This is a genomic window from Terriglobales bacterium, from assembly GCA_035937135.1.
GTDB lineage: Bacteria > Acidobacteriota > Terriglobia > Terriglobales > Acidobacteriaceae > DASYVL01.
In genome coordinates, this window is sequence record DASYVL010000094.1 from 1 (window position 1) to 42601 (window position 42601).

The 42601-nt window shown below is 65.1% G+C and carries 40 protein-coding genes; 23 read left to right on the forward strand and 17 right to left on the reverse strand.

Features of this window, described 5'->3' with window-relative positions; translation table 11 throughout:
* Positions 1 to 1398, reverse strand: a 1398-nt coding sequence (locus tag VGQ94_05590) for an LptF/LptG family permease (GenBank protein HEV2021982.1), incomplete at its 3' end; no start/stop codon positions are given.
* Between the two features lie 28 nt (positions 1399 to 1426).
* On the opposite strand from VGQ94_05590, the gene VGQ94_05595 reads away from it, so the two are divergent.
* The gene (locus VGQ94_05595; protein ID HEV2021983.1) at positions 1427 to 3637 is read left to right on the forward strand and encodes a glycoside hydrolase family 57 protein; all 2211 of its coding nucleotides are present in this window, start codon (positions 1427 to 1429) and stop codon (positions 3635 to 3637) included.
* Between the two features lie 44 nt (positions 3638 to 3681).
* Here the strand turns inward: VGQ94_05595 and VGQ94_05600 are convergent, their stop codons facing one another.
* Positions 3682 to 4314 (reverse strand): hypothetical protein, encoded by a 633-nt coding sequence (locus VGQ94_05600; GenBank protein HEV2021984.1) that lies wholly within the window; start codon positions 4312 to 4314, stop codon positions 3682 to 3684.
* Positions 4315 to 4545: 231 nt separating this feature from the next.
* On the opposite strand from VGQ94_05600, the gene eno reads away from it, so the two are divergent.
* The 8 genes from eno (at position 4546) to VGQ94_05640 (ending at position 12728) form a co-directional block, all read left to right on the forward strand.
* Positions 4546 to 5832 (forward strand): phosphopyruvate hydratase, encoded by a 1287-nt coding sequence (eno, locus tag VGQ94_05605; protein HEV2021985.1) that lies wholly within the window; start codon positions 4546 to 4548, stop codon positions 5830 to 5832.
* A gap of 6 nt (positions 5833 to 5838) precedes the next feature.
* Complete coding sequence (gene gpmI / locus VGQ94_05610) at positions 5839 to 7461, forward strand: 2,3-bisphosphoglycerate-independent phosphoglycerate mutase (GenBank protein ID HEV2021986.1); 1623 nt, start codon at positions 5839 to 5841, stop codon at positions 7459 to 7461.
* Positions 7458 to 8453 (forward strand): D-2-hydroxyacid dehydrogenase, encoded by a 996-nt coding sequence (locus VGQ94_05615; protein HEV2021987.1) that lies wholly within the window; start codon positions 7458 to 7460, stop codon positions 8451 to 8453. Before gpmI ends, VGQ94_05615 begins: the two co-directional genes overlap by 4 nt.
* Before the next feature lie 3 nt (positions 8454 to 8456).
* Complete coding sequence (locus VGQ94_05620; GenBank protein HEV2021988.1) at positions 8457 to 8819, forward strand: hypothetical protein; 363 nt, start codon at positions 8457 to 8459, stop codon at positions 8817 to 8819.
* 62 nt (positions 8820 to 8881) lie between these two features.
* Positions 8882 to 9676 (forward strand): cytochrome c biogenesis protein CcsA, encoded by a 795-nt coding sequence (gene ccsA, locus VGQ94_05625; GenBank protein ID HEV2021989.1) that lies wholly within the window; start codon positions 8882 to 8884, stop codon positions 9674 to 9676.
* Complete coding sequence (hemA, locus tag VGQ94_05630) at positions 9673 to 10947, forward strand: glutamyl-tRNA reductase (protein ID HEV2021990.1); 1275 nt, start codon at positions 9673 to 9675, stop codon at positions 10945 to 10947. Before ccsA ends, hemA begins: the two co-directional genes overlap by 4 nt.
* Before the next feature lie 6 nt (positions 10948 to 10953).
* Entirely contained in the window at positions 10954 to 11889 is a 936-nt protein-coding gene (hemC, locus tag VGQ94_05635; protein HEV2021991.1) for a hydroxymethylbilane synthase, read from the forward strand.
* Complete coding sequence (locus VGQ94_05640) at positions 11886 to 12728, forward strand: uroporphyrinogen-III synthase (GenBank protein ID HEV2021992.1); 843 nt, start codon at positions 11886 to 11888, stop codon at positions 12726 to 12728. Before hemC ends, VGQ94_05640 begins: the two co-directional genes overlap by 4 nt.
* On the opposite strand, the gene nth is transcribed toward VGQ94_05640, so the two are convergent.
* Positions 12725 to 13567, reverse strand: a complete 843-nt coding sequence (gene nth, locus VGQ94_05645; GenBank protein HEV2021993.1) for an endonuclease III — start codon at positions 13565 to 13567, stop codon at positions 12725 to 12727. The two genes, VGQ94_05640 and nth, sit on opposite strands and share 4 nt — an antisense overlap.
* A 62-nt stretch (positions 13568 to 13629) precedes the next feature.
* Here nth and hemQ point away from each other — a divergent pair, with 62 nt between their 5' ends.
* From hemQ to VGQ94_05665, 4 genes are read left to right on the forward strand one after another with little or no spacing between them, the layout of a single operon-like run.
* A complete protein-coding gene (gene hemQ / locus VGQ94_05650; GenBank protein ID HEV2021994.1) occupies positions 13630 to 14490 on the forward strand; it encodes a hydrogen peroxide-dependent heme synthase in 861 nt (286 codons plus the stop codon).
* 50 nt (positions 14491 to 14540) lie between these two features.
* Positions 14541 to 14768, forward strand: coding sequence for a hypothetical protein (locus VGQ94_05655; GenBank protein ID HEV2021995.1), 228 nt, complete (start codon positions 14541 to 14543; stop codon positions 14766 to 14768).
* Between the two features lie 39 nt (positions 14769 to 14807).
* The gene (locus tag VGQ94_05660; protein ID HEV2021996.1) at positions 14808 to 15086 is read left to right on the forward strand and encodes a hypothetical protein; all 279 of its coding nucleotides are present in this window, start codon (positions 14808 to 14810) and stop codon (positions 15084 to 15086) included.
* Between the two features lie 19 nt (positions 15087 to 15105).
* Positions 15106 to 15729 carry a DedA family protein gene (locus VGQ94_05665; protein ID HEV2021997.1) on the forward strand — a complete coding sequence of 208 codons (624 nt, stop codon included), beginning with the start codon at positions 15106 to 15108 and terminating at the stop codon, positions 15727 to 15729.
* Here VGQ94_05665 and VGQ94_05670 read toward each other — a convergent pair whose 3' ends face one another.
* Positions 15730 to 16575, reverse strand: a complete 846-nt coding sequence (locus VGQ94_05670; protein HEV2021998.1) for an SDR family oxidoreductase — start codon at positions 16573 to 16575, stop codon at positions 15730 to 15732.
* A 243-nt stretch (positions 16576 to 16818) separates the two neighbouring features.
* On the opposite strand from VGQ94_05670, the gene VGQ94_05675 reads away from it, so the two are divergent.
* Entirely contained in the window at positions 16819 to 18093 is a 1275-nt protein-coding gene (locus tag VGQ94_05675) for an inositol-3-phosphate synthase (GenBank protein HEV2021999.1), read from the forward strand.
* A 107-nt stretch (positions 18094 to 18200) separates the two neighbouring features.
* Entirely contained in the window at positions 18201 to 19307 is a 1107-nt protein-coding gene (locus VGQ94_05680; GenBank protein ID HEV2022000.1) for a phospholipase D family protein, read from the forward strand.
* A 26-nt stretch (positions 19308 to 19333) separates the two neighbouring features.
* Here VGQ94_05680 and VGQ94_05685 read toward each other — a convergent pair whose 3' ends face one another.
* Both VGQ94_05685 and VGQ94_05690 read right to left on the reverse strand, forming a co-directional pair.
* Entirely contained in the window at positions 19334 to 20137 is an 804-nt protein-coding gene (locus tag VGQ94_05685; protein ID HEV2022001.1) for a tetratricopeptide repeat protein, read from the reverse strand.
* A 198-nt stretch (positions 20138 to 20335) separates the two neighbouring features.
* On the reverse strand, positions 20336 to 21580 hold the full coding sequence (locus VGQ94_05690; protein ID HEV2022002.1) for an aminotransferase class V-fold PLP-dependent enzyme: 1245 nt from the start codon (positions 21578 to 21580) through the stop codon (positions 20336 to 20338).
* A gap of 212 nt (positions 21581 to 21792) precedes the next feature.
* Here VGQ94_05690 and VGQ94_05695 point away from each other — a divergent pair, with 212 nt between their 5' ends.
* The 5 genes from VGQ94_05695 (at position 21793) to VGQ94_05715 (ending at position 25803) form a co-directional block, all read left to right on the forward strand.
* On the forward strand, positions 21793 to 22683 hold the full coding sequence (locus VGQ94_05695; protein HEV2022003.1) for a hypothetical protein: 891 nt from the start codon (positions 21793 to 21795) through the stop codon (positions 22681 to 22683).
* 40 nt (positions 22684 to 22723) lie between these two features.
* A complete protein-coding gene (locus tag VGQ94_05700) occupies positions 22724 to 23308 on the forward strand; it encodes a YceI family protein (GenBank protein ID HEV2022004.1) in 585 nt (194 codons plus the stop codon).
* Positions 23309 to 23395: 87 nt separating this feature from the next.
* Positions 23396 to 24616, forward strand: coding sequence for a M48 family metallopeptidase (locus VGQ94_05705; protein ID HEV2022005.1), 1221 nt, complete (start codon positions 23396 to 23398; stop codon positions 24614 to 24616).
* A gap of 148 nt (positions 24617 to 24764) precedes the next feature.
* Positions 24765 to 25208, forward strand: coding sequence for a CBS domain-containing protein (locus VGQ94_05710; protein ID HEV2022006.1), 444 nt, complete (start codon positions 24765 to 24767; stop codon positions 25206 to 25208).
* A gap of 121 nt (positions 25209 to 25329) precedes the next feature.
* A complete protein-coding gene (locus VGQ94_05715; protein HEV2022007.1) occupies positions 25330 to 25803 on the forward strand; it encodes a hypothetical protein in 474 nt (157 codons plus the stop codon).
* Between the two features lie 138 nt (positions 25804 to 25941).
* On the opposite strand, the gene VGQ94_05720 is transcribed toward VGQ94_05715, so the two are convergent.
* On the reverse strand, positions 25942 to 26214 hold the full coding sequence (locus VGQ94_05720; protein ID HEV2022008.1) for a zf-HC2 domain-containing protein: 273 nt from the start codon (positions 26212 to 26214) through the stop codon (positions 25942 to 25944).
* The gene (locus VGQ94_05725) at positions 26211 to 26837 is read right to left on the reverse strand and encodes a sigma-70 family RNA polymerase sigma factor (GenBank protein ID HEV2022009.1); all 627 of its coding nucleotides are present in this window, start codon (positions 26835 to 26837) and stop codon (positions 26211 to 26213) included. The genes VGQ94_05720 and VGQ94_05725 overlap by 4 nt, the downstream gene beginning before the upstream one ends.
* A 280-nt stretch (positions 26838 to 27117) precedes the next feature.
* On the opposite strand from VGQ94_05725, the gene VGQ94_05730 reads away from it, so the two are divergent.
* Together VGQ94_05730 and VGQ94_05735 are read left to right on the forward strand one after the other, a co-directional pair.
* Positions 27118 to 28131: a GAF domain-containing protein gene (locus VGQ94_05730; GenBank protein HEV2022010.1), complete on the forward strand. Its 1014-nt coding sequence runs from the start codon at positions 27118 to 27120 to the stop codon at positions 28129 to 28131.
* 12 nt (positions 28132 to 28143) lie between these two features.
* On the forward strand, positions 28144 to 30441 hold the full coding sequence (locus VGQ94_05735) for a transglycosylase SLT domain-containing protein (protein ID HEV2022011.1): 2298 nt from the start codon (positions 28144 to 28146) through the stop codon (positions 30439 to 30441).
* Positions 30442 to 30516: 75 nt separating this feature from the next.
* On the opposite strand, the gene VGQ94_05740 is transcribed toward VGQ94_05735, so the two are convergent.
* The 5 genes from VGQ94_05740 to ileS form a co-directional block, all read right to left on the reverse strand.
* On the reverse strand, positions 30517 to 31215 hold the full coding sequence (locus VGQ94_05740; GenBank protein HEV2022012.1) for a DUF1326 domain-containing protein: 699 nt from the start codon (positions 31213 to 31215) through the stop codon (positions 30517 to 30519).
* Between the two features lie 146 nt (positions 31216 to 31361).
* A complete protein-coding gene (locus VGQ94_05745; protein HEV2022013.1) occupies positions 31362 to 32636 on the reverse strand; it encodes a Glu/Leu/Phe/Val dehydrogenase in 1275 nt (424 codons plus the stop codon).
* Between the two features lie 38 nt (positions 32637 to 32674).
* On the reverse strand, positions 32675 to 33040 hold the full coding sequence (locus VGQ94_05750; protein HEV2022014.1) for a hydrogenase maturation nickel metallochaperone HypA: 366 nt from the start codon (positions 33038 to 33040) through the stop codon (positions 32675 to 32677).
* An 82-nt stretch (positions 33041 to 33122) separates the two neighbouring features.
* On the reverse strand, positions 33123 to 33632 hold the full coding sequence (lspA, locus tag VGQ94_05755; protein HEV2022015.1) for a signal peptidase II: 510 nt from the start codon (positions 33630 to 33632) through the stop codon (positions 33123 to 33125).
* Between the two features lie 6 nt (positions 33633 to 33638).
* Positions 33639 to 36470: an isoleucine--tRNA ligase gene (gene ileS / locus VGQ94_05760; GenBank protein HEV2022016.1), complete on the reverse strand. Its 2832-nt coding sequence runs from the start codon at positions 36468 to 36470 to the stop codon at positions 33639 to 33641.
* A 292-nt stretch (positions 36471 to 36762) separates the two neighbouring features.
* Between ileS and VGQ94_05765 the strand changes: the two genes are divergently transcribed.
* A complete protein-coding gene (locus VGQ94_05765) occupies positions 36763 to 37875 on the forward strand; it encodes an energy transducer TonB (protein HEV2022017.1) in 1113 nt (370 codons plus the stop codon).
* 62 nt (positions 37876 to 37937) lie between these two features.
* On the opposite strand, the gene VGQ94_05770 is transcribed toward VGQ94_05765, so the two are convergent.
* The 4 genes from VGQ94_05770 to VGQ94_05785 all read right to left on the reverse strand — a co-directional run.
* Positions 37938 to 39119 carry an ATP-binding cassette domain-containing protein gene (locus VGQ94_05770; protein ID HEV2022018.1) on the reverse strand — a complete coding sequence of 394 codons (1182 nt, stop codon included), beginning with the start codon at positions 39117 to 39119 and terminating at the stop codon, positions 37938 to 37940.
* Positions 39119 to 40225, reverse strand: coding sequence for an FtsX-like permease family protein (locus VGQ94_05775; GenBank protein ID HEV2022019.1), 1107 nt, complete (start codon positions 40223 to 40225; stop codon positions 39119 to 39121). Before VGQ94_05775 ends, VGQ94_05770 begins: the two co-directional genes overlap by 1 nt.
* The gene (locus tag VGQ94_05780; GenBank protein ID HEV2022020.1) at positions 40222 to 41487 is read right to left on the reverse strand and encodes an ABC transporter permease; all 1266 of its coding nucleotides are present in this window, start codon (positions 41485 to 41487) and stop codon (positions 40222 to 40224) included. Before VGQ94_05780 ends, VGQ94_05775 begins: the two co-directional genes overlap by 4 nt.
* Positions 41488 to 41489: 2 nt before the next feature.
* Positions 41490 to 42601, reverse strand: a 1112-nt coding sequence (locus VGQ94_05785) for a Fe-S-containing protein (protein HEV2022021.1), incomplete at its 5' end; no start/stop codon positions are given.

Sequence of the window (42601 nt, forward strand, 5' to 3'; positions counted from 1 at the left end):
GCGGATGATGTCGCCCAGAAGTTCGAAGAAGGTGAACACCAGGGTCAGCAGGACGAAGGTGGAAAGAACCAATCCGAAATAGACGGCAAAGTCGCGCAGGACGTACTCGTCGAGGATCTGCGGGAAGCCGGCGCCGAACACCCGGCGGGGGGAAGCCACGCGCTCGAAGCCTCCGGCCTTCTCCGCGCGGTGCAAGACGTGTTGCCGCATCCAGGTGACAGCCTCGCGGAAGGACCCGAGCTCGATGGGCATGCGGTTGACGCGCCGGTAGAGCAGCAGCCCGCCCGCCAGGAAGATGACGTTTGCCATCCACATGCTTATGCCAGGCGCGAGCTGGCCCTGGCGGCCGAGCGACACGCCGGTGAGCCAGAGGAAGTAGTACACAAACACCAGAAGGAAGGTGAGGACAAAGCCGGTGGACTTGCCGCCCTTGTGCGCCGAGAGACCCAGGGGGATGCCGACCAGCGCCAGCACCAGGCAGGAGGTGGGCAGGGCCAGGCGGCGGTTCAATTCCACCCAGGACCAGTTGGCCTGGGCCGCCGTTCCGGTGCGCGCGCGGTCCAGCAGCTGGCGGTTGGACATTTCTTTGTAGGAAAGCGAGCCCGGGGCCCGCGTCGCGCTCTCCGGCCGGTCGATGTGCAGCGTGGACTTGCCCAGTTTGGAGATCGCGTACTGCGCCGGCGAGCGCGGGTCCACTTCGTGCTGCCAGCCGTTGGCCAGCTCCAGGCGCAGGGTGGTGGGGGATTCGTTGACAACCACGCCCTCCTCGGCTAGCGTGAGCTTCGGCGCCGAGGGCGCGTTGAGATCGGCGAGAAAGACGCGCTTCCATACCACCGCACCCGACGCCACTTCGGTGTCCTGCACGTAGAGCACGTAGTTCTTGAAGTCTTCGTAGAAGACGCGGGGCTGGACCTCGAAGGGAGCCTGGGTGCTCTTGAGCTGGTCCTGGAGCCCGGCGAAGGCGGCGGCGGAGCGAGGCGCGATCCACAGGGTGTTCACCAGAGCCAGGACCCAGGCCGCCACTGCGATTATGGCAATCACCCGCAGGAACAACCCGGCCCCGATGCCGCTGGCGCGCAAGGCGGTGACCTCGCTGTCCGCCGCCAGCCGGCTGAGCGCGATCAGGATCCCCACCAGGACGCCCATGGGGATGGTCCACACCAGGAATCCGGGCAGGGCGAGCAGGATGAGCTGGGCCAGGCTGAGGAGCGGGGCGCTGTTGCGCACCGCTACCTCCAGGATGCGCCCCACGGTGGGCATGAAGAACACGAAGGTGAACAGCGTGACCCCGATGGCGGCCCAGGAGAGCACTTCGCGCAGGATGTATCGGGTGAGGATGCGCACGGGCGATTCCGCTTCGAGTCTAGCATGTCCCTGCGGCGGCCGCGGGGCCGGCATTCCTGCCCTCCTGGAGTTCGCTGCCTAGATGCCCAAGCTGCGCATCGTCTTTCTCTGGCACATGCACCAGCCCTATTACAAGGACCTGGTCAGCGGCGAGTATCGCCTGCCCTGGGTGCGCCTGCATGCCCTCAAGGACTACTACGGCATGGTCCAGCTGCTGGAGGAATTCCCGCAGATCCACCAGACCTTCAACCTGGTGCCCTCGCTGATCGCGCAGATCGAGGACTACGTGGCCGGCACCGCGCGCGATCCCTTCCTCGACGTCGCCGCCAAGCCGGCGCGCGACCTCACCGCCGAGGAGCGGCAGTTCGCCCTGCAGTATCTGTTTCAGGCGAACCAGACGAACATGATCGGGCGCTATCCCCGCTACCAGGAGCTGTGGGAGAAATTTCCCCCGCAGGACCGCGACCTGGAGCGGGCGGCGAAGCAATTCCAGGCGCAGGATTTCGCCGACCTGCAAGTGCTCTCGCAGCTCGCCTGGTGCGATGAGTTCTTCCTCGATGACCCGGAGCTTGCCGCCCTGATCCGCAAAGGGAGAGGGTATTCGGAGTCGGACCAGCAAATGCTGATCCGCAAGCAGCGGGAGTTCCTGGCCCAGGTGCTGCCGGCGTACCAGGCCGCGGCCCAGCGCGGCGGCATCGAGATCTCAGCTTCGCCCTTCTACCACCCCATTCTTCCCCTGCTGTGCGACACGGACCTGGGCCGCGTCTCCTCGCCCGGGCTGCCGCTGCCCCAGGAGCGCTTCCAGCATCCCGAAGACGCGGAGGAGCAACTGCGCCGCGGGCTGGCATTGCACGAGCGCGTCTTCGGGATGCGTCCGCGAGGCATCTGGCCGTCCGAGGGCAGCGTCTCGGACGAGGTGCTGGCCATAGCTTACCGCCTGGGCTTCAACTGGGTCGCCACCGACGAAGGCGTGCTCAGCCGCTCGCTCGGCTCCTCCATCCGGCGCGATGACGCTGGACGCCTGGCCGGCGGCGGCGCGGAGCGGCTCTACACCATCTATCGTTACGAGAAGGAGTCGGCCGCGGTCCACATGCTCTTCCGCGACCACACGCTCTCCGACCTGATCGGGTTTGTGTATGCCGGGATGCCCGCGGCCCAGGCAGCAGCGGACTTCATCCAAAAAATCAGGGATTCGGCGCAGCCGGTTCTCCGGGCAGGGAAAGACGCGGTGGTTTCCATCATCCTCGACGGCGAGAATGCCTGGGAGTACTACCCGCGCTCGGGGCGGGAGTTCCTGCGGCGCGTGTATGACGCCATCCAGAAAGCCCCGGACCTGGAGGCGGTGACGGTCTCCGAGGCCATCGCGCGCCACCAGGACTTCGGCAAGCTGGCCTCGCTGACGCCGGGCTCCTGGATCAACGCTAACTTCAACGTGTGGATCGGCTCGCCGGAGGACAACCACGCCTGGGACTACCTTTCCGCCGCTCGCAATGTCTATGCCGAAGTCGCTCCCGCCGCGCCGGAACGGCAACGCGTCTTGGCCTTCGAGGAGTTACTGATCGCCGAGGGCAGCGACTGGAACTGGTGGTACGGTCCCGAGCACCACTCCGCCAACGACCGCGACTTCGACGAGCTCTACCGCAAGCACCTTTCCAACGTCTATCAGGCACTGGGCGAGGCTCCGCCGGACTCCCTGGCCCAGCCCATCCTCACGGGCGTGTCGCGGCCTTACTTCGTGCCCCAGACCGCCTACATCCATCCCCGCATCGATGGCGATCTGCTGGGCTACTTCGACTGGATGGGAGCCGCCATCTACACCGCCGACCGGCGCAGCTCCGCCATGCATGGCCGGCGCTTCCTGCTGGACGCGGCGTATGCCGGCATCGACGAGCAGAACGTCTATGCGCGGCTGGACTTTGCGCGCGGCAGCCGCGAAGCCGACCTGGATCTGGTTCTTAACCTGGAGACCGTGCAGCCGGGCGCTCCCGAGGCACACTGCCGGCTGCGCCTGGATGTCAGCATCTCCAGCGGCGCAGTCGCGGCATGGAAGCTGGAACGGCAGGACGGAGAGGGCGAACTGGCCAGCGACGCGCAGCCGGGAGGGCTGGAAGTCCGCCTGAGAAAGGTCCTGGAATTGAAGGTGCCGCTGACTCAACTGCAGGCGGCCGCGGGAGACAACCTGCGCCTCTGCTTCAGCACGTGGAAGGGCGGACTACCCACCGACTCCTTGCCCATCGAGGGCTGCATCGAGCTGCAGGTGCTCAGCGAAGCGGAGCTGGCGGCGCGATCCTGACCCAAGGGGGAGGGGCTCTTTCGCGCCGCCGCTCTACGCTGCCGCTATTTCCCGGAACTACTGGAGCTCATACTCATCGGGCGATTCAGCTCCATGACGATCTCGCTGCCCGCGGGCAGCTCCGCCGACTTGTGCTTGGAGAGCCAGTGGGCCACGGTCACGCCCGCGCCGATGGTCGCCCCGATCACGGCGCCTTTGCCTCCAGCGGCGACGGCTCCCACGCCCAACCCGGCGCCGGTGCCGATGGCGATGTTGCGCATGTCTTTTCCGTCGCGCCCCTTGCCTTTGATCTGCCCCTCGTCATTCACGGAGGTCTTGGTGGAAGCGTCGGTATCCACCACCGTGGCGTGGAACTCATACTTCTCGCCGTTGGGCATGGTGATGGAATCGGGCCGCAGCTCGATGGTGGGCTTGCCCTTGACGCGGCGCGGCTGCGTGAGCTTCACGATCTGCCCCTGGATGGCCGCTCCTGCCGGGATGACGGTTTTGCCGTTCAGCATCACCGGCTCCGTCACCCGGCCGGCGAAGGTGTCGCCGACTTTGTTGGTCTGAGTGGAGATGGGAGTCTCCAGCTTCATGTGCACGGCGGTACCTGACGGCAGCGACAACGACTCCTGGGCCAGCAGCGCGCCGGCGAACAGTGCGGCCAGAACGCATGCGGCAAAGAACTTCTTCATGATTGACCTCCTACCTGACTGTAAAACACCTAGAAAACAGGGACAATAGCCTAAGTAAGGGGGGAACCAGCCGAGGTACGGGAGAAGGGTTAACGCGGGATAGGCTCCAGATTCCACGGGAGAGTGCTGAGCCCACGGTGATGCGCCAGGGATGTAAACCGGGGATTGGGGCGCCGGTACGTGGCTTATAATCGGCCCCGCCCAAGGAGGACCGCCGTGAGCGCCACCGCCATTGCCGCCATTCGCGCGCGCGAGATTCTGGATTCGCGCGGCAATCCCACCGTGGAAGCCGACGTCCAGCTTGCGGGCGGTGCCGTGGGACGCGCAGCCGTCCCCAGCGGCGCTTCCACCGGCGAGCACGAGGCGGTCGAGCTACGCGACGGCGATCCCAAACGCTATCAGGGCAAGGGCGTGCAGAAGGCGGTCGGCAATATCCGCAGCGTGATTGCTCCCGCTCTCGCCGGCGTGGACGCCGCCGACCAGCGCGCGCTCGACCGGCGCATGATCGAGCTGGACGGCACGGAGAACAAGGGCAGACTGGGCGCGAACGCCATCCTGGCGGTTTCGATGGCGGCGTCGCGAGCCACGGCCGCCGCCGCCGGGCTCCCGCTCTATCGCCACCTGGGCGGGCCGGAGGCGAACCTGCTGCCCGTTCCCATGATGAACATCCTGAACGGCGGCGCGCACGCCGATAACAACGTGGACTTCCAGGAGTTCATGGCCATGCCGGTCGGCGCCACTTCTTTTGCCGAGGCGCTGCGCTGGGTCGCGGAGATCTTCCACACGCTCAAAGGCGTCCTGAAGAAGCGTGGCTACAACACCGCGGTGGGCGACGAAGGCGGCTTCGCGCCCTCGCTCAGGTCAAACGTCGAGGCCATCGAGGTCATCCTGGAGGCGGTGCAGCAGGCGGGCTACAAGCCGGGCGCGCAGGTGGCCATCGCGCTCGATCCGGCGGCCAGTGAGTTCTTTAAGGACGGCAAGTACGTCTTCAAGAAGTCGGACAAGTCGGCGAAGAGTTCCGAGGAGATGATCCGCTTCTGGTCGGAGTGGGTGCGGCAGTACCCCATCGTCTCGCTCGAGGACGGCCTGGGCGAGAAAGATTGGGACGGCTGGCAGGCACTGACCCGGGAGCTGGGCGGCAAGATCCAACTGGTCGGGGACGACATCTTCGTCACCAACCCGGCGATCCTGAAGCGTGGCATCGAGAAGAAGGTCGCCAACTCCATCCTGGTGAAGCTCAACCAGATCGGGACGGTCAGCGAGACACTGGACGCCATCGAGCTGGCGCGAAGCAACAAGTACACCGCCATCATCTCCCACCGCTCGGGCGAGACGGAAGACACCTTCATCGCCGACCTGGCCGTGGGCACCAGCGCCGGCCAGATCAAGACCGGCTCCGCCTCGCGTACCGACCGAATCGCCAAGTACAACCAGTTGCTGCGCATCGAGGAAGAGCTAGGCAAGGCGGCCCGCTTCCCCGGATTGAAGGCGCTGAACTACCACGGAGATCTGCGGTAAGGACTCATGGCCCGACCAAAACCTCTTGTCCTCGTCATCCTCGACGGCTGGGGCTACGCTCCGCCGTCGAAGGCCAATGCCATCTCGCTGGCGCGCAAGCCCAACTACGACCGCCTGCTGAAAGAATTTCCCAACACGCTCATTCACACCAGCGGGCGCTACGTCGGGCTGGCCGACGGGCAGATGGGCAATAGCGAGGTCGGCCACCTGAACATTGGCGCCGGACGCGTCGTGTACATGGATATCACCCGCATCGACGGCATGATCGCGAACGGCGATTTCTTCTCCGACCCGACCTTGCTCGACGTCATCAAGCATGCGCGCTCCGGCGGGCGGCGGTTGCACCTGTTTGGCCTGCTCTCAGACGGCGGCGTGCACTCTCACCAGAATCATCTCTACGCCCTGCTGCGCATGGCCAAGCAGGACGGCGTGGAGCGCGTCTTCGTGCACTGCTTCATGGACGGGCGCGACACCCTGTCCACCAACGGCGCCGGCTACATCGAGCAACTACAACAGAAGATGCGCGAGTTCGGCACGGGAAAGATCGCCACCGTCAACGGCCGCTACTATGCCATGGACCGCGACCGGCGCTGGCCCCGCATCGCCAAGGCGTTCGCGGCGATGGTCGAGGGCAACGGTGAAGGCGGCGCGTTCGTGGATCCGGTGCAGGGCGTGAAGGAGTCCTACAACCGCGGCGTGACCGACGAGTTCATCGTGCCGTTCGTAGTCACCGACAATCGCGGCGAGGCGCTGGGGCGCATCCGCGACGAGGACGCCTGCCTCTGCTTCAACTTCCGCTCCGACCGCGCGCGGCAGATCACGCGCGCCCTGGCCCGCAACAGCGGCCTCGCCGCCGAGCATGGGAACGACCTCCCCGATGCCGCCGGCCTGGACGCCGAGATTCCCCATAGCCGCGTGCCCAAGAACCTGAAGTACGTCTGCATGACGCGCTATGACAAAAAGTTCACGCTCCCAGTCGTGATCCCGCCCGAGCCGCTGGAAAACATCCTGGCCAATGTGATGGGCAACCTGGGGCTGCGCAACCTGCGCGTGGCGGAGACAGAGAAATACGCGCACGTCACCTACTTCTTCAACGGGGGCGTGGAGCAGCCCTTTCCCGGGGAGGAGCGCGTGCTGGTGCCCTCGCCCAAGGTGGTCACCTACGACCTGCAGCCGGAAATGAGCGCGGCGGGCATCGCGGACGAAGTGGTGAAGGCGGCCGAGGGCGGGACGTTCGACGTGGTCATCGTGAACTTTGCCAACGCCGACATGGTGGGCCACTCGGGGAAGATCGAGCCGACCGTGAAGGCGGTAGCGACGGTGGACGCCTGCCTGGGCCGCATCCACGACGCAATCCGCCGCGCGGGCGGCGCCATGCTGGTGACCGCCGACCACGGCAACGCCGAGCTGATGATCGATCCCGCCACCGGCGGGCCGCACACCGCGCACACCACCAATCCCGTACCCTTCATCCTGGTGACGGAGGACGCCGCGCGCTTCAGCCTGCGCCCGGACGGCGCGCTGCAAGACATCTCACCCACCATCCTCGGCATGTTGGGAGCCGCCCAGCCGGCGGAGATGACCGGGCGCGACCTGCGCGTCCCGCTGGCGGCCCCGCGATCCTCGTGAGCCGCGCCTTCAAGCTTGTCATCTGCGTCCGCCACGCCTTCGAGCTGTGGACCGCGCCGGCGTGGTTCAGTGAGCGACTGCGGAAAGATTTCCCCCAGCTTCAGATCGCGCACCTGCCGGACTACAAGAGCCTGACCGAAGAGATCCGCGACGCCGAGGTCTTTGTGGGCTGGTCGCTGCGGGCGGAGCAGGTGGCCGCGGCGAAGAAACTGCGCTGGGTGCACTCGACCGCTGCCGCCGTCCACCAGTTGCTCTCGCCGGAGCTGGTGGCAGGCGAGATCGTGCTGACCAACTCCACCCAAGTCCACGGGCCAGTGGTGGCCGAGCACGCGCTGGCGCTGATCCTGGCGCTGGCCAAGCGCCTCCCCTCGGCGGTCAAGCTGCAGCAGCGCGGAGTGTGGGGCCAGGCGGCGATGTGGGAAGATCGGCCGCGCCCGCGCGAGGTGGCAGGCGCGACCTTAGGCGTGGTCGGCTTGGGGAATATCGGAGGCGAACTGGTGCGGCTGGCTCGCGCCCTTGGGATGAAAGTCCTCGCCGTGCGTGAGCATCCGGAGAAGGGGACTGGAGGCGCGGATGAGGTCTATGGGCCGGAGCAGTTGGCCCAAGTCCTCGGGGAAGCCGACTACGTGGTTCTGGCGGCGCCGCTCACCGAAAAGTCGCGCGGCCTGATGAACGCCGAGCGGCTGGCGCGGATGAAGCCGGACGCGTTCCTCATTAACGTCAGCCGGGGCGCGCTGGTGGACGAGGCAGCGTTGGCGGCGGCGCTCCAGAAGCATACGATTGCGGGAGCGGCGCTCGACGTCTTCGCCACCGAGCCGCTGCCGGCGAAGTCGCCGCTGTGGCGGCTGGAGAACCTCCTCATCACTCCGCACACCGCGGCGGTCACCGAGCGGCTCTGGGAGCGGCACTACGAGCTGCTCGCCGACAACCTGCGGCGCTACCTCGCCGGCCAGCCGCTGCGCGGCGTGGTAGACAAGACCCGGGGATACTAGGCCATGCCCGTCCGACGCATGAAGACGTACACCGGGGAGACGGGATACGTCTATCAGTACTACTTCGTGGGGAATCGTCCCGCCCTGCCGGACGCGGCGGAGGCCCCGGCGACCGAATTCATTTTTGACGTCACTCCCGACCGCAAGACCATGTTTGCGGTGAGCATCTTTCTGAAAGCAGGAGCCCTGGCGGCCTGGGCGGCGGCGCACGGCCGCCAGCTCAGCGAAACCGAGCAGTACGGCGCCGCCAAGATGCGCCTGTTCCGCGGCTTCGACCAGATCGAGAAGCTCAGGGAAGAGGGCCGTCACCTGAGGATCGAGGCAGCCGACATCGAGGAGCTGCTCGTGCCTCTGGGCCTCGAATAGGGCGGCGCACCCCCTGCTTTGTATAATCGAGCATTCAACCCATGTCCCTGCTTTGGTTAAGAGTGGCTCTGGTGTTTTACGGCCTGGGCTTGGTGTACGCCCTCGCCGCGCTCGGCGGCCGGGGGAAGCGTATGGCGCGGATCATCCTGCCCGCCATGGGCACGGGAGTGGTGTTCCACTTCGTTTCCTTGGCTGAGGCGGTGGCGGCCACCGGGCAACTGGCGCCGACCACCATCCACCAGTCAGAGTCGGTCTTCGCCTTCCTTATCCTGCTGCTTTTCCTGGGGATGTACGGACGCTACCAGACGCTCTCTCCGGGCATCTTCATGTTTCCCCTGGCCTTCCTGCTAACTTTCGCCGCCGCCATGGGACAGTCGCCGCCGCAGTTTACCTCGACCGCCCTGCGTAGCAGCTGGATCGCCACCCACGTCGCCCTCATCTTCACCGGCTACGCGGCGCTGTTCCTAAGCTTCGCCGCCAGCCTGCTTTACCTGCTGCAGGAGCGCAGCATCAAGGCCAAGCAGGCCGACGGCCTGATGTCACGCCTGCCCGCGCTCGAAGTGCTGGACGAAATGGGCTATCGCGCCCTGCTCTTCGGCTTTCCCTTCATGACCCTGGGACTGCTGGCCGGATCGGTGATCGCGCAGGAGCAGTTCGGCGCCGCCTACCTCCGCGATCCCAAGATCGTGCTCTCCCTGCTGATGTGGGTGGTGTACCTGGTGCTGGTCTATACCCGGTGGAACGCGGGCTGGCGCGGACGGCGCGCCGCGTTCCTTGCAACCTTTGCATTTCTGGCGGCGTTGGGTGCTTGGGCCGCCAATTATTTCAGCGGCGTCCACAGGTTCTTGGGACCATGACCTTCCTTCTCCTGGGCGTGAATCACAAGACGGCGCCGGTCGAAGTGCGCGAGCGGCTCGCCATCCCCGAGTCGCGCCTGGCGGAAGCCACGCGCCGCCTGGCGCAGCATCCGGGCATCGACGAGGGTTTGGTCCTCTCCACCTGCAACCGGGTGGAGATCCTGGTGGCCTCCGCCAACGGCGCGGCGGATTTGCGCGGCTTCCTGCGGGAATATTTCGCCACCGACATTACGCCCTACGAGTCCCATCTGTACGAACACCGCGAGAAGGAAGCGGTGCGGCATCTGTTCCGGGTGGCCTCGAGCCTGGATTCCATGGTGGTGGGCGAGCCACAGATCCTGGGGCAGGTGAAGGAGGCTTACGCCACGGCGCGCGCGGTGGGCGCGGTGCGCTCGCATCTGGACGCGCTCCTCACCCGCGCCTTCGCCGTGGCCAAGCGCGTGCGCACGGAGACGACGGTGGGCAGCTCGGCGGTGTCCGTGGCTTCGGCAGCCGTGGACCTGGCCAAGAAGATTTTCGGGACGCTCGAAGGGAAGACCGTTTACCTGGTGGGCGCGGGCAAGATGAGCGAGCTGGCGGCGCGCCACCTGATGGCGCAGGGCGCGAGCTCCATCTTCGTCGCGAATCGCACGCACGAGCGCGCGGTGGCGCTGGCCGACCGCTTCGGCGGCCAAGCCATCCTCTTCGAGCAGCTCTACGACACCTGCGACCGCGCCGACATCGTCCTCACCTCCACCGGCGCGCCCCACGCGCTGTTCCGGCGGGAGCATGGCGAGCTCTTCCTCCAGCGCCGCAAGAACCGCCCCATGTTCTTCATCGACATCGCGGTGCCCCGCGATGTGGACCCGGAGATGAACAAGTTGGATGGCATCTTCGTGTACGACATTGACGACCTGCAAGCCGTCGTGGCCGGACACGTGGCCGACCGGCGCCGCGAGGCGGAGCGCGCCGAAACCATCGTGACGCAGGAAGTGGAGCGCTTCCTGGCGCGCCTGGAGGCGCAGAGCGTCGTTCCGACCATCGTCTCGCTGCAGGGGCAGCTCGAGACCATTCGCCAGGCGGAGATCGAACGCGTGCGCGGACGCCTGGGCCGGCTCACCCCGGAGCAGGAGCAGGCCGTCGAAGCGCTCTCCCACGGCATCGTCAACAAGATCCTGCACACTCCCATCACAACGCTGAAGACCACGGCGGGACAGCCGGAAGGCACCACCGTCATCGAGGTCATCCGCCGGCTGTTCAACTTGGGCGACGACAAGAAGGCGGGTTCCTGACCGCCCATGGCGCTGCTACGCATCGGCACTCGCGGCTCGCAACTGGCGCTGTGGCAGGCCAACTACGTCGCCGAGCTCCTGCGCGAACGCGGGCACGCGGTGGAGATCGAAGTCATCCAAACCACCGGCGACCGCGTAGCCGAAGTCGCGCTCTCCAAAGTCGGCACCAAGGGAATGTTCACCAAGGAGATCGAGGAGGGGCTATCCGCGGGGCGCGTCCACCTGGCCGTGCACAGCCTGAAGGACCTTCCCGCCGACCTGCCCGCCGGCTTCGAGCTGGCGGCCGTGATGAAGCGCGACGACGTCAGCGACGTGCTGGTGTCGAACCGCTACAGCTCTCTGCGGGCGCTTCCGGCAGGTTCCCGCGTGGGGACCAGCAGCCTGCGGCGCGAGGCGCAACTGCGAGGGCTGCGTCCCGGCTTGAACATCCTTCCTATCCGCGGCAACGTGGACACACGCTTGCACAAGGTGGAGGCGGGGGCGTTTGACGCCATCGTGCTCGCCGCCGCCGGCCTGAAGCGGCTGGGCCTCGAGAAATGGATCCGGGAATACTTCTCGGTGCAGGACATGTGTCCGGCGCCGGGCCAGGGCGCGCTGGCCATCGAGGTTCGCACCGGGGACGCGCACACGCGCGCGGCGGTCACGTTTCTCGATGACCGCACGACGCGCACTACCACCTCCTGCGAGCGGGTCCTGTTGCGCGCCCTGGGCGGCGGGTGCCAGGTCCCCATCGGCGCCTTCTGCATGGGGACGCCGAACGATCTGCGTTTGATCAGTGTTGTGGCCCGGCCCGACGGCTCCCAGGTCCTGCGGGAATCGCAGGCGGGAAGCGATCCCGCCGAGCTGGGCCGTAGGGTGGCCAACGCCCTGTTGCACAAGGGCGCGGGCGAGATTCTGCAGGAAGTGTATGCAGCGTCGCCGGCGCCGCCAGAGCAGCCATGAAGGCCCCTGGGAAGAAAGAAAGGAAAGCAAAGAAAGAGAAGAAGAAGCCGCTCGCCGGGCAGCGAGTCCTGGTCACCCGAGCGCGCCATCAGGCGGAAGCGCTGGCAGCGCGACTGCGCCGCTTGGGCGCGAGCGTCGTGGCCGTCCCCAGCATCGAGATCCGCCCGCCGCGCTCCTACCAGCCGCTCGACCGCGCGTTGCGCCGCATTGACCGCTACGACTGGCTCATCCTCACCAGCGTCAACGGTGTTCGCCCCTTCTTTTCGCGCATGGGGAAACTGCGGCTATCGCGGCGATACCTTAGGCATCTGCATGTGGCCGCCATTGGCCCGGCAACGAAGGCGGAGGTCGAACGTCGCGGCCTGAACGTTCACGCCATGCCCGCGGAGTACGTCGCCGAGGCGGTAGTTCGCTTGCTTCGCAGCCGCGTGAAAGGGAAGCGAGTGCTGCTGGTGCGGGCCAAAGTGGCGCGCGACGTCCTGCCGAAAGCACTGCGCCGCGCCGGTGCGAAAGTCGAAGTGGTCGAAGCCTACCAGACCGTCGCCCCGCCCAGGTCGCGCCGGCGGCTGCAAGAAGTGCTCCGCGACCGCCGCCCGCACTGGGTGACGTTCACCAGCTCCTCGACGGCGCGCAACTTCGCCCTTCTGGTGGGCGCGGCCCGGTTGCGCGCTGCGCTCAAGGGGATTCGTGTCGCCTCCATTGGGCCCGTTACTTCCAAGACTCTGCGCGAGCTGGGGCTGCGCGTGAACGTTCAGGCGCGGAGGTACACCATCCCCGGGCTGGTGCAGGCGCTGTTCTCGGCGGAGAAGGTAGGCCAGCGCAAGCGAAGGCCGGGCTAGCGAGCCGCTTTGTGGACTTCGACCGTCGTCCAGGTCTTGTCGGCGGCGTGGCAGAGGGTTTCGACCGGACAGTCGGCGCACTTGGGATTCCGGGCGACGCACAGCTTGCGCCCGTGCCAGATGATCTGGTGGGAGAACTCGATCCATTTCTCCTGCGGGATCACGCGCATCAGGTCCTGTTCGATCTTCTGCGGGTCTTCCTCCCGGGTCAGCTCCAGGCGCCGCGAGATGCGCTGGACGTGCGTGTCCACCACCACCCCCGTTGCCTTCTTGAACCATGTCCCCAGCACGACGTTCGCGGTCTTGCGCGCCACGCCGGGCAGCGTCAGGAGCGGCTCCATCTCGTCGGGGACCTTCCCGCCGAACTCGCGGACGACTTTCTGCGCCGCGCCCACGATGGACTTCGACTTGTTGCGGAAAAACCCGGTGGAGCGGATGTCGGGCTCGAGCTCCTCCGGCTTGAGCGCGGCGAAGTGCGCGGCGGTAGGGTACTTCTCAAAGAGCCCAGGGGTGACCATGTTCACGCGTACGTCGGTGCACTGGGCGGAGAGGATGGTCGCCACCAGCAGATTCCAGGCGGTCTTGTGTTGGAGGGCGCAGGTCACGTTGGGATAGAGCTCATCGAGTCGCCTCAGGATCTCGCGCACGCGCTCCGGCGCAACCGGTTTGTAGCCGGCCGCGGGCTTGCCCCCCCCGCGCTTGGCCGACTTGGGCTTGGCGCTCGGACGGACGTCCTGCTTCGTCCTGGCGGGCGTTACGGTGGGGCGGCTGTGCGTCTTGCGCGCGCCTTCCTGGCGTCCGGTCTTCGCGGGTTGTCTGGGAACGACTCCTCGGACCATGGGAACGCGAGATTACAATAGAGCGTGCACCCGCTACAATTAACGATTCCGTGGGGAGACGAATGCCGACCAGCAAGACAGCGGTGAAGGCGACGCAGGAAAAGTTGCCCGCGCTGCCCCTGACCATCGAGGGCTCGAGCGTGCTGCATCAGATGATGCGCGTGCGCTGGGCCGCCTGGCGCAAGCTGTCCTTCGCGCAGAAGCAGCACGTGGCGAAGGAGGCCGCGGCGGCGCTCGGCCCCATGGAGCAGGCGGGGGAGAGCGCCCTCTATTCCATGCTGGGACACAAGGGCGACCTGATGTTCCTCCACTTCCGCGACACCTTTGACGCGCTCAACGCCACCGAGCTGCGCTTGCAGAACCTGGAACTCTTTGACTACCTGGAGCCCGCGACCTCGTTTCTGTCGGTCATCGAACTGGGCCTGTACGACTCCACGGTGAAGTTGTACAAGTCGCTGGTGGAGCGTGGCGTGGAGCCGCACTCGGCGGAGTGGCACAAGGAAGCGGAAGAGCTGATGCGGCGGCAGGAGCAGGCGATGGCCTCGCGACTGCGTCCCAAGATCCCGGAGGCGCCCTACATCAACTTCTATCCCATGGACCGCAAGCGCGGCGAGGACAAGAACTGGTACAGGCTGCCCATCGAGGAGCGCCAGCGGCAGATGGAGGAGCACGGCCTGGTGGGCCGGCGTTACGCCGGCAAGGTACAGCAGATCATCACCGGCTCCATCGGCTTCGACGACTGGGAGTGGGGCGTGGACCTGTTCGCCCAGGACCCGCTGGTCTTCAAGCGCCTGATCTACGAGATGCGCTTCGACGAGGTCAGCGCGGTGTACGCGCTGTTCGGGCCGTTTTACATCGGCATCCGCTGCCCCGTGGCCCAGGTGGGAGAGTTGCTGAGCAGGGAATTCGCGCAGAAACCATAGCCGCGGCCGGCGATTGACGCCGGAGCCGCGGGCGGCTACTCTGAATCGCTATGTCCGTAAAAGCCATCCAACTCGGCCAAGTCTGGCGCAACGATCAGGACGGCAAGGATTACCTGGTCACCAAGCTCTACAGCGAGGTCTTCAGCCAGTACGTCATGCTGCGCCATGCGGGCGCGGACGCGGCCAGCGGCGATACCACCCGCGTCAAGGTGGACAAGAGCTCGGAGGGCGCCAAGCTGCCTGGATACACCTTCACCCAGGAATCGCAGGAATTCTAGGGCCGGGCGATCGCCCGTCCACACAGGGAGACTCGCGGAATGACCCAGCCGTTCAAGTGCCCGAAGTGCGGAGCTCACGACTCCGCGGTGGTGCTCACCGGATGCAACATCAAGGGAGCCACCGTGGAGGAGCGCTACATGTGGGACGACGAGGTCCACGAATACATCTTCGGGGGCTCCCTGGTGGTGGAGCGCGAATCGGTGGAGAACCAGGCGGGCCACGCCGTTTGTTCGGATTGCGAGGCCGACGTCACCGAGGCCGTCACCGCCTACGAGCAGTCGCAGCCCGGCTCGGGCAACGGCGAAGCCCAGGCATGAGCTGTTCCTTCCATCCCTGATGATCGCCCAAATCATCGAGCTGCTCTCGGCGTTCGTCATCTACGTGATCTCCGCCGGCGGCTACGCCGGCATCGTGCTGCTGATGGCCATCGAGTCGGCCTGCATCCCCCTGCCCTCGGAAGTCATCATGCCGTTCTCTGGATACCTGGTGTTCACCGGCCGCTTCGACCTGCTGTGGGTGGCCACCGCCGGAGCCATCGGATGCAACCTCGGGTCCGTGGCAGCCTACGAAGTCGGCGCCTTCGGTGGCCGGCGGCTGGTGGAGAAGTATGGCTTCTACATTTTCATGACCGACGTCGAGCTGGCCTGGGCCGACCGCTTCTTCGCCCGCTACGGCAACGCTGCCGTCTTCGTGGCGCGCCTGCTGCCCGTCGTCCGCACCTTCATCGCCTTGCCCGCCGGCATCGCCCACATGCCCCGAGCGCGCTTCCACCTGTACACCTTCCTCGGCTCCTGGCCCTGGTGCTATGGCCTGGCTTACCTGGGAATGAAGGCGGGAGAACACTGGGACTACCTGGGGAAGTACTTCCACCGCTTCGACGCGGTCATCGGCGCGGTGATCGCCATCGTCGTCGTCTGGTTCGTGTGGACACACTGGAAGCACCGGCTGCGGCCGGCGTAGCTAGCCGATCCGCATCGCGCGCTCGATCAACCGCTCGTAAGTCTTCCAGGGCAGGATGGCGCGCAACCAGAACTGCAGGTGGGCGTCAGCGCCGATGCGGTAGCGCAGCTTGGGGTTAGGGTTCTCTGCGATGCGGGCGATGAGGTCGGCCACCACGCGCGCGTCGCGCTTGTGCACCTCGGTCCTGACGAACTCCGTAAAGCGCTTCCCGCGCTCGTGGTTGGGAGACTGCGGCGAGATGGCGAACTCGCCCAGGTGCACGTTGCGCTCCCAGATGTCGGTCTGAAAGGCGCCGGGCTCCACCAGCACCACGCGGATGCCGAGCGAGCGCAGTTCGATGCGCAGCGCCTCGCTCCATCCCTCCAGGGCAAACTTGGAGGCGCTGTAAGCCCCAGTGACCGGCGCCGCGGCCCGGCCGCTGATGGAGGAGATCATGATGATGTGGCCGGAGCCCTGCTTGCGCATCACGGGGAGGACCGCCTTGGTCATGGCCACGTGCCCGAAGTAATTGGTTTCGAACTGCATGCGGATCTCTTCCATCTTCAGGTCCTCGGCAAAGCCGGCAACGGCGAAGCCGGCGTTGTTCACCAGCACATCGATGCGGCCGTGGTCGCGCACGATCTCCGCCACCACCGTGGGGATGGAGTCGAACTCGGTAACATCGAGGCGCCGGAAGTCGAGCCGCCCGGCGACACCGGCGGTGGCCGCGGCTTCGTCCAGCCGGGTACGCCGCGAGAGGTTGCGCACAGTGGCCACTACGGTATGCCCGCGCCGGGCCAGCTCCACCGCCGTCAGCAGGCCGATCCCGCTGGAGGCGCCGGTGATGACGACGATTTTTCCGCGCATAAGGAAACCTCAGGGTCGATTCTGGTTGGCGTGCCATTGAATCATCGAACGCGTGCCCAGTCGAGGGCTCCATCGCCGATTTGCAAATCCGCGCCTGATACGCGAAGATAATCCGTTTTTCCGTCGCTGCGCCACACTTTCAGACGAGGACGTATCATGACTGCACGGGCTGCACACGCCAGGAAGAGCACGAAATCGGAACCCCAGGGCGAGATCGCCAAGGCCCGCGGCAAGCTGGGCGTGATGATCCCCGGCATGGGCGCGGTGGCCACTACCTTTGTGGCCGGTGTGGAAGCCATCCGCAAGGGGTACGCCAAACCCATCGGGTCGCTCACTCAGATGGGGACCATCCGCCTGGGCAAGCGCACCGACGGCCGCGCGCCCCTGATCAAGAAGTTCGTGCCGCTCGCCCCCCTGAGCAACCTGGTCTTCACCGGATGGGACATCTTCGAAGACGACATGTACACCGCCGCGCGCAAGGCCGGGGTGCTGGAAAAAGAGCTGCTCGACCGGGTGAAGCCCTTCCTCGAATCCGTCCAGCCGCGCCCCGCGGTCTTCGACCAGCGCTACGTCAAGAAGCTCAACGGTCCCAACGTCAAAAAGGGCAAGAACAAGATGGAACTGGCGGAGCAGCTTCGCGCCGACATCCGCGACTTCAAGAAGACCTCCGGCGCCGACCGCCTGGTGATGATCTGGTGTGCCTCGACCGAGATCTTCCTGAAGCCGAGCCGGGTGCACGCCTCGCTCAAAGCCTTCGAAAAGGGGCTGCTGGAGAACGACGAGGACATCGCGCCCTCGATGGTCTACGCCTACGCCGCGCTCTCCGAGGGCGTGCCCTTCGCCAACGGCGCGCCGAACCTCACCGTGGACATCCGTGCGATGCACGAGTTGGCGCGGCGCAATGAGGCTCCCATCTGCGGCAAGGACTACAAGACTGGCCAGACGCTGCTCAAGACCATCCTCGCCCCCGGCTTCAAGGCGCGCATGCTGGGACTGCACGGCTGGTTCTCTACCAACATCCTGGGCAACCGCGACGGGGAAGTGCTGGACGATCCCGACGCGTTCAAGACCAAGGAAGAGTCGAAGCTCTCGGTGCTGGAGCAGATCCTGCAGCCAGACCTCTATCCCGAGCTCTATGACAAGCTCTACCACAAGGTGCGCATCAACTATTATCCGCCTCGTGGCGACAACAAAGAGGGCTGGGACAACATCGACATCTTCGGCTGGCTGGGATATCCCATGCAGATCAAGGTGGACTTCCTCTGCCGCGACTCCATCCTGGCCGCGCCCCTCGTGCTCGACCTGGTGCTCTTCCTCGACCTGGCGCAGCGCAGCTCGAAGTTGCGACACCTGGGCATCCAGGAGTGGCTGAGCTTCTACTTCAAGTCGCCCATGACCGCCCCCGGCCTCTACGCCGAGCACGACCTCTTCATCCAACTCATGAAGCTCAAGAACACCCTGCGCCACCTGCAGGGGGAGGGGCTGATCACCCACCTGGGGCTGGAGTATTACGACTAGCGGTTATCCCTTCAAACGACCACGTCCCAGCGCTCTGACATACGCTAATATTCGAAGCTCGCCGGTGTCCGCAGCAGAGTTGTAAGCGTCGCTCCACGAGAGAACAAATGAACTCGAAACCTGTTTTTCTCGGAAGCCCGCCAGAAATCCGCCAAGCCATCTGTGCGCTTGCAGCACAGAGTTCGCGACTGGACATGGCGGCTGCTTTTGTTGGAGCGGACTGGTGGGAGCGGTTGGCCAATTATGGCGGAAAGATGCGTGTCATCTGCTGGCTGACCAGCACCAACACCAATCCCGATGCGGTGGCTGAGATGAGGTCTCGGTCGGGGGTCATAGTCAAACAGCGTAATTCAATGCACGCCAAGGTCTATCTTGCTCCCGGCATTGGAGCCGTCGTCGGTTCAGCTAACCTCTCCAAGGCTGCACTCGCGGACGAACAGGACATAGCAGGACAGAATGAGGCAGCCGTCTTAGTTCGGGACTCTTCTGTGGTCTCCAGCATCTCCGCTTGGTTCGAGGACTTATGGCGAGACAAACTGACGCGAGCTATAACAGACGAAGACTTGGAGCGCGCGAGAATCGCACGGAAGAAAGCTCAGAGAGGGGACCGAAAGAGACCCCGCCCAGGCTTCGCGATGCAGTTGCCAAGAACCCTGAAGACGGAGAGCACCTTTCGTCGCTTGGAGAAGTGGGCGAAGCAGGTTCGCGGGTTAGACCTGGCCAGGTCTTTAGGTGAACACCATAATTTCTTCGCATGCCTAGTTCCTGCAACCCTTTCCGAGTCGCAAAGAAACAACCTCATCCGTCTACTGACCAAGTACGTGAAACACCGGACTGCATACCGCAGATTCGACCGCGAACCACTGGAGCGCGCTAGAAAGGGCTTAACCCTCCTCTTCGATGAAGGAGAGGATCTCCAGCACCGTCTTGAGGAGTTAGATCGGTTGAATCTGCTGCCGGGCATGAAAGTGCCGTCGCTGAGCCTGCTGCTCTATTGGCGTGAGCCTCGGCGATACGTGCCTTACAACCAAAAGACACAAAACTTCATGGAAGACTTTGGGTTGAAGAGGCGCGGTTTGAGCGCTGCTAGTCCTAAGTGCTACGCGAACTGGCTCGGCTATGCCACTAGATTGCAGCAGCGACTCCGGCTACCATTTCCCGGTCATTTAGACCGAATGATTACACGGTACCTCGATTTCGCACTCGGTAGATAACTCAACCCCGCTGCAGGTTTTTCACTTCACCTTGCGTAGCGTTCGATGCGCGATCGTATGTAGATGACATCAGGTTGCAAACCCATCTTTTCTAGCGCACGGGCCTCATAATCGGGCAAGCGGCCGAAATGGGAGTGGTACTCCTGAAGCCTTGCAGTCGCTTCACTCAAACGACCCATCTTGGCGAGTGTCAAGAGGACGTTTTCGAGGGCCAAGTTGTACGGCAGATCGTCGTCGCCTTCTGTCGCACTTCCGAGGGGATTCCCGCTTCCCCGCTCCGGCGCCGACCGCTTCAGGCGGCACGCAAGTTCAAACCACCCGAGCGCTTGCTCGTGCTCGCCGCGCTGATAGTGGTCCCAGCCGATATTGTTGAGACAATCCCGTTCCCAGTGGATGCAAAGTGTATCCTGATGCTCTAGAGCCTTTGTGAAGGCTGTTAATGCCGAATCCCGATCATCAAGCGCGAGCAGCGCGACACCGAGACGAGCAAGGTTCTCCCCGTCTTCAGGGTTCTTGGCAACTGCATCGCGAAGTCTAGGTAGTTCCTCTTGAAAGGCAAGCAATTTGCTGTTGCACTCCTCGATTGTTTCAATGAGGTCGGCTGCGATAGGCAGAGAGGCATCCTCGCCGCGTACCGCCAGTACTGCTACAGCCAGGTTGAAGCACTGAACCGTCGACCCACTCTGACGACGGAAACGAATCTCGAGCAGCGGGTCTTCGACTTCATTCTGCGCAACGGCCAGCATGAGATCACTCAACTCTTCGAGGTCCTTTCCCAAAGCTTCGAACAGAACCGTCAAGTACTCTCGCGCCCATGTGTTCTCCAGCATCCCGCACCGCCTACCACGTCACATCTGCTTCTTTTTCGTAAGGAGCAATGACCGTAGCCTGCTCATTATATGTCTTGCCGCGCAGCCCGAGAGCTTGGGGAGAAGCTCATCACACACCTGGGGCTGGAGTACTACGACTGAAGGGCGAGCTTCGCTCGCCTGCCCAGCCGAGGGCGGCTGGGCAGGCTGGAATCCGCGCTACGCCATCGTCTTCTTGTACTCGTCGAACTTCTCCAGGAAGCGGTCCACGTCTTTCTTCAGCAGGTAATAGGGAGTGGAGAGCCGCAGCTTGTGCGGATCGCCGCCGCGGATGCGGATTTTGTGCTGGTGCCAGAGCCAGTTCTCTAAGTCCATGCGCTTGAGCGGGGGCACGTTCACAGTGACGATGCCGCAGCGCAGGGCAGGGTCTGGAGAGGTCCAGGATTCCGCGCCTCGCTTCATCATCTCCGCGAGGATGTAGTCGGCCATCTTGCGGTGGCGGACCTCGATGCGATCCATGCCGATTTCCTCCGCCAGCTTGATAGAGGCGCGCAGCCCCCACAGCGCCGGCACGTTCGACGACCCGATGCGCTGGAAGCGCTCGGCGCGCAGTTGGGGTTCTTCCCAGCCCTCGGTGGCGATGGTGCTCCACAGCCGGTCGATGACCTCGTCGCGCACGAAGAGGAAGCCCGAGCCTTTGGGCGCTTGCAGCCACTTGTGCGGGCTGGAGGAGTACATGTCGCAGCCCAGCGCGTGGATGTCGAGCTTCATCATGCCGGGAGCATGGGCGCCGTCGAGCGCGGAAAGGATCCCCTTGGAGCGAGCCAGCGCGCAGATCTCCTTCGCTGGCATCACCACGCCGGTGACGGTCGAGATGTGGCTGACGAAGAGGACGCGGGTGCGGGAAGTGATGGCGTCGTTGATGAGGTTCAGGATCTCCGCGGCATTCTTCGCTGGCTTGGGCAGGATGAACTTCTTGACCACGATGCCGTAGCGCTTGGCCTTCAGATTCCAGGGCTGCTCACCGCCGGGGTGCTCCTGGTCGGACATCAGGACTTCGTCGCCGGCTTTCAGGTCCACGCCGTTGGCGATGTAGTTGTTGGCTTCGGTGGCGTTGCGCAGCAGCGCGATCTCGTCGCGGGAGCAGCCCACGAACACCGCCAGCGGGTCGCGGAATTCGTTCCAGGCCGCATAGCCCCAGATGGGATAGTCCTCGGGCTCCGGCTGGGCCAGTTTTTCGGTCTGCTCGTAGGCGTCGAAGATGGCCTGCAGCACCGGACGCGGACTGGAGCCCACGGTGCCGTTGTTCAAATACACCTCGTCCTCGGGGATGAGGAACTGCTTGCGCAGCTCGGCCCAGTAGGCGTCCGGGTCGCGGTCGAAGAGCGCGCGGCCGGGCAGGGAAGCGGGCGCCGCGGCCATTTGTGCCAGGATCTTCGGAGTCAGCGTCAGGGCCGCAGCCATGGCGGCACTGTTGCGAAGGAAAACTCTACGGTCACTCAAGCTCCACCCCCTCGAGACGAAAAGATCCCGCACATAGTACGAGCCCGCGCAGAGGTTCTCAAGCAGGCTGGGTTTTCGTGGATTTACCGGCGGGTGGGGAGTACGCTGGTGCAACTCTTGGTGGCCCGGAGGAATCAATCCCTGTACTTGGCAGTGGCCAGGATTGGACTACCATGAACCGCGTGCCCCCAACCCCCGGGAACAGCCTCAAGACCATTGTCCGACTGTTCCTGGTGGCGGCTGTTCTAGGGACGCTCTCGCCTCGCGCCGCCGCCCACGACGATCCTCCCTCCCTCGACCAGGGCTTCCATCTGCTCTACAACCTCGATTTCGCCGGAGCGGAGAAGCAATTCCACGCATGGCAAAGCCAACACCCGGAGGATGCCATCGGGCCGGCGGCGGAAGGCGCGGGCCTGTTATTCGCCGAGTTCGACCGCATGGGGATCCTGGAGGGTCAATTCTTCGCGGACGATTCCTCCTTCAAGGAAAAGAACAAGCTCTCTCCCGATCCCCAGATCCACGCCCGCCTGGATTCGGCCCTGGGGCGGAGCGAGGAGCTGGCCCGCAGGCGCCTGGCCGGGAGCCCGCAGGACGCCGACGCCCTCCTGGCCATGACCATGGTGTACGGCCTGAGGGCGGATTACGCCGCTCTCATCGAGAAGCACAACCTGGCGTCGCTGCGCTTCAGCCGCGAGGCCAGCGGTTGGGCCGAGAAGCTGCTGGCCATCCAGCCCGATAATTCGGATGCCTATCTAGCCACGGGCGTACACAACTACATCATCGGCAGCCTGGCGGCGCCGTGGCGGTGGATCTTGAAGCTGGGCGGCTACTCCGGCGACAAGCAGAAAGGCATGGCCGACGTGGAGCGGGCGGCGCAACATGGCCGCTACCTCGCGCCCTTTGGGCGCATCCTGCTGGCCATCGCCTACGTCCGCGACAAGGACGTAGCGCGCGCCCGCGAGATGCTGGTGAGCCTCAACCGGGACTTCCCCCGCAATCCGCTCTTTCCCCGCGAGATCGCGCGCCTGGACTCCCAATCGCACGGGTCTGACCACGCGAGATAACCTTTTCCCCCTGGGACCGCATCAGTAGAGGAAGCCGGTCATGAAAAGCCGCTGGATTCCAGCCGCGGCCCTGCTCCTGCTGGGAGCGGGAGGCGCCGCCGCCGCCGCACCCACCACGCGCGAGATGGACCTCGCGCGTTCGACGCTCACGCTGCGCGTCTTCAAGGCGGGACTCTTCTCCGCCTTCGGTCACAACCATGAGATCCGTGCGCCCATTTCGCGGGGCTCCTTCAACGAAAGCGCTGACCTCCCCTCGGTGGAGCTGCAGGTGGACGCGCGCCGGCTCCAGGTATTGGACTCCGAGCTCTCCGCCAAGGACCGCGCCGAGGTGCAGCAGACCATGCTGGGCCCGCCCGTCCTCGATAGCGCCAACTTTCCCGAGATCCGCTTCCGTTCCCTCACCATCGAAAAGGCGGGGGAGGGGAGGTGGCGGGTGCATGGCGACCTGACGCTACACGGGCAGACCCGCCCCGTGCTGGTCGAGGTCACGGGTGAGCTGGGACATTATCGCGGCTCCGCGGCGATCCGGCAGACCGACTTTGGGATCCAGCCCGTGACCGCTGCCGGAGGCGCCATCAAGGTGAAGAACGAGGTTCGGGTGGAGTTCGAGATTTTTGGACGGTAGGCTAGACCACGGGGTCCATCCCGGCAAAAAAGGGAGAGTATAATGACAATATCCGCGAGCTTGAGAAGCTTCGGAAGGGAGTTCCCGATGAGAATCCGCGGCATGATGTTGGCCCTCACGCTTCTGTTGGGGCTGGCGACCTTGAGCCCGACGCTTCTGGCTCAGACCACGGCAGCGCCTCCACCGGCCACCACAGCGCCGGCGCCGCGGGATACGGCCAAGCCCAGCGACACCGCGAAACCGGACGGTGCCTCAGCCCCCGCGCCTCAGGATCAGGCGCAGCCCGCCAATGCCGCCCAGCAGGAGCAAGCTCCCCCGGACCAACCCCAGGCGCCCGCTGCCACCGACGACAAAGCCAAGAAGCAAGAGTCGACGCAGGCCGATTACAAGCACGATGGTGGCAAAGACGACGTGGACGCCATCGGCAACCGCAAGATGGGCGGCCGCGGCCTGGGCAACTGGTACTCGCTGGAGAAAGAGATCCGCATCGGCAAGGAATACGCGCAGATGGTGGAGCAGAGCGTGAAGCTCAACACGGACCCGGTGGTCAACGAGTACGTGAACCGCATCGGGCAGAACCTGGTGCGCAACTCCGACGCCAAGGTCCCGTTCACCATCAAAGTGATTGATTCCGACGAGATCAACGCCTTCGCGCTTCCCGGCGGATTCTTCTACGTCAACACCGGCCTGGTCACGGCGGCGGACGAGGAAGCCGAACTGGCGGGCGTGATGTCCCATGAGATCGCGCACGTGGCCGCGCGCCATGCCACCCGCCAGGCCACCCGCGGCCAGATCGCCAACCTGGCCTCCATCCCGCTGATCTTCGTCGGCGGCGGTCTAGGATACGGCGTGCGCGCCGCGGTCGGCCTGCTCCTGCCCATGACCTTCCTCACCTTCTCCCGTGGCTTCGAGTCCGAGGCCGACTACCTGGGCGTGCAGTACATGTACAAGGCTGGCTACGACCCCCAGGCCTTTGTCTCCTTCTTTGAGAAGGTGCAGGCCAAGGAAAAGAAGAAGCCGGGGACCCTGGCCAAAGCTTTTGCCTCCCATCCCCAGACGCCGGACCGCATCGGGAAGACGCAGGAAGAGATTTCGAAGATCCTGCCGCCGCGCGACCAGTACGTGGTCACCACTTCGGAGTTCGACGAGATCAAGGCCCGGCTGGCGGCATTGCAGAACCGCCGGCAGTTGAACGACCAGAAGGACAACCGGCCCAGCCTGCGCCGCTCCAACACCAGCAAGAGCAGCGAGGACAAGGATAAGAAGGAAGACGACGACCGGCCGACGCTGAAGCGTCGCGACGACTAAACGGCTTGGGGTTTCCGGACCGGCGGCCGCGGCCGCCGGTTTTATTTTGGACTGGAAACACGGCCCCGCCGGCCGTGCCGGATGGCGCGCTTTGAGGAAGGCGATTACTTTGTTAGAATGCGCCGCCATGGGTGCTGCCGGAGGTTCCATGCGAGTCCGCGACTACATGACCACCAGCGTCACCACGCTGCCCGATGACTCGCGCTTGCTGGACGCCGCCCTGCTCATCCGCCGCACCGGCAAGCGCCACGTCCCCATCCTCACCGCGGAGGGGAAGGTGGTGGGCATCATCAGCGACCGCGACGTTTCCCGTCTGGCGCCCTCCATGCTCGCCCAGATGACGCCCGAGGACTACAACCGCGTGTTCGAGGCCACTCCCATCACCGTGGCCATGACCAAGAATCCCATGATGGTCTCTCCCGACGCCCCCGTCGCCGAAGCCGTGGCGCTGCTCTATACCAAGAAAATCGGCGCGCTGCTGGCAGTGGAGGACGGAAAGCTGGTCGGCATCCTCACCGTCAGCGACATGCTGGGGCTGCTCAACGAGTTGCTCACCGGTTCCCAGACCTCGTCCGAGGCGTCGTCGCTCTAAGGAATGGCTGGTTTGCTGCGTGAGATCGCGGACCCTGCGTCTTCCAGCGACCTGCTACCGACGGTGATCAGCAACGACAGGGACGGGAATCTGGTGGACCAGAACGGGAGATGGAAGCGGAGTGCATTTCACCAGGGAGGGGAGCGAGGTCTCCTCTGCGGGCACCTTCGTGGGCGGAAGTAAGAAAACCTCCTTCACTCAAACCTCGGGTGCCTTGGCTGGTTTTTCCTTCGAGGTCTTCCCGCCCGGCAAAGGCCAAACCGCTGCAGGTTTGTTCAGCTTCCAAGGTTCGTTCCACAATGCCAAACAGGCACTGAAGAATGCCGGCTTCAGGATCAGCGTGTTGGATGAAATGTTCAATGTCTACGAGATGATCCACAACCCTGATTCCGTCAATTTCAGGTCTTCGGGGGATCCGCAGACGGGCGCGAACTCAGGTCATGTCCTGCTTGACTTACCGAAGTTCACTCTAGACCCCCAGAATGTTGTACCCAGTGAGGGCAAGTGGCACTTCGGAGAGACCAACCCGAACCAGGACCTGTTCCAGCACCTGCGCGAGGTGTTCCACTGGGTAGCCCACCTTTTCAGGTGGTGACGAACCCTGAGGGGCCCCATCCCTTCGCGGTTTTCGAAAAGGCGGAAAGGGTAAAGTCTCCCGCCGTGCCCAAGGGATTAAAGCGCTACTATGGGCGGAAGCATCTGCCTGACGGTCGTCTCTACGGGAAAGGTTTCCTTACTTGGATTTGGCGCGCGCCGACTTGCGCTTGGCGGGTTTTACGCACTTGCACTTGCTCAGGATGGCCTTTTGCAGCCGCGTCCGCAGGCTCTCGGGAAGCTCGTAGGGCTGGGCGTCGCGGTAGATCTGGATGGTCTGCTTGGTGGTGTCGCAGATGACGTGGCAGTTGGGGCACCAGAGCAGGTGCTCTTCCAGCTCGGAGCGGGTGCGAGTGTCAATGGCCCCGTCCAGATAATCGGTCAGCTCTTTCAGAAAATCTTTGCAGGTCACGCTTCGCCCTCAATCCCTTTGGGCTTCTTGAAGTATTTGTTCAGGCGCTCTCGCAGTTGCAGGCGCGCCCGCAGCAGCCGCGATTTTACTGCAGGGACGCTCAACTGCAGCGCCTCTGCGGTCTCCTCCGTCGAGAGCCCCTCAACGTCCCGCAGCACGAACACGGTGCGGAAGCCGCCCGGCAAACCGCCGATAGTCTTGGCCAGGATCTGGTTCATCTCCGCTTGCCCGTAATCCTGCTCCGGGTTCGGCCTCCAGTCGGTGACCTCGCGGGGCATGGAGTTGTCTTCCGTCTCGATCTCCTGATCGAGGGAGACGGTCTTGTCGGCGCGCCGCCGTCGCAGCTTCATCAGCGATTCGTTCACCGCGATGCGCACCAGCCAGGTGTAGAACTTCGACTGCTCCTGGAATCCGTTCAGGTGCTGATACGCTTTAAGAAAGGCCTCCTGCACCACGTCCTCGGCGTCCTCCCGATTCTGAGTGATGTGCTGTGCCAGCCGGAAGATGTTCCGGTCGTACCGCTTCACCAGTTGCTCGAAGGCGGAGATGTCGCCAGACTTGGCGGCCCGCACCAGCACCAGCTCTTCGCCTGGCTCCACCTTGCTCGATTGGATGGCTTCCATGGTCACCGGATTCAGGTATTTTACGGTGTCGGGGCCGTTCATATTACTTCATCACAGCGGGAGGCAGTGTTTTTACATTGGACGCCCTAGAAATCAATCCGCTTCGGAAAGTCTGCCGGCGTTTTCTCCCGCTGGCTCGGACCGGACTGGTTCCACGGTCGTGGAGCCGGGCCCCGGAGCCGTTGACAGCCCGCGTCCAGCCCTTATAATCGCCGCAAGGGCATTGTTTCGGGCCGGGGTCCCCCCCCCGGCTCCAGCAAAGGCTCACCGTCCCAACCGAATGGCCGATTCGAAGCAGCTCAAAAGCATCGTGGAAGGCGCGGTCGCGGAGGCTTTCGAAGCCCGCGGGGCGGAGCTGCGCAAGGACATCGTCAAGCGGGTCTTGGAGCAGCTGGAGGGCATAGTCGGCGCCCCGCCCGGTGGCTCGTCCATGGACCTGCTGAACGCCGCGGTATCCTCCATCCAGGACGGCGATGCGCAACCCGAGATTCTGCGAGCCCTGCTGGAGGGTGCGGCCAAGTTCAGCGGCCGGGCCGCGCTGTTTGTCATTCGCGGGGGGACGGCCACCGGCTGGCAGGGGCGCGGCTTCGACGACGACGACGCCATCAAGAAGTTCAGCGTGGACACCTCCGACGGCCTGGCCTCGCGCGCGGTCCAGGACCGCATGCCGGCCGCCGCCGCCGCTGCCGAGTTCGATTCCAAGTTCGTCTCCGCGGTGGGAAACCCCAGCGACGGCAACGCCGTCGTCCTGCCCCTGGTGGTGAAGGAGAAAGTTGCGGCTCTGGTGTACGCCGACGCGGGCACCGGCGACGGCACTCTGGACCCCTCGGCGCTACACCTGCTGGTGCGCTCGGCGGGGCAGTGGCTGGAAGTGCTGGCCCTGCGCAAATCCGGCGGAGGATCTGCCGCGGCCGAGCCCGAGAAGGAGGCGCAGCCCGAACCACCTCCCAAAACGCCTTCACGCGCTGCCGAACCCCCACCGCCGCCCCCGCCACCTCCGCGCGAGGAGCCTGCCATCCCGGCCGAGGACCGGGAGGTCCATAAAAAGGCTAAGCGCTTCGCCAAGCTGCTGGTGGACGAGATCAAGCTCTACAACCAGACCAAGGTGAACGAGGGCCGGCAAAAGAGCGACCTCTACGACCGCTTGAAGGAAGACATTGAGAAGAGCCGGGCCACCTATGAGAAGCGTTATGGCAAGACTCCGGCCTCGAGCGGCGACTATTTCAACCAGGAAGTGATCCGCATCCTGGCGGAGAATGATGCCTCTGTCATGGGCGAAAATTTCTCCGGGTAGTCCCAAGGTACCGTGCGCACTCATCCCTTCGTAGCAACGCTGGTCATCCTGTCCCTGATTTCTTTCCCCGTTCCCGGTGCGCAGCCCAGTGCACCCCCGGCGCACGCTCAATCCAGCGCCCCGCCCACGGGCGCCAGGACCTCTCCCCACAAGAAGACGCGCAAGAAGCTGGCCGCCAAGCCGGCGGCGGTGGTCCCGTCCCGGGTGCAGCAGGTGACGCAGGCGTTCGTCGCTTCGTCCGACCTGAAGCCCATGGCCATCCAGCTTCTGGACAACCGCACCTCCGCAGCCTACGCCGGAGTTGAAGCCTACGCGCTGAAGCATCAGGCGGAGGACGCCGGCGCGCTCGCCTGGCTGGTGATGGGGTATGCCCGCACCCTGGACAGCCAATACGCGCAGGCCGTGGCGCCGCTGAGGAATGCCCGCACCCACGCCGGAGAGCTTGGCGACTACGTGGACTACTTCCTGGGGAACGCCCAGTTCTCGAGCGGCGATGCCCGAGGCGCGGCGGCGACCCTCGATGGCTTCGATAAGCGTTACGCCGATTCCATCCTCCTGCGCGACGCCCTGATGCTACAGGCGAGAGCGCTGCTCGCCAGCGGCCAGGCCAGGGAAGCCATCCGCCTGCTGGAAGCGCACCGCACTCCGGCACGCGCCGACGTGGAGCTGGCGCTGGGCCGCGCCTATGCCACGGCCGGTCAGACCGATGCGGCTGCCGAGGCGTGGCGCCGCGCCTATTTCACCATGCCGCTGGCTTCCGATTCCGAAGAGGCCGGCGCCCAACTGAAAACCTTGTCCGAGCGCGCCAAGGTTCCTGCTCCGCTGCAGGCGGAGCGCAAACAGCGCGCCGACCTGCTGCTGCGAGGGAAGCGCTACAAAGAGGCCGCCGAGGAGTATCACAACCTGCTTTCGGAGTCTCACCTAGTGGACGAGAACGGTGTGCGCCTCGGCTTGGGGGGAGCGCTCTTCCGTATCAAGAAATACAAGGAAGCGCGCGAGATCCTGGAAAAGATTCCGGAGTCGGCGGACGAGCGCAACTCCGAGCGCCTTTACTATCTGGCGGAAATGGCCCGCGGCCGCGACTCCGGGCGCTTCGCCGACCTGCTGCAGGCCCTGCGGAACAGCGCGCCGCAGAGCACCTGGCTGGAGCAGCTCCTGCTCGCTTCCGGGGACTCGCAGCTCCTGCTGCGCAACTTCGAGACCGCTGGCCGCTTCTACACCGAGCTGTACACGCGCTCGCCCAATGGCACGAATGCCTCCTACGCTCACTGGAAGGCGGCGTGGTTGCGCATGCGCCTGGGAGACTCCGCCCAGGCCCGCCGCCTGTTCGAAGAGCAGATCAAGCTCTATCCCGCCTCGGTGGAGGTCCCGAACGCACTCTACTGGCGCGGGCGCTTGGCGGAGGAGGCGCAGGATTGGAACCAGGCGCACGCCTACTACCAGAAGCTCTGTGACCGCTTCCGGTTCTTCTACTACGCGGAGCTGGCTCGGGAGCGCTTGCGCGTGATCAAGAGCGACGGCAACGTTCCTCCCGGGCCCCTGCTGAGCAAGATCCCGGCCGCCACGCCGCCTGTGCGCTTCCAGCGCTCGGCCGCGCCCTCCGACAACCTGCGCGTCCAGAAAAGCTTCCTGCTGCAGAACGGCGGCCTGTTCGAACTGGCCATTGCTGAGTTGGACGCCGCCTATTCCAAGGATGGCTCGCTGTGGGCCGTGGGAGAGATTGTCCGCATCTATCAGTCCACCGGCCGTAACTGGCGCGCCATGCAGATGCTGAAGAAGGACGTCCCCGGATACTTTTCCTTCGAGATCGCCGATCTGCCGCGCCCCTTCTGGGAGGCACTCTTCCCCCGGCTCTACTGGTCCGACATTCAGAAGTACTCCGCCGAGAACCAGTTGGACCCCTTCCTGGTCGCCGCCCTCATCCGCCAGGAGTCGGAGTTCCATGCCGGCGCCGTCTCCCGCGCCCGCGCCCTCGGCCTGATGCAGATCCTCCCCTCCACCGGGCGGACGCTGGCCCGGCAGATCAAGCTCCGCCACTTCTCCACCAACATGCTCCTGGACCCCTCGGTGAACGTTCAGATGGGAACGCGCTACTTCCGCGGCCTTCTGGACAGCCTGGAAGGCACGCCGCAGTACGCCCTGGCCGCCTACAACGCCGGACCGGACCGGGTGGCCGAGTGGCGCGCCAACGGCCAGTATCGCGACGTGGACGAGTTCGTGGAATCCATTCCCTTTACCGAGACCCGGGAGTACGTGCAGGCGGTGATGCGCAACGCCATCGTGTACCGCCGGCTCTACGGAACCCCGTAGTTCTCCCCAAGGCAGTGCAGAAACAAGAGGCCTGCGCGTCGCGGAGGCCTGTAGAAACGACTGGATCAGCGCTCTCTAGTGGTGCCCTCCGGACATCCCGCCCGTGGCGCCCTCACGCACGTCGATGGAGATCAGGAACGCGTTGCGACCCGCGTAGGAGAACTTATGGTCCGGTAGATCCGAACGGTGCTCGATGGACTTGTACATCTCGAAGCCGCCGTTCCCCTGCGCTCCGAAGTAGCCCACGTTCTTCAGGGTCACGCCTTTTCCGTCCGTGCCAGGCTCGCGCTGCAGCTTCATGTAAGCCACTTGGCCGCCGCCCAGCTTGGCTTCGACGACATCCCCCGTGCGAGAGATCTCGATCGGCGCCTCCTGCACCTTCAACTCACCCCACTCCAGGCCGTAGGTCTTCAGAATGATCGGAGCCAGAGCGTCGCGTTGTTCCTTAGTCGTCGATGGATCGAACGAAACCACAGCCCACTTCCCCTTTTTGTTTGTGCCCCATTCGTCGCCCAGGTCCCCGGTCAGCCAGTACTTGGCTCCGTCCAGGCTGACCTTGCCCGAATGCCCCGCGCGGACTTTCACCGCCATGTTGAACTCACAGTAAGGATGTTCGGCGTGCTTGTTGAAGTAGCAGGGGCAGAACAAGTGGCAGCTGCAGGCTTCCACGTAATCCGCCTGCATCCTCCACGCGGGTTCACCGGGCGTCGAGCCCATGAGCAGGAGCGCGGAAAACACCAACAGTCCGACGCGTGCGATTATCTTATGGTCCACAGTCCCTCCTTGCGCCTCCGCAGCGCCCCAGGCGGGTGCCGCGGGTGCCAACAATGGTTGCTTCGGCGGATTCTAGCCGGAGGGGTAGACGGCGTCAACAAAAAGGCCTCCGCATCGCGGAGGCCTTCTTGGCAAGCGGGTGGGGTTTACGGCCAGATGCCGCGCGACCGGGTGGCGGTGGCCACGCGGTCAATAGCCAGGATGTAGGCGCCGGTGCGCATGTCCACCTTGTACTTGCTGGCGGTGGAATGCACGTCGGCAAACGCCTTCACCATGATCTTCTCCAGCTTGCGGTTGACTTCTTCCTCGTCCCAGAAGAGTTCCTGCAGGTCCTGCACCCACTCGAAGTAGGAGACGGTGACCCCGCCGGCGTTGGCCAGGATGTCCGGCAGCACCAGGATCCCCTTCTCGTGGAGGATGGTATCGGCGCCGGGGGTGGTGGGGCCGTTGGCGGCCTCGGCCACGATCTTGGCCTTTACCCGCGATGCGTTGGCCAGGGTGATCTGGTTCTCCAGCGCCGCCGGGACCAGGATGTCGCACTCCAGCTCCAGCACCTCTTCGCTGCTGATGATTTCGGCGCCTGGGAAGCCCACGACCGAGCCCGTCTTGTGCTTGTGCGCGACCACCGCCGGCACATCCAGCCCGTTGCGGTTGAGGATGCCGCCGCTCGAGTCGCTGACGGCGATGACCTTCATCCCTTGCTTTGCCAGAAGTTCGGCGGCGATGCTTCCGGCATTGCCGAAGCCCTGAATGGCCGCAGTGGCTCCCTTGAAATCGATCTTCTTGACCTCGCAGGCGGCGCGGATCACGAAGACGCAGCCGCGTGCCGTGGCCTCGTTGCGGCCTTGCGAGCCGCCCAGGAACAACGGCTTGCCGGTCACCACCCCGGGCGCGCTGTGGCCTTGGGTCATGCTGTAGGTGTCCATGATCCAGGCCATGACTTGGGCATCGGTGTAGACGTCGGGCGCCGGGATGTCGATGGCGGGCCCGATGATGGCGGAGATCTCGTAGGCGTAACGGCGGGTCAGGCGCTCCAACTCGTCCTTGGACATGTGCTTGGGGTCGCAGATGATGCCGCCCTTGGCGCCGCCGAAGGGGATGTTCACGGTGGCGCACTTCCAGGTCATCCAGGAAGCCAGTGCCTGCACCTCGTCGTAGCTGACGTTGGGATGGTAGCGGATGCCGCCCTTGCAGGGGCCGCGGGAGTTGTTGTGCTGCACGCGGAAGCCCTGGAAGACGCGGATGGAGCCGTCATCCATCTTCACTGGCAGGGAGAGCATAAGCGCGCGGCGCGGGCGGCGCAGAATCTCGCGCAATCCGGGCTCCAGCTGCAGCTTTTCTGCTGCAATGTCGAACTGGCGCATGGCAATGCGAAATGGATTCAAATCCTCCTGGGTCTCGACCGGGGACAGGACTGGCATAACGGGGGTTCTCCTTGGAGTTGGGATGGGTGAGCGATTCAGGCCGGGGTCTTGAGTTCTGATTCCTCCACTTCCATGTCGAGCACCCGCACCTCTTCGCCAGTGATGGGGTCGGTGTGGGGATGGCCGCAGTGCGGACACTCACAGTCGTCGGCGGCGGCCTCGAAATTGGTCCCGCAGTTGTGGCAGCGACGGGTCACCGGGAGAACCCGGACCTCGAGTCGCGCCCCCTCGGCCACCGTGCCGCGGGCGACGGTCCCGAAGGCGGCATCGAGCGCCTGCAGGTCGAATCCCCGCCGGCCCCCGATGGCAATGTGTACGCAGGCTACGTGGTGCACCGCGTTGCGATAAGCGGCGTGATCCACGATCTCCACTACGGTGTTGGCCAACTCGCGCTCGTCCATAGTGGACAAAGCATACACCGGGGTCTTCCGGGAGGGCTAGTTCACCGGTCACTTCGGGCTGGGACGCCTGGCGGAGCCGTGCCTAGCGGCCGGAGAGGGCCTTTTCCCCGGCCGGCGCCTTGGCAAAGAGGATCTCCGCCACCAGCAGCAGGGCCCCAATCACGATGGCGCTATCGGCAACGTTAAACGCAGGCCAGTGGTACCCGGCCAGGTGGAAGTCGAAGAAGTCCACCACGTGCCCGTCCAGCAACCGGTCCCACAGGTTGCCCACCGCCCCACCCAGGATGAGCGCCAGCCCGAATCCAGTGGTACTCACCCGGTGGCTGTTCCGCCACAGCAGGGTGGAGACCACCGCCAGGGCAACCAGGGAAAACAAGATGAGGATGGCCACGTTCCACTCCGAGTCGGAGAGCAGCCCGAACGCGGCCCCGCGGTTGACCACGTGGGTCAGGCGGAAGAACCCGGGGATGACGGTGACGCTCTCATGCAGCACGATGCGCTGGGTGATCAGCCACTTGCTGGACTGGTCGGCGAGGAACACGCTGACCGCGCCCAGAAAGTGGTATTTGCGCATGTCGCGGCTTCCGGTCATGCCCGGCTACTTTCCCCCTGCAATCTCATCGAGAGCCGCCACGCAGCGCTCACACACCGTAGGATACTTCATGCTTTCTCCCACCCGGGTCGAATAGTTCCAGCAGCGCTCGCACTTGCGCCCGTCCGCGCGGCGCACCTGGACGCTGATGCTGGAAACCCCGTCTCCCGAGATTGGTTTCTCCAGCGCCACCTGCGAGACGATGAACAGCGAGCACAGCTCCTTCGCATGCCGGTCCAGAACCGAGTGCACCGCCGCCGGGGCGGCCAGCGAGACCTGCGCCTCCAGGCTGCCGCCGATGGTCTTGGCGTTGCGCGCGCTCTCCAGCGCCTGCAGCACCTGATCGCGCACCCACAGCAGGATCTGCCAATCCGCGCGGAGCGCTTCGCGCTCCGCCGCCGAAACTCCGCCCTCGACCAGATCGCCTTCGGCAGGGAAGAGCGCCAGGTGGACGCTGGCCGCCCGCCCCGCCACCGGGGGCAAGTGACCCCAGATCTCGTCTGCGGTGAAGCTCATCATGGGAGCCAACAGCCGCACCAGGGCCTCTCCAATCTTCCAGATGGCCGTCTGCGCCGAACGCCGCGCCCGCGACCGGGGAGCGAGGGTGTACAGCCGGTCCTTGAGCGCGTCGAAGTAGAACGCGCTCAAGTCTACGATGCAGAAATCGTGCACCTGGTGGTAGACCTTGTGGAAGGCAAACTCCTCGTACCACTGGCGGGCCCGCGCCGTGACCTCCGCCGCGCGCAGCAGCAGGTAGCGGTCGATGGGCTCCATCTCCGCGAATGGCACCGCGTCCCGCGCCGGGTCGAAGCCGTTGAGGTTCCCCAGGATGAAGCGGAAGGTGTTGCGGACCTTGCGATAGCCCTCCGCCACCCGCTGCATCAGGGTTTCGGAGCCGACCACGTCCTCGCGGAAGTCCACCGAGGCCACCCACAGGCGCAGAATCTCCCCGCCTAGGCGGTTGGCGATGTCCACCGGATCCACGTCGTTGCCCCGGGACTTGGACATGGCGTGGCCCTGCTCGTCCAGGGTCCAGCCGGGGGTAGCCACCCCCAGGTAGGGAGGCACGCCCTTGGCCCCGATCGAAACCAGCAACGAGGACTGAAACCACCCGCGGTACTGGTCGGCGCCCTCGAGGTACAGATGGGCGGGCCAGGGCAGCCTGGGCTCGTGACCGAGCACGGCCAGGTGGCTGACGCCGGATTCGAACCACACGTCCACGATGTCCATCTCTTTGCGGAATTGTGCGCCGCCGCACTTGGGACACTTCGTGCCCGCGGGAAGGATCCCCGCCGCCTGCTTGGCGAACCAGGCATCGGCGCCCTCGCGAGCGAAGAGTTCCACCACGGCGCGTTTGGCCTCCGGTGAGTGCAGCACCTCTCCGCAGCCCTCGCAATAAAACACCGCGATGGGCACGCCCCACACCCGCTGCCGGGAGATGCACCAGTCGGGCCGGCTGGCGATCATGTTGGAGAGGCGCTCTTCGCCCCAAGCCGGGTCCCACTTCACCTTCTTGATCTGCTCCAGCGTGCGCTCGCGCAGCGTTCCGCCCTCCAGCTTGCTCTCCATGGAGATGAACCACTGCTCGGTGGCGCGGAAGATGACCGGCTGGTGGCAGCGCCAGCAGTGCGGGTAGGAGTGCGCGATCTGCTCCACGGCCAGCAGCGCGCCCCGCTTCTTCAGCAGCTCGACGATGTGCGGGTTGGCCTCGAAGACGGTCTGGCCATCGTAGTCAGGCAGTCCGTTGCGCAGCCTGCCGGCTTCATCCACGTTGCAGGTCTGGTCCAGCTTGTATTTGGCGCCGGTGTAGAAGTCGTCGGGGCCATGCGAGGGAGCGGTGTGGACCGCGCCCGTACCCTGGTCGGTGGTGACGTAATCGGCCAGCACGCCGAGGACTTGCCGCTCCAGGAAGGGATGGGCAAAGGTCGCGCGCTCCAGCCGCGTGCCGGGAAAGCGCGCAATCTCGCGCACCCCTTCGAGCTTGCAGGTCTCCCGCGTCCGGGCGGCCAGCACTCCCGCCACCACGTACACCTGGCCCGTCGCCTCCAGCGCGACGTACTCCAGCTTGGGATGAAAGGCCACCGCCATGGAGGCCGGCAGCGTCCACGGCGTGGTCGTCCAGATGATGGTGTTGACCTTCTTTCCGGCCAGCGCGGGATCGATCTTGCCGGGGTCGCTGGTGAGCGCGTACTTCACCCAGATGCTGGGGCTGGTGTGGTCCTCGTACTCCACCTCGGCTTCGGCCAGCGCGGTCTTGTCCTTGATGCACCAGTACACAGGCCGCAGGCCGCGATAGACGTACCCCTTCTCGAAGAAATCGTAGAGGGTGGCGACGATCACCGATTCGTAGTCCGGCGACATGGTGGAATACGGCCGCTCGAAGCGCCCGAAGATGCCCAGCCGCTTGAACTGGCCGCGCTGCAGGTCGAGGTACTTCTCGGCATACTCGCGGCAGGCGCGGCGCACATCGAGCGCCGCCATCTCCAGCTTCTTGCGGCCCAGCGCCTCGTCCACTTTGATCTCGATGGGCAGGCCGTGGCAGTCCCACCCGGGCACGTAGGGGGAGTCGAAGCCCGCCATGTTCTTGGACTTCACCACGAAGTCCTTCAGGGTCTTGTTCAGCGCCGTCCCCAGATGGATGGGCCCGTTGGCATAGGGAGGGCCGTCGTGCAGCAGGTAGATGGGCGCCCCCCGGCGCGCCTCCCGGATGCGCTCGTAGATGCCCATTTCTTCCCAGCGGGCGAGCATGGTGGGCTCGTTCTGCGGAAGATTGGCCTTCATGGAGAAGCCGGTTTTGGGCAGGTTGATGGTGGCCTTCAGGTCCGTGGGTGCTCCCATTCCTTCTCCGTGATGCCGATGATTTTTCATTATAAGGGAGCGGAGAAACCTTCCGGCAATCGGGTGTGGAGAGGCCTCCGCCGCGGCACGGCGGGGATAGGAAAGAAGTTCCCTCGCCGGGGAACCTCCAGGCTCCTGGCGGCATCCAACAGGGTAGCGAAGTCATATTCCCTCGGTACGGGTGGGGTGTATTCATGCAACTTCGGGGGGACTTTGGTCATCTCTTAAAGAAGCCGGTAGAGCAAGCCGCCGGCATTTTGGCCGTATAGCGGTTGCAGCGGGGAAGGGAATCGTGTTGCAGCTGGAGTTGTATAAGAACCCGCGCCGGGAAAACCCGGCAGAAGAAGAAGACCTGGGGCTGCTGCTCGAGCTCGATGTGCCTTTGTGGCGCTCTCTCGCTCGCGGCCTGAGCGGGTTGTTCTCCCCGGCCCCCGCGCCCTTACAACTGGCTTCGCGTCCCGTGTCGGTGCGGGAGCTCCGCCTGGACCAGCCGCTGTGGCGTTCGCTCGCAGCCAACCTGGGTGCGCTGCTGTTCCCGGAGAAGCTGCCGCCGCTGCAACTCCAGTCCAAGCCAGCGAAGGTGCGCGACATCTGGGGTGCCTACGATAATCGCAAGTCAGGATGGGCCGGCACCGTTCTGGTGCATGGCAGTGTTGCCGTGGCCATCGCGGCCTTCTACCTGGGCGGCGGGAAAGTGGTCGAAGCGCGACGCCACGAAGCCGTGGTGCTGATCCCCACGGACATCTCCGACTATCTGCCGCTCTCCAACAAGAAGCACGACACCATCGGCGGCGGCGGCGGGGGCGGCGACCGCGACAAACTGGCCGCTCCCAAGGGCAAGCTGCCCAAGCTGGCCATGGAGCAGTTGGCGCCTCCGGCGGTCATCGTCCGCAATGAGCACCCCAAGCTGCCCGTGGAGCCTACCGTGGTCATCCCACCGCAGGTGAAGCTCGCCCAGGTCAACATGCCCACCTTCGGCGACCCCGTGGCCCAGGTCGGTCCGCCTTCGAACGGCACCGGCTCCGGCGGCGGTATCGGGTCCGGGAGCGGAGGCGGCGTAGGCTCAGGGGAAGGACCGGGCGTCGGCCCCGGTCGCGGCGGCGGCATCGGCGGCGGCATCTTCCGCGTGGGCGGTGGGGTCTCAGCGCCCCGCATCCTCTACCAGCCGGATCCGGAGTATTCGGAGCAGGCCCGCAAGGCCAAGTACGAGGGCACGGTAACTCTCTGGCTGATTGTTGGGCCGGACGGCCGCCCGCACGACATCCGCATCTCCCGCAGCCTGGGGATGGGCCTGGACGAGAAGGCCGTGGAGGCCGTTCGTCAGTGGAAGTTCGAACCCGCGCGCAAGAGCGGCCAGGCCGTGTCGGTGCAGATCAACGTCGAAGTGGAATTCAGGCTTTACTGAAGAATCACGCTTTAAGTCACAGATTCCACGCCTCTTAAATCCCCACAATTGAGAGTGGTGTTCTAACTTCCGCAGCAGGCTCCGGGCGGGATGGGGCTGCCGTGCGGGCAGGTCTTGGGGTGTCCCAGGAAGGAGCAGATCTTTTCCGTGGCCTCGGGCGAGAGGATGTGCTCGAACTTGCACGCCTGCTGCTCGATCTCCCTCTCGTCCTGCATGTGCAGGGTCTCCATGAAGAGGCGCTCGGCCAGGCGGTGGCGCCGGATGATGTCCGCGGCCCGCTGCCGCCCGCGCTCGGTGAAGCCGACAATCCTGTCGCCGTCCGCAGGCAGGTCCCCGGCGGGGCGGAGGAAGTCGTGGCAGCGGTCGAGCACCGGCTTGTGGCCGTGCGGCTGCGGCGGGTGGGCCTCGACCGTGACCAACCCCATCTGCCGCATCTTGTCCACCGCCAGGGAGACGGGCAGCGCCCCCGAGACGCTCATGCGGCCTACCTCGGCCAGCTCGTTGCTCTCGCCGATGACCCACATCTCTTCCAGGACCTCGTCGAACTGCTCCGCGTCGGCCATGGCGAAGATCTCCTGGGAGGCGATGCGGCCGTGATGCAGGTCCACGCGGCGGTCGGCCAGGCGGGCCACCACCGGGTCGTGGGTCACCATGATGACGGTGCGTCCCTGGCGGTGCAGGTCGCGCAGCAGCCGCATCACAATCTCTTCGTTGACGGCGTCCAGGCTGCCGGTGGGCTCGTCGGCCACGAGAATCGACGGGTCGTTGATGAGCGCGCGCGCGATGCACACTCGCTGCTGCTCTCCGCCGGAGAGCTGCGCCGGCAGGTGCTCCGCGCGATCGCCCAGCCCTACGCGTTCCAGCGCCTGCCGCGCCTCCTGCTCGTTGGTCATGCTGTGAAAGTACTGCGCCAGCATCACGTTCTCGACAGACGTGAGATAGGGAAGCAGATGGAACTGTTGAAAGACGAAACCGATCTTCTCGGCGCGGAAGCGGTTCAGCTCGCCCACAGAGAGCGAGCCCAGTTCCTTGCCCTCCACCCAGACTTCGCCGGCGGACGGGCGGTCGAGCCCGCCGATGAGGTTCACCAGCGACGATTTTCCCGAGCCCGACGGCCCCATCACCGCCAGCCATTCGCCGGTTGCCACCTCGAGCGATACATCTTCCAGCGCGTGCAGCAGGCTGGAATCGCCCTCTGCTTTCGCGGGGTAGGTCTTGTGCACGTGTTTGAGTTCGATGACCATCACTCGCCTTTGAGGATCGCTGCCGGCTGCACGTGTCGCAGCAGGGAGATGGGAATCAGCGCCGAAAGCACAGCCACCAAGATACTCCCCGCCAGCACCGCGGGAAAAACGTCCAGCCGCGGGGAGATGGGGGCATGGAAGTTGGCGCGCCCGATCCACGCCGCCGCGCCCACCCCCAGAGCGAATCCGATGACCGCTCCGGTTGTTCCCAGCGCCGCCGCCTCCGCCAGAAAGAGACCGTTAGCCATCCACTCCGAAGCGCCCAGGGCCTTCATGATCGCCAGGTCCTTGCGGCGGTCGAATACCGAAGCGGTGAGCGTGGCCAGCACGCACAGGGCAGCGGTCACCAGGATCAGGGCCACTGCCGCCAGAATGGTGGAGCGGGTCTTGCCCAGCACCTGCGCTTCGGCTTCGAGGATCTGGCGCACCGGGCGCACCTGCGCCTGGGGCAATGCCGCGGAAAGTTGCTGCGCAGCTTCTTCGACCTGTTGAGGCGACCCCGCGGCCCGCACCTCGATGGTCGAGTAGCCGATTCCCGTCCACGCCTGAAAATCCGCCATGGGCAGGTAGATGCGGCTGTCCTCGGCTGCCCCGGTGCGCAGCGTTCCCACGGGTTTCACCCGAAGAGTGCGTCCCTGGAAGGTCAGGTCAAAGGGCTGCCCGTCGGGCGCGAGTGCCTGTGCGGCGCGCGCGCCCATCAAGGCGTCGCCGGGGGCAGCGGGCCAGGCCGTGACCGACCACCAACTGTTCAGCGTGCGCACTCGGATCATGTCCGTCCCGGCCACCACCACCGGCGAGCCGTCGCTGGTCTTGGCGATAGCGTAGGAGAAGGGAACCGCGATCCCGCGGCCGCCCATCGCGGTCTCGATTGTTTGCAAAGCGCCCTCGGGCAACGTGCCGCCGTCCGGTCCGATCACCACCAGGTTAGCGCCGTAGTTGCGGAATTCACGCTCCAGCTTGGCGCCGGCGTCGGTGTACAGGTTGAGCATGGCAGTGGCGACGGTAGCGGCCACGGCCAGGGCAGTGAGCGCGGTTAGCGAGCGGCCCGGGTGCACCAGGGCGGCCCGGAGCAGCATGCGCAGGAACATGGAGCGTCGCGGGTTCATGCGTCGCCTCGCAGCACGATTGCCGGATCGAAGCGCAGGGCGCGTCGGATCGCCGCTGCGCTGCCGGCAAGAGTCACCAGAACGGCCAGACCGAGGACCAGCGGCAGCAGTACCGGGTCGAAGCTGATGGCACTGCCGAATACTGACTTGCCGATCTGGCGGGCCATCGCCATCCCCGCCAGCAGGCCGATCCCGCCGCCCACCAGCGCCAGGATCGCAGACTCCGCCAGAAAGACGGCGGCGATGGCCTGGTTGCCGGCGCCCAGGGCCTTCATCAGTCCGACCTCGCGGCGGCGCTGCAGCATGGCGGTGGTCATGGCGGCGGAGACAGCCAGTGCCGAGGACACGAGCGCTGCCAACGTCAGTAGCAGCATCAGCCCTTCGATGCGAGTCAGCACCGCGCCTTCGTTCTGCGCCACCTGGCGGATCTGCTCCGCCTGCGAGTGCGGGATGGCCTCGCGCAATTGAAAAGCGATGGAGTTGGCGTAGGGCGAGCAGTACCAGGCGTCGCGGTCCGCGGGACTCATGCTGCCGGGATCGCGGCGCGCGAATGCGTCCTCCGGCTTGGTCAGCGCGCTCACCAGCACGCGGCGGACCGCTCCCGGCCGCTCGGCAATCTCCTGCGCCATGTGCAGCGGGACCACAACCGCTTCGGTCTTGGGGTCGCCGGGATCGAGGATTCCAGCCACACGAACGCTTCGGCCCGCTATACGCACTTCGTCGCCGGGCTTCAAGTGCAGACGCGAGGCCAACTCCGTCCGCACCAGGACTTGCTCGGAATCATCGGCCGGCCAGACGCCCTCCACCTTCCACCAAGGATGCAGCGCGCGGATGCTGCTGGTGAAGCGCTCCTTCCCCAGGGTTAACTCCTTGGAGAAGTACGTGCCAAGGATTGCGACCTTCTCGGTCCCGCCGGCCGCAGAAACCTCCGCCTGGAGCGGGAGCATTGGAGCGAAGGCCACTACGTTGTTGCGCCAGAAGATGCCCTTGATTTTCGGCAGGTCGGCTTCGCGCAGATACGCGCCTTCGCTGGCCGGCTTCAGGTTCAGCCCTCCGGCTTCTACGTCCAGCGTGTCCTCCTGGGGGTAGACAACCAGGTTGGCGCCGTAGCTGCGCAGCTCGTGACTGACCTTGTCGCCGATGTCGGTGGCCACGGCGATCATGGCCGTCGCCACCGCTGCGCCCAGGGCGATGGCCGTTCCCGCTAGCAGCTTGCGCCGCCGCTGGCGCCGGAACGACTCGTAGACCAGGCGGATGAACATTCTCAGTCCTTCACGCGCGATGAAGCGGAGGCGAAGTCCGCCTCGGAAATGGTCACCGTCGTCTCGGTGAAAGTGGCTTTGAGAGGGACGGGATTGCACCCGCCCTGCTGGCCCACGCTCTGCGGGTTGATTGGGGCGGCGCAGTGCTTGCACACCACCCCGGTGGCGGTCTGGTAGAACCCGACGCGGCCGCAGATCTCGCAGGCGTCGAGCAGCGCGGCCACCGTCCCATCCGGCTTGCGGTAGAGGAAGAAGCGGACCGGGACGCCCTTCAGGCTGGCCGAGTAGCGGTGCAGCTCGCCCGCGCCGACCTCGGAGAGGGGAAGGGCCAAGCGGCCGTCCTCGAAGGTCACCTCCGTGGCGGGGGAGAGCCCCGTGGCGCTGCGCGCGTAGATGAACTGTGCCGTCACCAGAAGGATGAAGACGAAGGAACTGGCATAGACCGAAGCCATCCACAGGCGCTCCCGCCGGAAGGTCCACTCCTGCTTGCGCTGCTCGGCGCGCGATTCAGCCGCCGCCGGCGCCGGCGCGCGCCGCCGGTACTCGAACAGCACCATCAGCGCCGCCAGCGCCAGGATGGTCACAAAGAAGAACAGGTCGTTGCGCACGATGGGGCCGATGATCGCCATCTCCCGCCGGCTGGAAGGGAGCACCCCGTTCTCGGAGAGCTCGTGCAAGCCGGAGACCACCAGTTGGAAGGCCACGAAGAAGAGGATGACGGTGGTTATCTGGAAAAACTTACCCAGGTTAATGCGCACGCTGCCCTTGACGAACATCACGCCAAAGACCACCGCCAGCGCCACGCCGGCGAGCGTCCCCAAAAAGCTCATCAACTCGGTCGAGTTCAGGGAGACCGCGGAGAGGATGAGAACGGTCTCCACGCCTTCGCGCAGGACCATGAGGAAGACGAATAGGAAGAGGCCGATGGTCGAGCCTGTGCCGGCCATGGAGCCCACCCGGGTTTCGATCTGGCCCTTGAGGGTGCGGGCGGCGCGCGCCATGAACCAGATCATGGTGGCCACGAAGAAGGCGGCGATCAGCATCACCCAGCCTTCGAAGACGTCCTGGTTGAACCCGGTGCGGGAGAGAATGACCGCTCCCGCCACGCTGGCCG

Bases quoted from the DNA above. Each gene is read 5' to 3' on its own strand.
- VGQ94_05595 (HEV2021983.1), top strand. From the start codon at position 1,427: ATGCCCAAGCTGCGCATCGTCTTTCTCTGGCACATGCACCAGCCCTAT.
- VGQ94_05600 (HEV2021984.1), bottom strand. From the start codon at position 4,314: ATGAAGAAGTTCTTTGCCGCATGCGTTCTGGCCGCACTGTTCGCCGGC.
- gpmI (HEV2021986.1), top strand. From the start codon at position 5,839: ATGGCCCGACCAAAACCTCTTGTCCTCGTCATCCTCGACGGCTGGGGC.
- VGQ94_05620 (HEV2021988.1), top strand. From the start codon at position 8,457: ATGCCCGTCCGACGCATGAAGACGTACACCGGGGAGACGGGATACGTC.
- hemA (HEV2021990.1), top strand. From the start codon at position 9,673: ATGACCTTCCTTCTCCTGGGCGTGAATCACAAGACGGCGCCGGTCGAA.
- hemC (HEV2021991.1), top strand. From the start codon at position 10,954: ATGGCGCTGCTACGCATCGGCACTCGCGGCTCGCAACTGGCGCTGTGG.
- VGQ94_05640 (HEV2021992.1), top strand. From the start codon at position 11,886: ATGAAGGCCCCTGGGAAGAAAGAAAGGAAAGCAAAGAAAGAGAAGAAG.
- nth (HEV2021993.1), bottom strand. From the start codon at position 13,567: ATGGTCCGAGGAGTCGTTCCCAGACAACCCGCGAAGACCGGACGCCAG.
- hemQ (HEV2021994.1), top strand. From the start codon at position 13,630: ATGCCGACCAGCAAGACAGCGGTGAAGGCGACGCAGGAAAAGTTGCCC.
- VGQ94_05655 (HEV2021995.1), top strand. From the start codon at position 14,541: ATGTCCGTAAAAGCCATCCAACTCGGCCAAGTCTGGCGCAACGATCAG.
- VGQ94_05660 (HEV2021996.1), top strand. From the start codon at position 14,808: ATGACCCAGCCGTTCAAGTGCCCGAAGTGCGGAGCTCACGACTCCGCG.
- VGQ94_05665 (HEV2021997.1), top strand. From the start codon at position 15,106: ATGATCGCCCAAATCATCGAGCTGCTCTCGGCGTTCGTCATCTACGTG.
- VGQ94_05670 (HEV2021998.1), bottom strand. From the start codon at position 16,575: ATGCGCGGAAAAATCGTCGTCATCACCGGCGCCTCCAGCGGGATCGGC.
- VGQ94_05675 (HEV2021999.1), top strand. From the start codon at position 16,819: ATGATCCCCGGCATGGGCGCGGTGGCCACTACCTTTGTGGCCGGTGTG.
- VGQ94_05680 (HEV2022000.1), top strand. From the start codon at position 18,201: ATGAACTCGAAACCTGTTTTTCTCGGAAGCCCGCCAGAAATCCGCCAA.
- VGQ94_05685 (HEV2022001.1), bottom strand. From the start codon at position 20,137: ATGCTGGAGAACACATGGGCGCGAGAGTACTTGACGGTTCTGTTCGAA.
- VGQ94_05690 (HEV2022002.1), bottom strand. From the start codon at position 21,580: ATGGCTGCGGCCCTGACGCTGACTCCGAAGATCCTGGCACAAATGGCC.
- VGQ94_05695 (HEV2022003.1), top strand. From the start codon at position 21,793: ATGAACCGCGTGCCCCCAACCCCCGGGAACAGCCTCAAGACCATTGTC.
- VGQ94_05700 (HEV2022004.1), top strand. From the start codon at position 22,724: ATGAAAAGCCGCTGGATTCCAGCCGCGGCCCTGCTCCTGCTGGGAGCG.
- VGQ94_05705 (HEV2022005.1), top strand. From the start codon at position 23,396: ATGAGAATCCGCGGCATGATGTTGGCCCTCACGCTTCTGTTGGGGCTG.
- VGQ94_05710 (HEV2022006.1), top strand. From the start codon at position 24,765: ATGCGAGTCCGCGACTACATGACCACCAGCGTCACCACGCTGCCCGAT.
- VGQ94_05725 (HEV2022009.1), bottom strand. From the start codon at position 26,837: ATGGAAGCCATCCAATCGAGCAAGGTGGAGCCAGGCGAAGAGCTGGTG.
- VGQ94_05730 (HEV2022010.1), top strand. From the start codon at position 27,118: ATGGCCGATTCGAAGCAGCTCAAAAGCATCGTGGAAGGCGCGGTCGCG.
- VGQ94_05745 (HEV2022013.1), bottom strand. From the start codon at position 32,636: ATGCCAGTCCTGTCCCCGGTCGAGACCCAGGAGGATTTGAATCCATTT.
- VGQ94_05750 (HEV2022014.1), bottom strand. From the start codon at position 33,040: ATGGACGAGCGCGAGTTGGCCAACACCGTAGTGGAGATCGTGGATCAC.
- lspA (HEV2022015.1), bottom strand. From the start codon at position 33,632: ATGACCGGAAGCCGCGACATGCGCAAATACCACTTTCTGGGCGCGGTC.
- ileS (HEV2022016.1), bottom strand. From the start codon at position 36,470: ATGGGAGCACCCACGGACCTGAAGGCCACCATCAACCTGCCCAAAACC.
- VGQ94_05770 (HEV2022018.1), bottom strand. From the start codon at position 39,119: ATGGTCATCGAACTCAAACACGTGCACAAGACCTACCCCGCGAAAGCA.
- VGQ94_05775 (HEV2022019.1), bottom strand. From the start codon at position 40,225: ATGAACCCGCGACGCTCCATGTTCCTGCGCATGCTGCTCCGGGCCGCC.
- VGQ94_05780 (HEV2022020.1), bottom strand. From the start codon at position 41,487: ATGTTCATCCGCCTGGTCTACGAGTCGTTCCGGCGCCAGCGGCGGCGC.